Genomic DNA, 52,436 nt, shown 5'->3' on the forward strand with positions numbered 1-52,436 from the left:
CGGCCCGCTCCGCTCCGGCTCGCTGGCGCTCGCCTCCGCTGCGCAGGCCGTCCCACGGCGGTGACAATTTCATTCTCCGTCGTACCCACGGGTACGTCGATCACTCGCGCCGAAGAAACATACAAGGGTTCCGTCCGCCGCTGGTGGACTGCACCCTGGGCTTGGCTCCGCCGGCCTTTCAGGCCGATGCCTAGCGCTACGGTTCTTAATCTGGCGCACTACTCGGGGGTTACCTGCCATGACGACGCTCACACGTGAACGGTTCTTAAGCGTTCGGCGCAAGTTGCTCGCGTTGACTCCGCACCATCCGCTGAGCGGCGGCGAGGGCCTCGCTGTCTTCCAAGTCCCAAACGCCGCCGGCGTCGATCCGCCCGGCGAACATGGCCAGATTCCAAAGCAGTTGGCCCAGTCGGCAATCGGAGTGAAGATCTCCTAAATCGGCGATGGCCTTCAGCAGTTCTGAACGTGTCGGATCACCGTTCATCGCAGGTCTCGTCTGTGCAATCTATCACCCACGGAACCCTTACGCAAACATCGGCGCACGGTGCTCAGGTTAACCCCAGCGGCCCCTCGCCGCAGAAATCGGTGTTGCCGAATTTCTTGATCCGATGGTCGAATCCGTGTGCCAGCGCCATCAGCAGCCGATTGTGCGGCACCTTGGAGAATTTCAGCGAGCGGCCCATCTTGAAGTCCAGGCCGTTGCCGACCAGCACAAAGGGGATGTTGTCGAGCGTGTGAGAATTGCCTTTGCCGAGTTCGTTGGTCCAGAGCAGCAGCGTGTTGTCGAGCAGGCTGCCTTGGCCCCCCGGCTCCGGAGTTTCGGCCAGCCGCTTGGCCAAATAGGCAAGCTGCTCGCACCACCATTTGTTGATTCTGGTGAGCTTATCGACGGCCTTTTCGTTCGAATCCGGCTCGTGCGACAATTCGTGGTGCCCCTCGTCCACTCCGATCCAGCGCATCTTTGCCCCGCCCACGGAGTTGGTGAATTGCAGCGTGGCAACGCGGGCGAAATCGTTCGTGAAGCTGTTCACCAAGAGATCGATCTGCATCTTGCTGATGTGCGGAATCTGGTCGTTCTCGCGCTTCACGCCCGGATCGACCTCGGGCACGGCATGACCCACGTCGGACGTCGCCCGCAGCTCTTGCTCCATCTCGCGGACAAACGTGGCATGTTCGTCGAGGAGCCGGCGGTCGTCGGGGCTGACCGCGCCGCTGACCTTTTTCAAATCGTCCTTCACGTCGTCGAGCACGCTCACCAGCATCTCACGGTCTTTCACTTTGCCGTAGAGCTTGGCGAACATCTGATAGGGATCGTCGATCGGCGTGACCGGCTTGTTCGGCCCGGCGTAGACCATGCGGGTCCAGGTGTCGGCGTGGTCGGGGACCATGACGCCGAATTCGAGGGTGCCGAACCGAGTGCGCGTGGCGTCGTTCTGTTGCAGGTGCAGCTTGATCTCTTGGTCGATCGAGACGCCGCTGGCCCAGCCCGCGGGCGTGTCGGAACCCCCTTGGATATTGCCGGGATAAAGTTCCGCTCCGGTCAGCAGGCAGCCGATGCCGCGCATGTGGTTGTCGCCGTCGCCGCGGACCCGATCACACACGCCTTTGAGCACGAGCATCCGATCCTGAAACGGCTCGAGCGGCTTGAGGCTCTCCTTGAGCGTGAACTTCGCCCCCTCTTCGTCGGGCCAGAAGGCATCGGGGATGACGCCGTTCGGGCTGAACATGATCACCATCCGCTGCTTCCGCCCAGCCTGATTGGCGAAGGCAAGGCTCGGCAGATTGAGGATGAACGGCAGCGAAGCCGAACCGAGACCGAGCGTGCGAAGAAACTCGCGGCGTGTTCGTGACATGGTGGACCTCATTCTTTTGTCATTCGTGCTTCGCCAGTCGTAACTTTCCCACCAGCCAGTTTTGCGTCGTGCGGAGTGATCGCCGAAGCGGCCATCGTCGCGACAGCGAGCTTGCGGATATTGTAGTCGTTTTTTGCGAACGAGCGGCGCAGGTCGTCGAGCGCGGTGGGGCCATAGGCTCGAATCGGTTGTTGCACGAGGTTGTGAAACATCTGCTCGACGAAAGCCGATTGGGCCTCGTCGCTATCGACTAGGAAGGCCCCTAGCTCGCGAGCATTGTTCACTGTCACCGCCTTGCCCGAACGCGAGTGATAGACGCCGGTCGAATCAACCGGCTTGCCGTTATCCTGCTCGCGATAGCGGCCGACCGCGTCGAAATGCTCCAGGGTGAAGCCGAGCGGATTGATGATGCCGTGGCAAGCCATGCAGGTCGAGGCTTGCGTTTGCAATGACACCCGTTCGCGCGTGGTCAGCGTCGGCTGCAATTCGGGCGAAAGCGGGGCGAACGCCTCCGGCGGCGGACGCAGCGATAGGGCGAGCACGCCGCGGGCCAGAAACACCCCGCGGAGGATTGGCGACGTTTCGCTGTTATGCGCGAAGCTGGTCATCAGGAACGGATGCGTGAGCACGCCGGCCCGCTGATCCGCGTCGAGCTTGACTTTGGTGAACCCAGCTTCGGCCGGCAGATCGGCGCCGTAGAACTTTGCCAGCCGGCCATTCAAGAAAAGATAGTCGGCGGAAAGCAGCTCGCGAAAATCGGATTTCTCCGACCAAACCACGTCGTCGAGAAACAACTCGAGCGACGTTCGCAGATCGGCGATCATGGCCGCATCGAAGCCGGGGAATTTCTTCGAATCCTTGGCTACGTCGCGGGCTTGGTCGGCCTTGACCCAAGTGAGCAGGAAATCGTGCAGCTTGGACTTCGCCCGCAGATCGCCCAGCATTCGCTCGGCCTGCCGGGCGACTTCTTCTTTCTTTGACAGCCGGCCGGCCTTGGCCTCGTTGAGCAATTCTTGATCGGGGATCGAGTCCCAGAGGCCGAAGGACAACCGCGCGGCGGCATCGTAGCCATCGGCGCGGCCTTCAATTTCGCGGTAAAGGAAGCGCGGCGATTTCAGCGACCGCAGCACGACGCGCTTGACGGCCAAGTCGGCGTCCTTGGCGGCATCAAACTGCTTATCGACTACGGCTTTCAGCTCATCCTCCGCGAGCGGGCGGCGGAAGGCTCGCTCCGCCAGCGCCCGGCAAAACGCCCTCAGCTTGTCCGCCCGGTCCTTGGCATCATCGCTGGTACCGGCCAGCTCGTTCGCGTGCGCCGCGACGTAGTCGGTCGTTTCGATGGCCGCCTCGGTAGTCGCTTCGTCCCATTCCTTCGACACGGTGGTGCCGCGTTCCCAGCCGTAGCTGCGATCGTCGGGCGGGAAGCGGGTCGCGCAGACGAAGAGTTCTGGCGCAGAGGCCGTCGAAAGCTGCCGCGACGGGATCGGCTCCTCGGCCCCTAGCGGCCGCTTCCACTTGAGCGCGATTGAGGCGGGGGCGGGTGGGGCCGCCGGCTTATCCTTGTGCTTCTTCGAATCGTCAACCCCTTGCTTCGATTTCGAGAATTCGAGCCGCACGGGATATGCCCGGCCGCCGACGAGGAACAGCGACCCCTTGTATTCCGTGTCGTTGCCCGACTTCACCCAAGCGTCGATCAGCGGATGGCGATCGTCGTTGACCCACAGCTTCGCCGCATGATCGGTGTGAACGACGAAGTCGTACTCGCCCGTCTCCTCGGCCAGCAGCGAGCCGTTCCAGCGGATCGAGAATTCATGCGCGTCGACCTTCTCGGCCACGGGTGAATCGGCGCCGAAGTCGAAATTCACCTGCGGATCAATTCGCTCCAGCACCCGCGACTTGTCATTGATGTGGCGGCCTTGAAAGTATTCGGCCTTCAGCCCGCGCTCGTTTCCCCAGTTGGGCATCCAGCGGAAGCTGCCGACCAGGTCGGCGACGGCCTGTCGATATTGGCGGACGGTGAGCCGCGCGAGATCGATCCGCGCGGGCCGATTTCGATCGCGCGCCGCCGGCGAATACATGGCATTGTAAACGAAGCCGGCAACTTCCTCGGCTTCCTTCTTGGGCAGCGAGCCGGGATCGTCGTCGGGCATGGTCTCGCCGATCAAATCGACGAGCTGTGCCAAACTCTTGTCCCCCGCGAGCTGCTCGCGGTGCTTTTTCGTTCCCTCGCCCTGTGCGCCATGGCAAACGGCGCACTTCGTTTTGAAGATCGCCTCGCCGGTCGGTTCGGCAGCCGCGGCGGCCAAAGGGGCAACGAGTAGCAGAGGCGCCAAGCGCCCCAAGAGCGAGCGAAAACAGCCGCGCAAGATCGGCGAGTGAAGCTGCATGGATTGTCGATCGCCCCAGACCCAGTCGGGTCGGCATGAGGGGCATTGGCGGGAGTGAATGTTTGGTCGCAGCGTCCCTTAGTTTCCCTTCTTGCGCGGCAATTGTCAACATTTCCATGTGCTGGGAACCTGCGATTAAGGCGCCGGCGCGCTCCGAATCGTTTAACCCGGAGCCAACTGCGACGGCGACCCGGGTCATGGCGCCGTCGCCGATGGCTCCGGGTTAAACGATCTGCTGGACAAGCCGGCAGCAGCGCCCGCATAATTGGTACTGAATTCTGATCGGTCGGGCGTTTCCGACTAAATCCAAACCAACGACACGCAAGGTCAATCCAATGCGTACCCATACCAAGGTGATTTTTTGGTTGGTGTTTTCACTGTTCGCCATTGCAGCAAACAACTTGACCTTTCTTTTTGCCGACAAGCCGGCAAGCGATGCCGCTCAAGAAAAGCCGGCCGCGCATGCCGAAGCGAAGAAAGCCGACGCGAACAAGGAAGAGTGGCATTCGATGTTCGACGGCAAATCGCTCGGGGATTGGAAGCCGAGCAAGTTCGCCACTCAGGGCACGGTCGAGGTGAAAGATGGCCGGATCGTCCTCGGCTTCGGCGACGGCTGCAGCGGCATCACTTGGAGCGGAAAGTTTCCCAAGACCAATTACGAGATTCGCTTGCAGGCCATGCGCGTCGATGGGAGCGACTTCTTTTGCGGGCTGACGTTCCCCGTCGGCGATGATCCGTGCAGCTTCATTTGCGGCGGCTGGGGCGGCGCGGTCGTCGGGTTATCTTCGATCGACGGTGAGGACGCCTCCGAAAACGGTACGACAAAAGTTAAGGCCTTTGATGACAACAAATGGTACACGATCCGCGTGCGCGTCACGAAGCATCGCATCTCGGCCTGGATCGACGGCGACCAGATGGTCGATCAGGGACTCGTCGATCACAAAATCTCAATCCGCTCCGAAGTCGAAGACTCGAAGCCGCTCGGGATCGCGTCCTGGAAAACCACCGCCGCCGCGCGCCAAATCGAATGGCGGAAGCTGACGGAGGATGAGGCGAAGGAGGAGAAGTTGAAGTGAAGGCCGAACTGCGCTCATGGAGCAGGAGCGCCCCCGGCCAATCGCGCTTTCACGGTCGCTTCATCATCATCGGTCAGGTTGGCTTCGATTTCGTCAAGATGCTCGTGAGCGTAGGCCAGCGCGTCATGCACATCGGCCGGCTTGAGCGGCGGGTATTGCTGAACGATTTCTTCAACGTTCATCCCATAGCGGTAGCAGGTTAAAACGGTCGCGACCCGAATCCGCGTACCTGCGACAACAGGTTGCCCACCACACCGCGCCGGGTCTTTTTCGATGTTGCGGTAATCCAGCTTCGGCATGGTCGGGTGCTCCTGCACTTTGGTCGAATCTTTACCTATCCCCATTGTAGCGACGGTCGCTCACGGGAACCAATCCTGCGGCCGTTACCGGCGCGCCATAGTTTTACCGACTACGGCAGCGGCCCGTATCGACATGGCGGCCTACTCCGCAAGACGTTTCATCGCGCGACCGAAGCGCTTGTGAACCATCTCTAGCGCGTTCTGAAATTTCTTCTCCTCGCCCTTCTCGCGGACCGGCGAGAGAACGAGGCACTGACCGTCCGTAATGACCTCAAACGGTGTCTCCGGCGACACCCGCAGAATCTCCAAGATCGGCTTGTCGATGACGAGCGCGTAACTATTGCCATGCTTCGTCAAGGTCTTGATCATCCGAAGCCTCCGAGTTGTTATCACGACATACTAACATTGTAGCACCCTTTCGGAGTGCAATCAACATTAGATCGAGCGAACTCATTCTTCTTCACTCCGCAACTTCGCCAGCACGCTGTAATCCTCTAGCGTGCTGGTGTCGCCGATGGTTTCCTTGCCGCTGGCGATGTCGCGCAGCAGGCGGCGCATGATTTTCCCGCTGCGGGTTTTGGGCAGGGCGTTGGTGAAGCGGATGTCGTCGGGCTGGGCGAGCGCACCAATTTCCTTGCGGACGTGGCGCTTGAGTTCTTCGCGCAGAGCGTCAGTCGGCTCGCCGGATTTGAGCGTGACGAAGGCGGCGACGGCTTCTCCTTTCAGCTCGTGCGGCCGGCCGACTGCCGCCGCTTCCGCGACCGCCGGATGGCTCACCAGCGCGCTCTCGATCTCGATCGTGCTCAGGCGATGGCCGGCCACGTTGAGCACGTCGTCGATCCGGCCCATGATCCAATAGTAGCCGTCGGCATCTTGCCGGCAGTTGTCGCCGGCCAGATAGCGATGCGGCACCTTGCTCCAATACTGCTCCTTGTAGCGCTCGTCGTCTCCCCAGATGCCGCGCAGCATGCCGGGCCAGGGCTTGGTCATAACAAGCCAGCCCCCTTGCCCGGCCGGAACTGGTTTGCCGGATGAATCGACGATCGCCGGCACGATCCCCGGCAGCGGCTTGGTGCAGCTTCCCGGTTTGGTCGGGATCGCGCCGGGCAACGGGCTCATCATGATTCCGCCGGTCTCGGTCTGCCACCAGGTATCGACGATCGGGCAGCGCTCGCCGCCGATCTTGCGGTGATACCACATCCAGGCCTCGGGATTGATCCCTTCGCCCACCGTGCCGAGGAGCCGCAAGCTCGACAGATCGTGCTGATCGACCCAGGCGTCGCCCCATTTGATGAAGGAGCGGATGGCCGTCGGGGCAGTGTAAAAAATGCTCACGCGGTATTTCTCGATCAGCTCCCAGAACCGCCCCTCGCTCGGCCAGTTCGGCGCGCCCTCGAACATCAGCACCGTCGCCCCGGCCGAAAGCGGGCCATAAACGACGTAGCTATGCCCCGTGACCCAGCCGCAGTCGGCAGTACACCAGAACAAATCCTCGTCGCGATGGTCGAAGACCCATTCGAATGTCTTCTTCACGAAAAGATTGTAACCCGCCGTGGTGTGCTTGATTCCTTTTGGCTTGCCGGTCGAACCGCTGGTATAGAGGATGAACAGCGGCGCTTCGCTATCGAGCGGCATGGCCGGGCAATCGGCGCTGGCGTCGGCCATCAGGTCGTGCCACCAGAAATCGCGCCCCTGCTCCATGTGGACCTGCATTCCGCCGCGGCGGACGACAATGCACTTCCGCACGGTCGGCGATTTCTTCAGAGCTTCGTCTACGTTCGCCTTGAGTGGCAACTGCTGGCCGCGGCGCCAGCCCGAATCGGCCGTAATGAGCAGCTTCGCCTGAGCGTCGTTGTTCCGATCGGCGATCGCTTCGCTCGAAAAGCCGCCGAAGATGACGGAATGGATCGCCCCGATCCGGGCGCAGGCGAGCATCGCGATGGCCAGCTCGGGGATCATCGGCATGTAGATCGAGACGACATCGCCGCGATGGATGCCCTGGTGCACGAGCACATTGGCAAACTTGCAAACCTCGCGGTGCAATTGCTGATAGGTGAGCGTTCGCTCGTCTCCCGGTTCGCCTTCCCAAATGATGGCCGCCTTGTTGCGCCGGGGGCCATCGAGATGGGCGTCGAGGCAGTTGTAGGCGGCATTCGTTCGACCGCCGACGAACCACTTGGCGAACGGCTCATTCCATTCGAGCACTTTACTATAGGGCTTGAACCAGCGCAGCTCACTCGCCAATTCGCCCCAGAAGGTTTCGATATCGGCGTTGGCCTCGTTCCACAGCGCTTCGTACTCGGCCAGCGACTTGATGCGGGCCTTGGCCGAGAATTCGGGACTCGGCGCGAAGAGCCGGGCCTCTTGCATGACGCTGTCCACCTGCCCGCCGCTGTGCGCTGCCATGAGAATCGCTCCTTGGAGCGCCTAACAAATCCGGCGGGGACTGTCCCCCTTTTGCGCAGTCGGCGGAGCAAAACGGGGACTGTCCTCTTCTCCCAGCCGGATTTGCTAGGCGCTCTAAACAGAAATCCGCGAATTGAATTGAACGCGAGTTCGTTCCGCGATTCTAGGGCCGCCGGTCGAGAGGGTCAACGAATGCCGGTCTGCCGGCTGGATGGCGCCGTTCTGTTATATTGACCTGGGTCGACGACGATTTGATCTACACTGCATATGGCGACGGGGCGGGCCTCGATCCGAAGGTGCCGGAGAAACTGAGCCTTGGCTTCGCTCGCATCGAGGGCGGGCCAGACGATCCCAAAGGCGCCAATATTCGCTCGACGACAGGCGAGCAAAAAGGGAATGGACCTCGCGGACGCAAGGCCAGCGGCTTGCTCATGGTCGACGGTGTGCTGTACATGTGGGTTCGGAACGCCGGCAATTCCCAGCTCGCCTGGTCCGAAGACCACGGCAAAACGTGGTCTTGGAGCGATTGGAAGTTCACCACCGGTTTTGGCTTTCCGACTTTTCTCAATTCTGGAAAGAACTACGCACATGCTCGCGACGAGTATGTCTACATTTATTCCACGGATGCAGACAGCGCCTATACTCCCGCCGATCGGCTCGTCTTGGCGCGGGTTCGCAAGGATCGAATCAGGGACCGCGCAGCCTACGAATTCTTCGCCGGCATGGACTCGACATCGCAGCCGATGTGGACCAAAGACATCCGCCATTGCGGGGCGGTCTTTGAACACATGGGGAAATGTTTCCGCTGCATGGTCAGCCTCGACATCGGTTTGAAACGATATCTGATGTGCCAGGCAGGTTCAGCCCGCCCGGTTGAAGCGGGCTTCGGAGTCTTCGACGCGCCGGAGCCGTGGGGACCTTGGACGACGGTCACCTACACGGCGCACTGGGACGTGAGCCCGGGAGAAACAGCCAGCTTTCCGACGAAGTGGATGAGCGCCGACGGCAAGACGCTCTATCTGGTGTATTCGGGCGACGACAGTTTCAATGCGCCGAGCGGTGCTCACGACGTTCGCTACGCCCGACGGCATGAAATAGTAAAAAAGCACTGGAAGAATTCGCGGATGCTGGACGCGGCGGATAATGCGGATTTATAATCGGCGCTATTGAGGGCTTGGATCGACTCCAGGCTCATTCCAAATGCGAAACGTCGATTACAGCGTTTGGATGTGGCAGTAGCGCTCGATTCGCCGACGACAGCGCCCGTGCGCCTTAGCCAGCCACTTTGGCCGGCAGGTTCAACACTTCGCTAGGAGCAGTTTCAAAACCGCCGGGGAGAAGGGGACAGTCCCCATTTTTCTTCGCGGACTGCGCAAAATGGGGACCGTCCCCGGCGGTTTTGAATCTGCTTCTAGTGAGACTTCGGGCGGCAGACCGGAGAATGAAAGGAGGATTTAATAAATCAGCGTTGGATGGGCTGTGTCGGAAAGTGCAAATCGAGCACTGGCTAACGTCGTTTTGAGGTCTCATTCATTCATTTCAGGAGAAAAGCTCATGAAACGCATGTATTCCATGATCGTCGCCATACTGCTGATCGCGGCGGCGCATCCCGCGATGGCGCAGATTCAGGTAAACACCGACGAGAACGGCGGGGGAACTTATACTTATTTCGGGACTCACAACTGGGGCGGATTCGTGACCAAGTCGTCACCGCCGGTGTATCATCTAGAAGCCGCTTTAGCAGCAGTCACGCCGCCGGGACCGAATCCGATTGTGACTCCCGGTGATGTGATCGTCAACGAAGTCGCGACGGCGCAAATCTCCAGCGATCTGCTCCGTTTCGACAACAATGGCAATCTGACGGTGTTTTCCGATATCGAGGCCAACGAACCTCCACCGCTCGATCTTGCTGACGTTGGCGTCCCCGCGCCGGGAACCAATGTGGTAATTCTTCCCGAGACAAGCCCGTCGGGCGGACCGCCGGTTGAAGGCGGCGTCAACGGCCTGTTTGGATACCAACCCGGGCCGGGCATGCCCGGTGGGTTTCCGAATGGGGTGGCCGGCACGATCAGCTACAACTTCTACAGCGACGGCTCGGTCCCGGAGCCGAGCACGGGAATGATGGCCGTATTGGCATGCGGCTTGGTGTGGTGGAAGCGAAAGTCGTTCAGGCGAATCGTCTAATCAACCGCGGCCTCGTCCGCCTCCAGCGCTGCAATGCGCAGACGCCCGTGCCCGTTCGACTCATCTCGCTCGGGCACGGGCTGTTCGTCGGAGACTAATGGAGCTTCAATGCAGAATTGACGGGTGCCATGGCCACTGCCCTGAGTGGCCATGCCTGGTTCGGCTCATACCCACGTCGACCCGCTGGCGCGGGTGCCCCGCGTGGGCATGGCACCCAACGTGTCAAAACAGCTTTGACGGTCCACTGGTGCGACCCGTGCCAACGGTCTGGCGCGGCGCACGGCCCAGAGATCAACGACGAATTGCCGAGAAACGGCAAAAGCTACACGACGTTGTTGGCTGGGTTCCAGACCGGCTGATCAATTAGACGACCCAACGCGCGGCGCCTCTGGAAGCGGGAGCAGCTTCGGTATGCGCTGCGAGTGTGGCGGCAACGGCGCCCCTTCGCCTTCCGCGCGATCAAGATAGTAATACGCGACGCTTGCGTAGTGGTTCCGCAACGGCTGGCGATCGTCGTTCGGACCGCTGCGGCCATGCTCGATCGTTACGCGTAGCGATTTCGTGAACGGCACGGGATCGAGGATGTGCCAGCGGTAACAGGTATTGAGGATGCCCCGCTTTTCGCCTCCCTTCTCCGGGTTGTCGTACAGCGGCACGCCCGAATAAGGATTCGAGAATGCGTGTTGGAAATCCCAGGCCCCGCAGAAATAGTCCTCGCTGCCGGTTCCTTCGATCGTGGGCTTGCTCGCGCCATCGACGTAGAACTTGTCGTTTCCCTCGCCCCACCAGCCGTCACTGTTGGCCATCACGCTCAAGAACGTGCCGACAAAATGCCCGCGGCCAGCGGCGTCGAGGATGAGGTAGTCCTCTCCCTTGGGCGCGGGAAAGGCCTGGCGATATTGGGTGTGAAAGTAGCGAATATCCGCCGCCGGTTGGTCGTCAAGCCGGTAGTCGATGTTGAAGTAGCAGTTCGCCACCGGCTCACTTCCCTCGTTGATCATCGTCAGGCGGGCCCCCTTGGCAAACGGCATCGGCCAATAGCAGTTCAGAGCCTTCACGCCTCCGATCGCGACTGGCGCACTCTTGTATTCCACGTAGCGGCCGAAGCCCAAGCCAAAGAAGTCGCCCAGAGGGCACTCGATTGCCGGCTTGTCGGCGCCGTCCCAAAAAATCCGCAGCACCAGCTCGCGAAGATGATCGGCGGACTTGCCATTGATCGTAAACCACATGTGCGTGATCCGGCCGTGACCCTCGATCTGACCCAATTCCAATGTTGCGCCCGGCGCGATCGGCCGGTAGTCGCCATTTTTCAAATGGGGATCGGTGCTCGATATTCGAAGCGCTCGGAACGCCTTCGGCTGGGCCAAGTCTTCGGGCACCTGAGCGTTCACCGCGGCCGCGGGCATCAGCAACGACAGAAAACCAACTGCGAAGGATAACCTCAGCCGTGTCATACCGCCTATCCGAAAACCGCCGGGGACTGTCCCCTTTTGTGGAGCGGGCACCAATGCTAGATGGTCGGGAACAAAAGGGGACTGTCCCCCTCTTCTCAGGCGGTTCTCGGATAGGCTCATAATGTCTCCTTCTTCATTGAGCGTTGTACAGACATGTCGCGTCGTAGTTCCTCGCAGTTCCGTACTACAAACGTAGAGTTTCCGCGCGAGCCGCGCGGGTGCCATAGCAGTGAATGGTTTCACCACGAAGACGCGAAGGCACGAAGAATTTGATTTCGTCGTTGTTCTTCGTGTCTTCGTGCCTTCGTGGTTCAACAACGCCGGATTGGTTCCGGCTACGCCGGACTGTGCAGTTCCGTGCAATACTATCCGATCAACGGCCGTCCAAGCAACGGCTGGCGACGATCCGAGAATCGTCGGGTGGAACATCCGCCGCGGCGTCGGCCTACCGCCGGCCCGTGAGCCCCGTCGAAAGGCGACCGCCGGCGAAGGGGACGCATCCCTGCAGGATGCTGTCGCGACCGTCGATCATCCGTCGCTGTCGCGTCGCGAAACGTCGGCGGACAGTGAGCCGTAGACGATCTTCGCGCGTTGGTTTTGACTTGACGCTGCTGGAACGTGCGACTCGACGCGCCTATATTGGGGGGAATCCCAATTCGGCGTATTGTCGGCGATCGGCAATTCAAAAAGCGGGTGGTTTCATGCCCATGACAAAGGCAGAGATGGAGGCGCATCGAGTTCAATACCATCTCGAAATCGCAAAGGCACGCGCGGCGGAACAGGCCGGGTTGTACCGAGAAGCAATTGCGGCAGCTTTGGCCTCGTGGGATCACATCGACGGAATGATGCAGTTTGAGCGGAAGTATGAAGAAGGAACATTCTCAAACATCGATGGCCTCGAATTGGTCCTGAGATACGCTCCCCTTCTGTTCGACTTTGAAAGCCTCGACAAACTGGAGACGTTGCTGAAGATCCAACGGCGAATCGTCAAGAACTCGGCCGGAGATTTACCGGAAAGGCTTGGATCCGCGCGCGAGTTGATGTGGGTCGCCCATCGCATCTGGAACGAGATCGAACGTCGCCCACAGCCATTGCAGCCTCCGACGATTCGAGGTTCGGCGAAAGAGAATGACCGATCGACGGCTGTAACCGACGCATGGGAAAAGATGCGGCTGCTGCATTGGTGTTCCGACGGGACTTCTTACCATTTGGCGTTCTCGACGCAGATGGATCGGGCGGCTTTCGCAAAGTGCCCGGTTTGTGGCGCCGTTGCAAAAGGGCCGAAGAGAGTGTTCTTGGACGAAGTGAAATGCCCGAAGTGCTCCGGAAGCGTCACGTTCGTAATCCTGGCGCGAGAAAACTAGCGACTCATGGGGAGAAGCGATTAATGGATTACATCATTGTTGCCATTCTCGGCATTGCGGGTGGGTGGGGGTGCGCTTTGATCGCTCTTGCGGTTCAACGTGCCAAGCTGCGCGCGCAGAAGCGCGAGCAAGACCTGATGGCCGAAAGGATCAGTCAATCCTCTCACGCAATCGGCACTGCACGGCAACAGATCGAGACGGAGTCGTCGCGGCTGGAGGCGGCAAGGGCGCAGTTCGATATGAGGGCGGTCGCGTACACGGAGCTGCACGACGAGAATGCGATTCTGAAGCGCGACCTGCGGAACCTCGACGTGGGCGTCCGCAAACTGCAACTTGATCGCGACCAGCAACGCCAGTCACAAGAGGCTCTCAACCAAAGGGCAAACGAACTTGGAAGTCGCTATCTAAAGGAAAGCGTGAAATGGATAAGCTCATCGCTCAACCCGAACAATTTTTCTGGCTGCAAACAACGCTTGATCGACGTTATTGTACGGTGCCGCGGGATTGGCTTTGAAGTGCCGGCGAGACAGGAAGCAGAGCTGCTCGCGAACTTGAAGTCCGAATATGAAATGGCTGTGCGTGCCGCGTTCGCACGTGAGGAGCAGACTCGAATCAAGGCGCAAATACGCGAAGAACAGATTCGGGCCAAGGAAATTGACCGGGAATTAAAACGAATCGACCGAGAGCGCGAGGCTATTAAAGCCGCGCTGGACAAGGCGCTCGCCGAGGCCAACGATCAGTACAGCGCCGTTGTCGAAAACTTGAAAGCCAGGCTCGCGGAAGCGGAGGAGAAGGCACAGCGAACCATCTCGCAAGCGCAACTCACAAAATCCGGTCACGTATATGTGATATCGAACATCGGGTCGTTCGGTGAAGGCGTGTTCAAAGTTGGAATGACTCGGCGGCTTGAGCCTCAAGAGCGAATCCACGAACTCAGCAGTGCCTCGGTCCCATTTCCTTTTGATGTGCACATGATGATCTCCTCAGACGATGCCCCTACCTTGGAACACGTGCTCCATCAGCACCTGCGGAGAAATCGAATAAACAGAACCAATCCCCGAAAGGAATTCTTCAAGACTGATATTGAAACGATTTGCAGAATCGTGAAGGACAACCACGGCGAGGTAAGTTTTGTCGCGGATGCTGAAGCCCTCCAATACCGACAGAGCCTCACCATGCCCGAGGAAGATCAAGAATTCGTCGAAAGCGTATATGACGATCTAGATGAAGAGACTGAAGAATCCGTGGTGAGCGATTTGTGACCGGATCAACGGCTCGTGAACCGGGCCAGAGGTCTTGCGGAGACGGAGGGATCTGTGAAGCCAACTATTAACCCCGCCTACAACTGCCATGACTGCGCCCATGCCCAAAGAACTCATTTCTTCGGCTTTGCTCGCTTTGTTTTGGCTGGCCGGCTCGATTGGCGCTGCCGTTGGCGCCGACTGGCCCGCCAGGGTTTTTGCGCCTTACATGTATCTTGGCGCCGGCGACAATTTCAAACTCACGGACTGTAACGACGCCTGCGGCCTCAAACACTACACGCTGGCCTTCATCATCGCCCGGCAGGAGGGCCGGGGCCAAGATACGAAGGTTTACCCAGAGCCATCCTGGTACGGTCGCATTCCCATCGAGCAGAATCTTTACAAGGATCAAATCGATGCCATCCGCAAACGCGGCGGCGATGTAATCATCTCCTTCGGCGGCGAGGCCGGCAAGGAGCTTGCCAACGTCATTGATGATCCCATTCAGCTTGAGGCCGCCTACCAGAAAGTCATCGGCCAATACCAATTCTCGTGGCTTGATTTCGACATCGAAGGCGACGGTTTGGCCAAGGGCAAACTTGACAGCCAGCGCCGCAACACGGCCCTCGCCAGCCTGCAAAAGAAGAATCCCGGCCTCATCATCTCCTACACGCTGCCCGTTGATCCCGATGGCTTGTCGGACGCCTCACGCGACCTTCTCGCCGACGCGGTCAAGAAGGAAGTCAAAGTCCACTCCGTGGACCTCATGGTCATGTATTTCGGAAAGAGATTCATCAACAAGGGAAAATCCGAAGGCCAGCTCGGCGTCGATTCCGCCAACAGAGCCAACGAACAGCTCCAGAAAATTGACCCCGCCATTCAGATTGGCCTTTGCCCCTGTCTCGGCAGAAACGGCTCCAAAGACGAAGTGTTCACGCTTGACGACGCCAAAACCATCAAGGCCTTTGCCGAAAAAACACCATGGGTCTGCTCCCTGCACTTCTGGTCGATCAACGACGACGCTGGCCGTCGCCGGCGCCGCGGTTCCACCACCAACGGCGCACAAACCGTCGAAGCCACCCAGCCCCGTCCTTGGGACTTTGCCAACCTCTTCAAGAGTTTTACGACGCCCTGATTTTCCAGCGCGGCGTTGGGGAAATCTTAAGAGCCTTTCCGAGAACCGCCTTGGAGAAGGGGACAGTCCCCAGTTTTTGCTCCGCCGACCATCGCGGCGATTGTGCCCGCGCAAAAATGGGGACAGTCCCCGGCGGTTTTGGGCGACCAGTTGCCGAGAAGCTGCGGAAGCCGTATTTTAGAACCTGCAGGCTCCCGTAGCTCAATTGGATAGAGTATCGGTCTTCGGAACCGAGGGTTGCAGGTTCGAGCCCTGCCGGGAGTAGTTTTTCCGCGCGCTTATCGCGATCGCCGGACTCGGCAGTCTCTAAACAACCGGCAAAGTCGTTACTCTCGGAGCGGATCCGAGAGCCGCCTGCGGAGAGGGGGACAGTCCCCTTTTGTTCCCGACCATCGCGGCGATGGTGCCCGCTCCACAAAAGGGGACAGTCCCCGGCGATTCTCGCATTGCGCCGCTCGCCCGCGAAACGAACCACGCGCGTTCGGCGAGCGTACTAGACATTCAAGCGGCGGCGCCGTGGATATCTGCTAGGCGCCGGAATCGGGCAATCGTGCGAAAGTCTTTCCGCGGCTTGCGCTTACGTTCGGTAGTATCGTGTCTTTTTTTGGCTCCGCAGATCGTCTCTTGGCCCCGGTCCCACGAATTAACCTCGACCGAAAAACAACTTCGTTGTTATTCCTGCCCTCTCCCGGACGGCGAGGGGTTTAGGGACAAAGTTATCCTTCAGTCAATCCTTTGCAGCCAGTTTCAGACCACCGCATGAATCCGCTTGCTTCCAAATCCAGCAAGGCGAAATGGCCGCTGATTATCGCGGGGGTCGTGATTGTCGTGGCGGCGGTCGTCGTGCCGCGAATGCTGCACGGGCTAAGGGAGAAGGAGGCCGACGCTAGCAGCTTGTCGTCGGATGCGGCCAGCAAGGTCGAGTTGGTCAAAGGAGAAACGGACACGTTGGACGTGCCCGCCGACGTGGTGAAGACCCTCGGCCTGAAAATGGCAGACGTTCAACCCGATACAACGCCGCGACAGCTCAAGCTCGATGGCACCCTGTTCGTCGATCCAAGCCATTTGGCCCGCGTGCATACGCGCTTTGCCGGCGAGGTGGTGGAACTGGGACCGGCCGAGCCGAACACGGCCGAAGGCTCGCCGGCCCGCTTGCGGTTTGGCGATCGCGTGGAGAAGGACCAATTGCTGGCCGTCGTTTGGAGCAAGGATCTCGGCGAGAAGAAGAGTGAATTGGTCGATGCGATTCTCCATCGCCGCCTCGATGACGAAACGCTCAAGCGGCTGCAAGCGGCGGCCGAGCGGGGCGCAACATCCGAGCAGAAGCTCCGCGACGCCCAACACAACGTCGAGGCCGACACGATTGCCGAGACCCGCGCCGAACGAACGCTCCGTTCCTGGCGCATGAGCGACGAGGAAATCGAGCGGATTCGCAAAGAGGCCGACGATCTTCACGAGCACAAGAAATCGCTCGACCCGAAGGCCGAGAGCAATTGGTCGCGCGTCGAGGTGCTGGCGCCCGTCGCCGGCGTGCTGGTTGAGGTGAATGTCGGGCCGGGCGACATCGTCGATACCACGCTCGATCTGTTCAAAATTGCCGATCTGAGCCGGCTGCGCGTGCAATGCCAGGTGTACGAAGAAGACCTGCCGCTGCTCCAGGAGTTGACCGATCAAGAGCGCAAATGGACGGTGCAGCTCGGCAACGACCGCGACGCCAGGACGCTTGAAGGACGCTTCGATCACTTCGATCAGATCGGGCACATCATCGACCCCAACACGCACACGGCCCAGGTGATGGGCTGGGTCGAAAACCCGGGAGAACGGCTGTTGATCGGTCAATTCGTCACGGCCATCGTCTCGTTGCCGCCGCCGAAGAACTTGGTGGCGGTGCCGGTGGGCGCGGTGATCGAGAATGGATCGGGCGCTTCGGTGTTCGTGAAAACGCCCGAAAGCCCCACGGCATCGGGCAGCTATCGAGTCCAGCGTCGGCGCGTGGCGCTCGTGCGTCAAGGGGACGAGACGGTCGGAGTGCTCGCGTCGCCCTCACACCAGCAACGGCAGCAGGGAATCCGATCTCTCGAACCGCACGAATTTGTCGTCACCAGCGGAGCGCTCCAACTCGCCGCCGAGATGGAAGAGCAGCAAACGTCGAAATGAGAAACGCGGAACGCAAGTCCGTAGGGTGAGTCAAGGCTTTGCGCCGACGCACCGCCGCGCGATGTTCCGGTGCGTCCGCGCGGACTTGACGCACCCTACGGATCTTCGTGCTTTCCCAGTCTCCAGTCCCGAGCCCCCAGTCCCCGCTGTGGTTCACAATCTCATTTCCTGGGCCACGAACAGCCGCGTTGTCGTGCTCCTGCTTGCGGCCGCGCTCATCGGGTTCGGCCTCTATTCGTTTCTCAATGTGAACGTCGAGGCCTATCCCGATCCGGCGCCGGCGATCGTGGAAGTTGTCGCTCAGTATCCGGGGGCTTCCGCGGAAGAGGTCGAGCGGCTGGTGACGATCCCGCTCGAGGATGCGTTGGCCGGGATGCCGGGCTTGACCTACACGCACAGCAGATCGATCTTCCAACTCGGGCATCTCCACAGCCAGTTTGATTACGGCATGGATTTCGAGAAGGCGAAGCAAGAGGTGATGAATCGGCTGCGGACGGCGAACCTTCCCGCGGGCGTCATGCCGGTGATTTCTCCCGAAACGCCGACCGGCGAAATCTTTCGCTATACGATCGCCAATCCGAAAGACGACGCGAACCGCGGCATTTACAACACCAACGATTTGAAGGCGATGGAGGATTGGGTGCTCGAGCGGCAATTCCGCCGTGTGCCGCGCATCGGTGACGTCAGCAGCTTCGGCGGCACGGTGAAGCGCTATGAAGTCCGCCCGGACCCCGATCTGATGAAGCGCTACGGGATCACTCTGCCGCTACTTCAAAACGCCATCGCCGGCAGCAACAACAACGTTGGCGGCGATTATGTTATTCGCGGGCCGAGCGCGCAGGTCGTCCGCAGCCTGGGGCTACTCGGAGGCGGGCAAGATCCGGTCGAAAAAGTGCTCGGGATGAAAGACCCAATTCATGCGCGCAACTATTTGCGCACCGAGGAAGAGCGGCGCACTCGGGAGATTCGCGAGATCGGTCTGGCCTCGACCAACAATGTGGCCGTTCACGTCGGCGACGTGGTCGAAGGAGGGCGCGTGTCGCCGGGATACGACATGGGCAACAAGGGGGTCGTCGTCGGAAATCAAACGCGGCTCGGCAAGGTAACGCTCGATCGCCCGCAAAAGGACGAGAAGGGGCGCGAACTGCGCGAAAATGGTGAGCGCGTCTGGGAATCGGACGACGACGTCGTGCAGGGGATTGTGTTATTGCGGAAGGACGAGCATTCGCTCCCTGCCCTGCGCGCCGTTGAGGCCAAAGTCGAGGAACTGAATAAGCCCGGCGCCGGCCGCCTCTTGCCCGGCACCAAGATCGCGCCGTACTACGACCGCATGGACTTGATGAATGTCACGCGGGAGACCGTCAACGAAAACCTGATGCTCGGAATGTTGCTGGTGACCACGATTCTGCTGATGTTCTTGAGCAACGTGCGGCCGGCGTTGATCGTCGCAATCAATGTCCCCTTGGCGCTTTTGTTCGCGTTTTGCGTGTTGTTTCTCCGGGGCAAGTCGGCGAATCTACTCTCCATCGGCGCGGTGGACTTCGGGATCATCGTCGATTCGTCGGTCATCATGGTGGAAAACATATTCCGGCATCTAACCTCCGGCGACGACGCCGATTTGCCGATCCGACAGCGAGTGGTTCGGGCCGCAAGCGAAGTCGAGCGACCGTTGTTCTTCTCGACCTTGATTCTCGTGTGCGCTCTATTGCCGCTGTTTACGATGAAAGGCCCAGAGGGCCAAATCTTCGGTCCGATGGCCGACACCTATGCTTTCGCGTTGGGGGGCGCGCTGCTCCTGGCGGTGACACTCTCCCCGGTGCTTTGCACCATGTTGCTTCGGCACGTGAAACCGTCGCGTGAAAACATCCTCGTTCGCCGGCTCAAGGCGGGGGCCGTGTGGCTGGTCGAGCGGTGTTTGCAGCATCGCGCTGCGTTTCTCGGAATCGTCGTCGCGATGATCATTGCCACCTGCGCGGCGATCCCATTTCTCGGGCAGGAATTCATGCCCGAATTGGAAGAAGGGAACCTCTGGATTCGCGGCGAATTCCCCTTGAGCATCTCGCTCGACGAAGTGACGGAAAAGGTGAAGATCGCTCGGGCCATTATTCGCAAATTCGACGAGACGGAACTGATCGTCTGCCAGATCGGTCGGCCGGACGATGGTACAGACCCCGGCGGTTTCTACAACGTCGAGTTCTTCGTCCCGCTCAAACCGTTTGGGGATTGGCCCGCCGCGAAGGAGCAGGAGGGGTTGCGCTCGTGGTTCCAAGCCAAACGCGTGCGCAGCAAAGATGAACTCATCGCCGAGATGAACGATCAATTGAACCGCAATCTGATCGGCGTCGATTGGAACTTCTCTCAAAACATCCGCGACAACGTGATGGAGGCGCTCTCCGGCGTCAAAGGGGAAAACTCCGTAAAGATTTTTGGCCCCGATCTGGATGAACTCGAGCGGCTGGCGGATAAAGTCAAGGAGCGGATGCAGAAGATCAATGGGATCGCGGATGTCGGCGTGTTCCGGATCAAGGGTCAGACGAACCTCGAATTCCCGATCGACCGCGAAAAATGTGCCCGCTGGAATGTGAACGTCTCCGACGTGCAGAATGTGCTGCAAACCGCCGTCGGGGGCAAGGCCTTTACGCAAATGATCGAAGGGGAAAAAACATTCGACATCGCCCTGCGACTGCCGGAAAAATACCGCTCGAATAAGAGCGCGATCCTCGATATTCCCGTCGAAGTGACGAACAACGTCACTGGCGGCGGACCGTCCAGCGTCGGTTCGACGCCGATGACTGGCAGCAGCACGGGACTTTCGCCGCTGGGCACGAGTCAGTCGATGCCCTCGCTCACCGGAAACATGTTCAATGGCACGCTCAACAATCTCAGCAACTCGCCGCGGCGGCGGGTGGGCGATCTGGTGACGCCGCTCGGTCCCGATGGCCGCCCCGATCCCAATGGCGATTTCGTCCGCTCGGGAGCATCGACCATTCATCGCGAACAAGGAAACCGGCTGATCGCCGTAAAGTTTGGCGTGCGCGGCCGCGATTTGGCCAGCGCGGTCAAGGAGGCCCAAGAAGCGACCGCGGATTTGTTCAAAGCTCCCTATCGGGCCGAATGGAGCGGCGAATTTCAGGAAATGCAAGAGGCGCAGATTCGCCTCATCGCCGCGATCGCCCTTTCCATGGCATTGATTACGATGCTGCTCTACATGGCCTTCCGATCGCTGATGGATGCGATTGTCGTGCTCTCCAACGTCGTCGCGGTGTTGATGGGGGGTGTTTGGGCGCTCTTGATCACGGGAAACAATTTCAACATCTCTGCCGGAGTCGGTTTTATCTCGGTCGTCGGCGTGGCGATGATGAACGGATTGCTGCTTGTCTCGTCGTTCAACCACAATCGGGCCGACGGAATGCCGTTGCACGAGGCGATTCTGAAAGGCGTTGAAAAACGAATCCGTCCGTTGACTATGACGGTGCTGACTGCCGTATTCGGCCTCTTGCCCGCCGCCCTCTCGACGCGGATCGGCTCACAGACCCAGCGCCCGCTGGCCATTGTCGTGATCGGCGGCATGCTCGTCACGCTCTTGCTCACGAACGTGATCCCCGTGCTCTACAGCTTCTACGGCCACCGCGACCCACCTGCTGGCGCCACGGGCCTCGGGCACTGATTGGCAAGCAGCGCTGACTTTGCCGCCTATTCTCAATCTGCTCGGCGAAGCGAACGTATCAATTGGTCCGCGGCTTCGCACGGCATGGATTGCGCCGGACCGATAGCATTCATTGTGTTTCGCTGCGCGCTGAATGCGGTAGGCACACTCCATGTGCCGTAAAAAACGGGACCAAGCGGATGATCGCGGCCTGGAAACGTGCGAGTTCGCTGATGCTCTTGGCGAGCATCATTGGCTGCTCGTCGACGGGTGCGCCACCGCGCGACGCTGCAGCCCTCGAGACGCCAATCGCATCTCCGCCAACGAACTCGTCCGCAAACGCGCCGGGAGGTACATCCGCGCCATTGCCGGTCGCTGCCGGTGCTCCACCCGTCTCCGAATTCTCTTCGGGCTTGAGTCTCCGAACTGAAGGCCGACCTTTGGCCCGCGGAGCGCAGGAAACCGGGATTCGCGTCGTCGCCGATGAGGAGCCGATCGCCCCTGGCACGAAGCAGGGCCCCGCTGTGCACCCGCGGCGGGTTGAGGTGCCAAACGATTTGCCCGGGGCCGAAGCGCCGCGCATCCGCCTGCCGCGATTCGAACAGAACAATCCCGAGCCGCGCGAGCGCGCGGTTGCCAAGCTGTTTCCCGATTTGCCCGCCCTCGGTGCCGATTTTGTCGCCAAGGCGACGCCGAACGTTCGGCCGTTGTCGCTGGGCGACCTCGAACAGATTTCCCGCGAACATAGCCCCGCGCTTAGCCAGGCAGTGGCCAGCGTTCGCGCCGCGATGGGGGCCGCGGTCCAAGCCGGACTTTATCCCAATCCAAATTTCGGTTACGAGGCCGACAACATCAACTCCGGCCGCACAGCCGGCTTCCAAGGCGCATTCTTCGAGCAACCGATCAAGACGGCCGGCAAGCTGTCGTTGGCCCAGGCCGCGGCGCAAGTCGGCGTGGAAAATGCCCAGGTCGCCGTGCGCAAGGCGCAGGTCGATTTGGCCCATCAGGTCCGCGCGGCGTATTTCTCGGTGCTCGTGGCGCAAGAGAACGTTCGCATCAGCCGGTCGCTGGCGAAGTTCTCCGACGACGCCTATCAAGTACAAGTCGAGATGACCAAGGGAGGCCAGGCGGCCGTCTACGAGCCGATGCAGCTCCGCGTGCTCGCGTTCCAGGCCCGCTCGAATCTCATTCAAGCCCGCAATCGCTACATTTCCGCTTGGAAGCAACTGGCCGCGGCTGTCGGAGTTCCAGGGCTGCCGCCGGCGCCACTTTCCGGCGGCGTCGACGCCGCGGTGCCGCTCGTGCGGTTCGACGCGGCGCTAGCTCAAGTGCTGTCGAGCCACACCGACGTCATCACGGCCGAGAACACGATCCGCCAGGCGCGAATCAACGTTCAGTTAGCCTACGCCAATCGAATTCCCGATGTGGCCACGCACGTGGCCGTGCAAAAAGACAATACTGCGGCCCCGTTCGGCGCGGCGGTCAATATCGCGATCAGCGCGCCCATTCCGCTTTGGGACCACAATCAAGGCAATATCGCTCAGGCGGAAGCCCAGCTTGCCAGCGCCATCGAAGGCCCGCATGCCACCCGCGACGATCTGACCAATCGGCTGGCAGACGCCTTCGAGCGCTACGAAGACAATCGCGTGCTGATCGAGTATTACCGCAAGCAGATTTTGCCCGATCAGGTGCAGGCTTTCCGCGGGGTTCGGGAGCGATACGACGTCGAACCGGACGCCGTGGCGTTTTCCGACATCGTCAACGCCCAGCAAACCTTGGCCACGACTGTAACATCCTACGCTGCGGTGCTAGGCTCGCTCTGGACGGCAGTGGTCGATCTCGGCGCGCTCTTGGAAGCCGACGACCTGTTCCGTATGGGCCAGTTGGAGAACGTGCCGGCCGTGCCCGACCTCGAGCTAATCGCACCGCTCCCCTGTTGCCACCCGTCGGCACTTTGGCAAGATCCTCAAATGCAGCGCGGCGACGGCCGTTGGCCGTCGGCGACTCCCGCATCGGCACGCTAAGCGATCTTGGCGATTCAACAAGTCCGGTGGCAACGAATTGAAATTGCCGGAGCGCTACGATTTCAGCGTCGCGCGCCATTCGTCGTCCAACTCTTGGAGCGTCTTGCCGGTCGAGGCCTTGAAGTGGTCTTCGCTGTACTTGCCTTGGCGCATGGCAGCGTTGAGCTTGCGGACCAGTTCTTTGTCGTATTTCTCGCTGACGTAATTCAGGAACGTCGCGGTCACTCGGTAGCTGCCGTCGTAATGCTTGTCGGCTTTTACGGGTCCGGCTTTGCCCGGCTCGTATTTGAAGAACCGGATGTAGTCGGCGATTCCCTCGACGAGCCAGCCCGGATTTCGATTGCCGCCGCGACCGTAGCGATAGGCCTGCACGACGTGAACCGTTTCATGGACCATCGCGCCGACGTCATCAGGATGCCGCTTGAACCACGCCACGGCGCCCGTGATGCGCGTCCCGCCGGTGGCCGCGACGCCCCGGTAGTCCTTCTTCAGCGTCATTTTCACCAAGTGGGCCGGCCTGAAGCCTTCGCTGGGGAGTTCCTCGTTAATCATCGGGTACGTCCGCTCGCAAATTCGGGCACACTTATCGGCCCATTCCTGCATCTCGGGAGCGTCGGAGACATCGACGACGAATTCCACGGGGTACTTGAAGATAGCCACCCGCGGCGTCGATTCGACTCTGATTTCCTGGATCGCCAGCGGATGTTTCATGTCTTCGGTCGGGCGGATGCGAATCGCGACAACTTTCTGGCCGTCGGCTTCGGCCTTTGCGGCGCCGTCGGCAAACTTGGCGAGCAGTTTGAACTCTTTGCCGTCGTGGGAGACTTCGAGTTCGCCCGCGTCGAGCTTGTTTTCGCCGCTCGGCGCGCCGGTCGCGACGGAGATCGATTTCAGCGCGACCGGCTTGTCGAACGTGAGCGAGAAGCTATCCGTCGTGGTGGGGTTCTGCTCCGAGGCGAAGAAGGTGCTCGGATCGCCATCGAACGCGAACTGCCGAATGTGGTCGGAGTCGGTCTTGAGCGTGCTCTCAACGATCGCCGCCACCCACCCACCGGTCTCCTTGCTGTCCGAGGCGGCGAGCGCCACGCTAGGGATCCACAACAGCGAAATCATCCCGGCGACACAACTCGAACGGTGCATCAAATTGCTCCTCGGATTGGCGGGCTGCGGTGCAGAACTATTGTGCCAATCCAACCCACTCGAACGCAAATGGTTCCGGGATTATTTCCGATCATCCCGTCACCCCATCAACTTGTCACCCAGTCATCTCTCATCCCATGCTCGCCAGGCCAAGCACCTTGCGCAGGGCCGTCATCGCCACCTCGCCCACTTGCCGCGGCGGAATTTGCCAGATTTGCGGGTTCATCAGTTCCACGCTGATGGCCCCGGCGTAACCGATCTCCCGGAGCCGGGCGACGAGCGGGGCGATCTGAAAGTCGCCGTCGCCGGGAAGCACGCGATCGGCGTCGGTGGCCAACTCGCGCAAATTGCCCGCCAGGTCGCAAAGCTGGATGTGGAAAAGATTCTCGGCCGAAAGGCAACCAAGATCCTCCGGCTTGCTCGGGCCGGTGTAATAATGGAACAGATCGAGACAGATCCCCAATTGCGGGCTATTGCAATCCTCCACGAGCACGGCGGCCGACTGAAGATTGTTGGGGAAGAACGCCCGCGATTGAAACTCGAGCGCCAGCCGCACACCGGCCCGCCCGGCCTGTTCCGCGGCCTGACGCAGCGAGACGCGGACACGCTCGAAATCGTGCTGGCCGAGCGGCCCCTCGACATCACCAGCCACGACCATCGTGCCAATCCCGAGCGCCCGGCACAGTTCGAGCCGATGGGCGAAGAGCGCCCAATGCTCGCGCCGCGCCTCGGCCTGGCTGGTGAGCAAGCCCCCTTGAAAACTGGCGACTGGCGCGGCCATGCCGGCTTCGGCCAACAGCCGCCGGGCGTCTTCGATCGAGTGGTCCTTGAGATACACATCGAGCTTGCCCCACCAAATCTCAATGGCCGGGCAATGCGACGCCGCGAACTCCTCGACGTCCCGCTCAAATGGAGCGTGCAACGTGCAAACTTGGCTGAGGGCGGGAAGCATGCTGCTAGTTGTCACTCTCGCCGAAGCCGCTCTTTGATCTCCGGCAGGCAATCATTCTTATGCACGCGCCATTGTTTGAGCGTGTCGCGGTCGCGGATCGTGACAGTACCGTCGCTGAGCGTTTGTCCGTCGACGGTGATGCAGAAAGGCGTGCCGGCCTCGTCTTGACGCCGATAGCGGCGGCCGACGGCCCCCTTCTCGTCGTAGAACACGTTGAATTCGCCCTTCAACTGCCGGTAGATCTCTTGCGCCACCTCCGGCATCCCGTCTTTGCGCACCAGCGGGAACAATGCCGCCTTCACCGGGGCGAGCCGCGGATGGAACCGCATCACCACCCGAGTTTGCATCTTGCCGTTTTCGTCTGGCGCCTCGTCCTCGGCATACGCCTCGCAAAGGAAGGCCAGCGTCGCCCGATCGGCTCCTGCCGAGGGCTCGATGACGTGCGGGATGAAGCGCTCGTTGGTGATGTCGTCGCGGTAGCTCAGGTCCTTGCCGCTGCCGCGGTGGCGCGGCTTCCCTTCGGCATCTAGCTCGACGACGAGCGCATCCCCCTGCCGCACGAGCTTGCCCTCCATGTGGCTGCGAAGATCGAAATCGCCGCGATGCGCGACTCCCTCCAACTCACCGAATTCGCCCGGCGGCAGGAACGGGAAAGCATATTCGATATCGGCCGTGCCGCACGAATAGTGCGACAGCTCATCCTTCGAATGCTCTCGCAACTGAAGCCGATTGCTCGCCAGCCCGAGCTGCGTGTACCAGCGGAACCGCTTGTCGCGCCAATATTGATACCAGGCCGGCGATTGGCTCGGGTGGCAGAAAAACTCGATCTCCATCTGCTCGAACTCGCGCGAGCGGAAGGTGAAATTTCGCGGCGTGATCTCGTTGCGAAAGCTCTTGCCCATCTGCGCGATGCCAAAGGGCACGCGCACGCGCGTGCTGTCCGTCACGTTCTTGAAATTGACGAAAATGCCTTGGGCCGTCTCCGGGCGCAGGAACGCGGCGTCTTCTTCGGTCCCCATCGCGCCGATAATCGTCTTGAACATCAAATTGAACTCGCGCGGCGGCGTGAGCGTGCCCAGCTCCTTCGCGTCTGGCCCGAGCACCACCGAAAAATCGGCGACGGTGGTGAGCGATACCAGCGGGCCTTCCCACGCGAGCGTCCCCGCATCTCTTCCCCGGAGATTGAGAAACTTGAGCGCCCGCTGCTCGGTCTCGGCGAGTCCCTCGTCGCCCCCCAATTCGCTGGCGACGAAGATACGCCGGCCCTTCGCCGTGAGCCAGCGTCCACGGACCTGGTCGTGCCGATAACGCTTCTGCGACTGCCGGCAATCGACCATGAAATCGTGAAACAGATCGTAGTGCCCCGAGCATTTCCAAACCTGCGGGTGCATGATGATCGAGCAATCCAGCCCGACCATTCCGTAGGCTTCGGGCGCGCCGGGCGGAACGGCCAGATCGTCGTGGCCCGAGACCATGTCGCGCCACCACGCCTCCTTGACGTTCCGCTTCAGCTCGACACCCAGCGGGCCGTAGTCCCAGAAGCCGTTCAGGCCGCCGTAGATTTCGCTCGATTGAAAGATGAAGCCTCGCCGTTTGCAGAGCGAGACGAGTTTTTCCATTTCCATATGGGCAGGGGTTGGAGGCCGGAGGTCGGGGGTGAGGGGTCGTTCGTTAGCCGGTTCGCTTGCGAACCGAAGTCGGAAATTCGGCAGTCGGAGGTCCGAGGTCAGAAGTCGCGGGTCAGTTACGGTCCGGAAATGTTAGTGAGGACTGGCGAGACGATGACAATTCGTTAGCCGCTCCCCTTGGGGAGTGCCGTCGTGACTCGCCAATTACTAATGTCCAATTCAGGAACGATGCGAAAACGATCCATCTGAGCGGCGGCGCCGATGTCGCGGTCCAGCTTGAGGGCAATCAAGTTGCGGCCTCCTTGCGAATCGCGCAAGGTGCGGGCCAAGGTTTCGATCGAGCCGGAGTCCGGCTCGTCGCGTCCATACATTGTCTGCCGCCAGGCGTCGCGGGCAATGCGAGCTTGATCGTTCAGTCCGTTTTCGTCAACAGCGCCCATCACGAGCAGGCGGTCGGCGATGGCGCCGGCGCAAAGCACGTCCTCGCGCGTGATCCGGTCCTGCGTACCCGCGCAAACCAGATGACGCGCTTCGCTTCCGACGAGTTCCTTGCAAACCGCCGACAGGTTTACGAACGAGCCGACTAGCACGCGCCGTGCGGTATGGCACTGATTCATCGCGCGGGTGCCGTTGGTCGTTGTGAACACAATGGTTCGGCCGGCGACGGTCTCTGGACTGTATTCATCCGGCGAATTGCCGAGATCGAATCCTCCAATCCGCACGCCGTCGCGCTCGCCGCCCAGCAGCGGCTGCTCGCCGCGGGCCGTCAAATCATCCGCGATTTCTCGGGCGTTGACGACCTCCAAACACGGGATCACCTGCCGCGCGCCGGCCGCAAGGGCATGGCAAATCGTCGTCGATGCCCGAAGCACATCGATAATGACGGCCGTGGCCCCGGAAAGTTCGTCCGGAGCGAATAAAGTCGGTAAAAAATGTACGGCCAAGCCTCCTCGCATCGCGGCTGTCGGTCCTATGAGTCCGAGATTTCGTTTCCTGATAATAGGCTTTGAGGTTCAACAACGGTAGGCCGCTGCCGTACAATTTGGCCCATGCCTTATCGCACCCTTGGGGATTTTTTGGACGAATTGGAAACGGCCGGGGAGTTGGCGCGTATCGGCATCGAGGTGGACACGGATTTGGAGATCGCCGAGATCACGCGGCGCGTCGCGGAGACCGGCGGGCCTGGTTTGCTATTCCAAAACGTCAAAGGGGTTCGGGCAGCGGTAGCGACGAACTTGCTCGGCACCGAGCGGCGAATCTGTCGTGCGCTCGGAGTCCAATCACTTGCGGAGACGACAGAACGAGTCCGCGACAGCCTCGGCGGCGAAGCCACCGGCGGTTGGTTTGATCGACTGAAGCTGGCCCGCGAATCGGCGAGCGATCGCTGGCAGCCGCGGCCGGTGAAGACTGGAGCTTGTCAGCAAGTGGTGCGACTGGCCAGCGACGTCGATTTGACGGCGCTGCCGGCGCTGCGCAACTGGCCGGATGAACCGGGCCGATTCATCCACGCCGGGCTGCTATTGTCCTGCGATCCCGATCGCGGAGAGCGGCATGTCGATCGATGCGATTTGCAAGTGCTCGATAAGACGCGACTGGCGGTGCTGCTTTCGCCGCGGCAGCCGATCGCGCGGCTCTTGGCGCGTGTCCGAAAACCGCCCAGGGAAAAGGGGCCCGGGGAAAAGGGGCCCGGGGAAAAGGGGACAGTCCCCTTTTGTTCCGAAGACTCCACAAAAGGGGACAGTCCTCGGCGGCTTTCTGCGCCGATGCCGGTGGCCGTCGTGCTCGGCGGCGATCCAGCATATCGGCTGATGGCCGGCTCGCCGCTCGCCGCGGCGCTCAGCCCGCTGCCGCTGGGCGGCTTGCTGCGCGGGCAACCGATCGAGCTGGTCAAATGCCGCGGCATCGATCTGGGAGTTCCGGCCGATGCCGATATGGTTTTGGAGGGCTACATCGATCCATCGGCCGCTTGGGTTGATGCCGGGCCGGTCGGCGCGGCCGGGGGCTTTTACAGCGTGCTGCAATCGGCGCCGGTCATGAATGTCGCGGCCGTCACCGAGCGCACCAGCCCGATTTGCCCGGCGATTATCCCCGGTCATTCGTTCGGCGAGCCGCAGGCGCTAGCTCATGCCGCCGAGCGGATATTCTTGCCGCTCGTGCAAGCCGTCGTGCCGGAGCTGGTGGATTATTCGCTCTCGGATTGGGGCGGCTCGCAGCGATTCCTCGTCCTCGCGATTCGCAAGACATATCCGCACCAGGCCCGCCGCGTGGCGGCGGCGATTTGGGGCTGGGAACCGCTGATGACCGCGAAGGTGATCGTGATAGTGGACGGGGACATCGAGGTCCACGATGCGCGGCAAGTCTGGTCGTGCGTCGGAGCGCACGTGCATCCGGGCCGCGACGTGTTCTTTCACTCCGGCCCCGGCCACTTCGCCGACCACGCCGCGCCGATTGCCGGCCTGGGGCAAGCGATGGCCATCGACGCGACCGCGAAACTGCCCGACGAACATCCGCGCCCTTGGCCCGCCGCACTGGCGACTCCCGATGCCATCCACGATCTGATCCGCACCCGCTGGCGCCAATACGGCCTCCCACCGCTGCCGTCGCCGCGATCGGAGAACGCTGGATGAATCCCTTGCTCCTGCAGGCCGCGGTCGGGGATAATGCTGGAATGTAACGTCGGAAACGTCGCCCGGCGGCAGTGCTTCCTATAACTTATGGAGCTTCAAAGCCGTCTTGATACTTTGGGTGCCATGCCCACGGCTCTGCGTGGGCATGGACTGTATTGGCGCATGGCCACTCAGAGCAGTGGCCATGGCACCCGTCAAATCAGGTTGGAAGCTCGACTCGGTCATAGCCCGTATCACAATCCAAAGGAGTCTGTCATGTCTCACTATCGCGGTCTGCCGCTTTCGCTGCTCTCGACTGCGATTCTGGTTAGCGTGATCATTGTTGGCGGATCATTGGTCCGCGGCGGAGGGGATGAACCGAAGCCAAATCCTTCAATCACGAAAACCGCCGAGTTTCCTTGGATCGAATCGCCGCGCGTTGGCGAGGAATCAAGGACCGCCGATCCGGTCGCGCTGTTGGTGCGCCGCGTTGAGGCCTTAGAAAATCGTGTTGCGACACTGGAACGAGCGCGGCAATCGCCGATCGCGCCTTCGTCGATCGGACAACCTGCGACTCCAGAAAACTGGCGATCGTTCGAATTCAACGGCCGGACGATCTACGTCGTGCCAACGTCAGTCCAGCTTCCAGACGCGCTGCTGGAGCCAATCGTGCTGCCGAGCAATAGTCAATTCCGCATTCCCGACCAGACGCTTCCCGCGACAGATTCCTGGCCGAGCGGCAGTCGGCTCGATCAGACTCTCCTCAAATACGAGCCGCTTCCGCCAAGCCGCAAGTGATTCGAGTTCGCATCAAGCGTCGCGTACGCAGGATCGGTCGCGATATACACGATCGAAACCGCGAGGAAGCCGGCGCATTGCTCGTGCGGCGACGGTTATAATGCGGGCATGGACGAGCAGAGAGAATTAGCCCCGCCTTGGGTCGAGTTTCCGTATATCCCATGGTTGTCTAACGGCTGGGCGATGGGACCAGCGGGATTTTATTGGTGGCGATGGGAAGCGTGGTTTCGCGCTCTCAGCGAATCAGCGCGAAACGACTACAAGTCAAAATACCCGGAGCCGAAAGGCTGGCCCGGTTTCTACGGATTGAAGGAACCCGGCGAACGGCCCGACATCGTGGAGATTGTAAAGGAGTACGGCGAGATCGAAGTGATAAACGCGGAGGAGTATTTCGAGACCGCGAGCAACGCGGATTACGTGCTATTCTGTGATGACGAAGCCGCCTTGCGTGGCCCATTAGGACGATTGGTGATTTTGTTGCTACGCGAGGCAGTGGCGCGACAATTCAAGGAGATTGAAATCGACATCTGCGGCAATGTCTGCCCAATTCACCTTGTGCGCGGGGATGAAAGATTCAAGATGGACCCTCTTCCGAAGAGGCTTTATCGCCGGTTCTCACGTCAAGTCGCTCGGATGTGTGGAAACGAGGACTGCCAAGGCCAGGGCACCTTCTCGGCGTCACTCGATACGGACGCACCAAACGCGGAGCCCTACGGCGAAGTTAAGGTCTCGGTCGTGTTCGGGGAATCAAGTCTGCGATTGACGATCATCGAGCGTCAAGGTGCCGCGCCTTAGAATCGCGTGATGTGTGAGCATCATGTTTATTTGTAGCCGCGGAGTCCTGCGCCATATCACAAACCGCAGCGCAAGGCATCGGCCTGAAAGGCCGGCGGAGCCAAGCCCAGGGTGGAGTCCGCCGACGGCGGACGGAACCCTGGGTTTCAACGCAATTTGAAGCACAACCCCTGAAGGGGCGATGGAGAATTGGGCGCCGCGACAACGTCGGAATACGCGCGCTTAGGGGGAAAGACATTTCTACAATCAAGGCTATGTCGCCCTGTCAGGGCTTCGCTGCTCTCATTACATCGTAGCCCAGGGTTCCGTCCGCGGCGGACTTCACCCTGGGCTGGGCTCCCCTCGGCCCTTTAGGCCGGCGCGGGTGGCACTTCAACCGGGGCAGTGCTTCGCTATGCCGCGGCCATCCCTCGTCCACTTTGAATAGCGGAAAGACCCTGACTTGCCGTCGAAATGGCGTGGAGGAATGTCGAGCGGCAGGTTATGTTATAAGGCAATCTGCCGTCGCGAAACGTGAGGACGAGTACGAGCGGCAACGGAGTTAATGGGTTGGAGTTCTCAAGATAGAGGAGTATCGGCGATGCGGCGAGATGACGGAATCGGGATTTGGTCGAGCGCGGCGCGACGGTGGTCGAATGTTTGCGGCGCGGCGATGCTGGTTTGGGTCGCGGTCGTTTGCGGGATCCGCGCGGAGGAAGCGGCGAAGGGACCAGCGGCGGGTCGCGATATTGCGCCTGCAATCGGGCAAACGGCCGCAAGTGACCGCGCAGCCGCGCGGAATCTTGATCGCCATGTGCCGAACTTTGTCGTGAAGGACTCCGCGGGCGAGACGCGGGCGCTGGCGGAATATGGCGACAAGCGGGCAGTCGTGCTTGTGTTTGTCTCGACCGAGTGCCCGATCGCCAATGAGTATCTGCCGATCGTCGATCAACTTGCCAAGAAGTATGCCGATCAGTCGGTGCAGTTCTTGGCCATCTATTCCAGCCCGAGCGACGATGCGGCGAAGATCGCGGCGCACGTGAAGCAGTTCGAGATCAAGATTCCCGCGCTTTACGATCAGGACCAGCAGATTCTGCGAGCGGCCGGTGCGGAGCGCACGGCCGAGGCTCTGGTGCTCGACGCGCGGCGCGTCGTGCGGTATCGCGGCCGAATCGACGATCGCTTTGGCTATAACTACCATCGCGACTCGGCCACGCAGAACGATCTGGAAGCCGCGCTCGACGAGTTGCTCGCTCACAGAGAGATTTCCACCGCGACGACGCCCGTGCAAGGCTGCTTGATCAGCCTCCGCAAGCCGGACCATCCGCCGACCGATGTAACTTATTCCAATCAGGTCGTGCGCATCTTGCAAGATAAGTGCCAGAGTTGCCACCGGCCGGGGACCGTAGCGCCGTTCTCATTGCTCGAGCCGGACGACGCGGTGCATTGGGCCGACATGATCAAGCAGGTGGTGCAGGAGCGCAGGATGCCGCCGTGGCACGCCGATTCGCGCTACGGCAAGTTCGAGAACGACCGCCGCCTTTCGCAAGATCAGATCGACACGCTCGTGTCTTGGATCGACGCCGGAACTCCGCTGGGGGACAAGAGCCGGATGCCGCCACCGCGCACGTTTGCCGAAGGCTGGACGATCGGCGAGCCGGATGTGGTGTTCGAGCTGCCGGAGGAGGTGACGGTGGCGTCGACGGGGACCGTGCCGTATCAGTTCTTCGAGACGCCGACGAATTTCAAGGAAGATGTCTGGATTCAAGCGGCCGAGGCCCGCCCCGGCAATCGCAAGGCCGTGCATCACATCATCGCCTTCTATCGCGATCCGAAGTTGCCGGAGAAGCAACGGGTTCAGGACCAATGGATCGCCGGCACCGCGCCGGGCGACATGGCGCTGGTGCTGCCGCCGGGAGTCGGGCGGAGAATTCCCGCCGGTGCGACGATCGTCTGGCAGATGCACTATACGCCGACCGGCAAGGAGGAAAAAGACCGCTCGCAATTGGGGCTGATCTTCTACAAGGGAAAGGATCCGCCGGAGCATAACGTCGAATCGCACGGGATCGGCAACCATCGCTTTCTGATCCGGGCCGGCGAGCCGAATTACAAAGTGGAAAGCGATTTCACGCTGCCGCGCGACGCCACCGTCCTCTCCTTCATGCCGCACATGCACCTCCGCGGCAAGGATTTTCTTTATCGGGCGACCTATCCCGACGGCCGCAGCGAGACGCTGCTCTCCGTGCCGCGGTACGACTTCGCCTGGCAGAGCACGTATCGCTGCGCCGAGCCGCTGCAGCTTCCGAAGGGGACGCGGCTGCATTGCACGGCCCATTACGACAACTCGGCCGACAACCCGGCCAATCCCGATCCGACTAAGTCGATCCGCTGGGGCGACCAGACCTGGGATGAAATGATGATCGGCTACGTCGACTTTTATTGGAACGACGCCGCGGCAAAGAAGTAACGCGGGCTGCTCTCGAACCGGAGGCGTTTCATGTTTCATTTCGCCGTTGTCTTGCGAATCGTCGCGGTCGCATTCTGCTTGACGTTGCTCGTCGCGTGGTCGCTTAGGGCCGCCGACCCCGCGGCCGCGGGAAGCAAATCCACGCCGGCCACTCGTGCCGCCAAAACGGCCCCGTCCGATTGGCACACCATCGCGACCTTTTCGATCCTTGGCTATGATCCGGAGACGGGAGAGATCGGCGCCGCGGTCCAATCGCGCGTATTCAACGTTGGCAACGGCGTGCTCTGGGCGGAAGCCGACGTCGGCGCCGTGTCGACTCAAGCCGCGGGAAATGTCGCCTACGGTCCTCAAGCCTTGGAATTGTTGAAAAAGCGGGTCGAACCGGCCGACGTGATCAAGCAGGTTCGCGACGCCGATCCCGATCCGCTGCCAAAGGATTGGAGCAAGGAAGCCCGGCAGCTTGCCGTGATGAACGCTAAGGGGGAAACGGCCGTCTACACCGGCCCCAAATGCAACGCCTGGGCCGGTAGCAAACAGGGCAAGAACTGCACTGCGCAAGGCAACATCCTCGCCGGCGAAGAAGTTGTCGGCAAGATGGTCGAGGCGTTCGAGAGCACCGAGGGTCACCTCTCGATGCGCCTGGTGGCCGCACTCGAAGCCGGCCAAGCCGCCGGGGGCGACACGCGCGGCATGCAATCGGCCGCGCTTCTGGTCGTCAAGAAAAACGGCGGCCCCTGGCTAAATAACGATTCGGTCCTCCGTCTGCAAGTCGACGACAATTCCGAGCCAATCAAAGAACTGCGGCGGCTCGTCGAAAAGGCCCACCCCCGCCGGCGAACGAAGGGGTAGCCGTTCACTTCGCGGCTTTTTTGTCGGCGCTGCCGGCTGGTCGGGAACTTTTCGGAAGTTACCCGCGTCGAATCAATGTCTCTCGCGTCGCGATGCGCGCCGCGCATGGTAGCCTTTCTTGGGCCAATCGGGCGTTTTGGCAGTTCACCGGGCAAGGTCTTTCTTTCCAACGAATGGTTGTGCTATGAATCGATCTCATCTTCGTCTTGCCGCGGCAGTTTTCGTCATAACAGCGTTTGCTTACCGGACAAACTCGGCTAGAGCCGGCGAGATCGGTTGGATCGAAGATTATTCGCTCGCCGCGGACCGCTCGGCGCCGCTCAAGCAGCTCATCCCCGGCACGGAAGATTATTACTACTATTACTGCCTTTACTACCAATCGACCGAGCAATGGCAGAAGGTCGATGCGACGCTCAAGACCTGGGTCGCCCGCTACAACTACACGCCGCGCGCGATCGAGATCGAGAATCGCCAGGCGCTGCTGACTTACGACACGAACCCGCAGCGCGCGTTGGACCTGATCCGCAACCGGCTCAATTTGCAGTTCAACCATCAGCGCGAAGAGTTGAACCAAAAGCCGAACCTGCCGACGAAGCTCGACCCGGCGATCATCTCGCGCCAGCGGCTGAACCCGCAGGCGTTCAACCAGTTTCCCAACACGCTTCAGGGATTCGAAGACTCGGCCCTCGATTGGCTCGCGGCCGCCGAGTTGAATCCCGATCAGCGGCGGCAATTGCTGTCGCGGTTGCAGAGGCCCGATGTTCCGAACCTGGTCAAGCGGGTCATCGACGATTTGAATTTCGTGAACAGTGGCGGGTTCGGCCAGTTCGAGATTCATCGCCGACTGTTGTTGGATCAGCTCGGCGAATGTCTGAAGCTCAAGCCCGAGCTGCGGAATCAGCAGAATTTCGTCGACGTTTATCTGGCTCGATTGCATCCCTCGAACGATCTCAATTGGCGGCAGGACCCGGCGGCGCTCGCGGCCTACCTCGATCGGCTTTGGGATTTCGCCAAGACGCTCGAATCGGCGCATAACTCGCTCAAGGCCCACATTCTCTATCACCGCCTGGTGCTTGACCGCTCGCAGGGAAAGTACGATCCCGAGCGGTTCATGGAGTACATCAAATTGCCGAAACACGTGAGCTACATCGCGCCGAGATTTATGGAGCCATTCGAGCGGCAGCAGCACGCCGCCAATCTGCAACAAGACTTCTCTCCGACGACAATGCTCCCGATCATCGGCGACGACGAGCCGCTCGTGCGGAGCTATCTGCAGCAATTCTTTCTCGAGGCCGACGACTACGCCGCCTATTCGCCCTACATCAACGATCAATACCTCAAGCAGGTCTTCGCCGAGACGAAGATCGTCAACGGCCTCGGCGATTCAGAGAAGCTCTACTCGATGTTGCCGCCGGAGGCCTACAAGCAGCTCAAGGAGCGGATCGACCTCGATTTTGCCTACACGAACAGGACCGAACTGGCCCCCGACGATCCGGTGGGGCTTGATCTTTTCGTGAAGAATGTCGACACGCTGATCGTCAAGGTCTTCGAGGTGAACACGCAGAACTTCTATCGCGAGAATCTCAAAGAGATCGGCCCGGACATCAATCTCGACGGCTTGGTGGCGAACGAGGAGAAGACCTACGCGTACAAAGAGCCGGCGCTGCGGCGAGTGCGGCGGCATTTCGAGTTTCCTTCGCTCAATCATCGCGGAGTGTACGTCGTCGATTTCATCGGCAACGGCAAGGCCAGCCGGGCGCTGATTCATAAGGGCAAGCTGCAATTTCTCGTCCGCACGAGCGTGGCGGGACAAATCTTCACCGTGCTCGACGAGCGGAACAAGCCGGCCCCCGAGGCCACGCTGTGGCTGGCCGGCACGCTTTACATGCCGGACAAGGACGGCACGATCGCCGTGCCCTTCTCGAATCAGCCGGCTCGCCAGCCGATCGTGCTCTCGCTCGGCGGCTTTTCGTCGCTCGAATACTTCCAGCAGGAGCCGGAGAACTATCAACTCGCGGCAGGCATTTACGTCGATCGCGAGGAACTGATCGCCCGCCGCAAGGCCCAGTTGATCGTGCGCCCGCAGCTTTCGCTTAACGGCACACCGGTCTCGCGCAAAGCGCTGGAGGAAGTGCGGCTCGTAATCACTTCGACCGACCTCGATGGCGTGGCCAGCACGAAGGAGGCGGCCGATTTCAAGCTCTTCGAGGACCGCGAGACGGTCTACGAATTTCAGGTTCCGCAGCGGCTGGCGAAAATCCAGTTCCTCCTCAAGGCCAAGGTTCAGAATCAGAGCCGCAATCAGAAAATCGACCTGGCGGCCGAACAGTCGTTTTCGGTCGACGAAATCGACCGGACGGACAAGACCGAGGACCTGCATTTCTGCCGCATCGAAAACGACTATGTGATCGACCTTTTAGGGAAGACGGGCGAAGCGAAGGCCGATCGACCCCTGCAAATCACCCTCAAGATGCGCGACTATACGCAGCCGGTCTATACGTCGCTGCAAACGGACACGCGCGGGCGAGCGGTACTCGGGCCGCTGCCGGGCGTCGTCAGCGTGACGGCGACCGATCCGCAGGGCGTTTCTCACACGTGGAATCTGCGCCGCGATGAACACACTTATGCCCAAACGATCCAAGGCGAAGCGGGCAAACCGATCGAAGTCCCTTACATGGGCGCGAAGGACAAGCCGGATCGCGCCGAGTTGTCGCTGTTGGAGCTGCGCAGCGACCGATTCGCCATCGATCGCTTCGAGAACCTGTCGATCGAAGATGGCATGCTTGTGATCGATAAATTGCCGCCGGGCGATTATTCGCTGTTGTTCAAGGAAACGGGACGGCAGATCAATCTGCGGCTCACCAAAGGGACGCGGCGCGACGGTTATGTGCTGGGCGATTATCGCAAGCTCGAAGCGAAAAACGGCCATCCGTTGCAAATCAAGTCGGTCCAGGTGACGGACGCCGCGGTGCGATTGCGGATCGACAATGCCACGAAGTTCACGCGCGTGCACATCTTCGCGACGCGCTTCCAACCGGCGTTCTCGGCATACGACGAGCTGTCATACATCGCCGCGCCCGAGCCGTATTCCATAACCACGCCGCGCGCCGAATCCCGATACGTCGCCGGCCGGAACATCGGCGATGAATATCGGTATATCATCGATCGCAAGTTCGCCAAGAAGTATCCCGGCAATATGCTGGAGCGGCCGAGCCTGCTGTTGAACCCGTGGGCGATCCGCAGCACGGAGACCGGCCAGCAAGAGGCGCAGGCCGGAGAAGACTTCAAGGGCGCGGGTGGGACGGGCAGCATCGCGCCGTTTCCAACGAACTTAACCCTCCAAGTTCCGAAAGAAGGCGACTTCGCCGATCTCGATTTCCTGGCTTCCAGTTCGCTCGTCGTCGCCAATGTCGTGCCGGACAAGAACGGCGTGATCGAATTGAAGCGAGCCGATTTGGGCCCGCATCAAGAATTGCTGTTCGTGGCCGTCGATCCGGAAAACACCGTGAGCCGGATCGTCAGCCTCCCCGATCCCAAGGCTGACTTTCTCGATCTGCGGCTGGCGAAGGGGCTCGACCCGAAGCAGCATTTCACCCAGCAAAAGCGGATCAGCATCCTGCCAGCGAAGGGAACGCTGGTGATCCCCGACATCACGAGCACGCACTTCGAGTCTTACGACAATCTGGCCCGCGTGTACGCGCTTTATGCCGCGCTGAACAACGATCCGAAGCTCGTGGAATTCGGCTTTGTCCGCGATTGGCCGTCGCTGAAGCTCGAAGAAAAGCGGGCGCTCTATCTCAAGTATGCAAGCCACGAACTGCACCTATTTCTCTATAGGAAGGACCCCGAGTTTTTCAAGTCGGCGATCCGGCCCTATCTGGCGAACAAAAAGGAGAAGCAATTCCTCGATCATTGGTTGTTGGAAGACGATTTGGGCGAGTACCTCAAGCCGTGGAACTTCGAGCAGCTCAACGCGCTCGAGCGGATTCTGCTGGCACAACGCGTCGAGGGGCAGCGACGCGTTGTGGTCCGGCTGGTGACGGACCAATTCAATCTGTTGCCACCCGACCCGGAGCGGTTCAATCACCTGTTCGAGACGGCGCTCAAGGGAAGCGAGCTCGAAACCAGCGATGCCCTCGGACTTCGCGAGGCCCTTGAGAAAGAGGACAAGGCGCCGGTTCTCGGCGATAAGGTCGCACTCGGTGGAGTGCAGGCCCGGATCCTGGCTGATAGCCCAGAAACACCCCCGATTGCCGCCGCCATGCCTCCCGCCGCGCCCGAGGCGGGCGCGAGTAAACCTGCAAACATGGCCTACGGTTTTGCCAAAAAATCGTTGGCCGAGAATCTCCGCCGCAGCGGCGCGCTGAAAGACGGATTCCGCGGCGTGGATGCATTCAACGACCGCGACGACGTCGCCTCCCTCGCCGACGATCGCGCCAAACTCGGCCGTATGTTGCAATACTATCGCAAGCTCGACAAAACCATGGAATGGGTGGAAAGTAGCTACTACAAGCTGCCCCTCGATCAGCAAACGGCCGCGCTCATTGCGACCAATGCCTTCTGGCGCGACTACGCCGCCCACGATCCCGATCAGCCGTTCTTCTCGACCAACATGGCTGAGGCGACGCACAATTTCCCAGAGATGCTGGCGGCGTTGTCGCTCGTGGACCTGCCGTTCAAGGCTGCGGAGCACAAGACCGAGTTCAAGGGAACTCGGATGACGCTCACGGCCGGCAGCCCGATGATCGTCTATCACGAAGAGATTCAACCGGCCGAGAAAGTGGCCGAGCACACGCCGATCCTCGTCAGCCAGAATTTCTTTCGCAACGGCGACCGCTTCCGTCAGGAGGGGGCCGAGCAAGTGGACAAGTTCGTCACCGACGAATTCCTCATCGACGTGGTCTATGGCTGCCAAATCGTCGTGACCAATCCCACGTCGTCGAAGAAAAAGGTGGATGTGCTGCTGCAGATTCCCGCCGGGGCGCTGCCCGTCGCAAACGGCCAATACACCCGGAGCGTACATCTCGATCTCGATCCCTATCACACGCAAACGCTCGAATACTATTTCTACTTTCCGGCGCCCGGCAAATTCCCGCACTATCCGGTGCAAGTGGCCGGCAACGGCGAGGTGTTGGCCTTCGCATCCCCGTTCACATTCAACGTCGTCCGCGAACTTACCAACATCGACAAACAGTCTTGGGACTACATCTCGCAACACGGCAGCGAACAAGACGTGCTCGGTTTCCTCAATTCGGAAAACGTGCTCCGAGTGAACCTTGACCGCATCGCCTGGCGGATGAAGGACAAGGCGTTCTTCGAGAATGTGATCGGCTTGCTCGCCGCGCGGCATATCTACAACCACACGCTCTGGTCCTACGGAGTGAAGCACAACGACGTGCCGGCGATCCGCCAATTCCTGCAATTCGCGGGAGATTTCGTTCCTCAATGCGGTGACTGGATCGACAGTCCGCTGGTGACGATCGATCCGGTCGTCCACCACGCTTACGAGCACATGGACTACAAGCCGCTGGTGAACGCGCGGGTTGGCCAACTCGGGCGAAAGCGCGAGATTCTCAATGATCGCTTCCTCGCCCAATACGAGCGGTTGCTCAAGATCCTCAGCTATCGCCGGCAGCTCGATAGCGCCGAGATGATGTCGATCGTGTATTACCTGCTGCTTCAGGATCGCGTGGACGAGGCGCTGGAATTCTTCGGCCGAGTGAACGTCGAGCAACTTGCCACGCGGCTTCAGTACGATTACTTCGCCGCCTACCTGGATTTCTGCAAGTCGGAGCCAAAGCTGGCCCGGCAGATTGCCGCCAAATACGCCGATTATCCCCTCGATCGCTGGCGATTGGCGTTTGCGAACATCGTCAATCAGGCCGATGAGATCGGCAAAGCCGAGATCAAAGTGGCCGACAAGGAAGATCGGACTCAGACGCAAACCAAGGAAGCCGCCGCGACGCCGTCGTTCGATTTCACCGTCGAGGCCAAGAAAGTGAAGCTCAATTTCCAGAGCCTCAAGCAAGTGCGGGTGAACTACTACCAGATGGACATTGAGCTGCTCTTCAGTCGCAATCCATTCGTGCAGGGAGAGGCGAAGCAGTTCTCGAACATCCTGCCGAACCAATCGGAAACGATCGACTTGCCGGCCGACGCCGCGAGCTTCGAGTTCCGGCTGCCCGACAAGCTCGTCAACAGCAACCTGCTGGTCGAGATCGCGGGCGCGGGCCAAACGCAGTCCCAGGCCTACTACTCGAACGCCCTGCACGTGAAAACGATTGAGAATTACGGCGAAGTCCGCGTAACGCTCGACAAGGATTCAACCCCGCTCTCGAAGGTCTATGTCAAGGTCTACGCCCGCATGAAGGACGGCGCCGTGCGGTTCTACAAAGACGGCTACACCGACCTTCGCGGCCTGTTCGACTACACGTCGCTCAGCACGAACGAGCTGGACTTCGTGGATAAGTTCTCGATTCTGATCTTGAGCGAAGACCACGGCGCCGTGGTCCGCGAAGCCAGTCCGCCGAAGCGGTAGGGCGACGCGGAATCAGAACAGGACGGAAATGCCCGTATAGAGAAGATCAGCCGATGTCGAATCCGTGACGGAGCTGCCGGGTATCGCGCCGAGCTGCGTTTCGATCGGGCCGGTGACGCGGTTCTGAAAGGCGTGGCTATAGCTGATCGAGAGCATGCAGCAGGGAGTGAACTTGTACGACGTGCCAACCGACAGCACGTGTTGGGTTATCAGCGGAGAGGACATGTTGAAAAAGGCGACGTCGTTGCCGATCGGATTCTGGTTATAGGCGTAGCCCATCCGCAGGAACCAGCAGTCGGTGACCTGGTATTGCACTCCGGTGGCCATGCCGAAGATGCTCTTCCAGCCCAGGCCGGTCACCGATCCATCGGCGTTGAAGCCGGCCGTGCGGAAGCCGTTTGTATTGCGATTGTCGAAGTAGCGGAAATCAGAGGCGACGATCCAACGCTCGAACCCCGTGTAGGCGACGCCCACGGAGGCGATCATCGGAAAATCAAACTCCGACTTCACGGTTCGGGGCTGACCGATTTCATTGCTCGAATTGGCGCGGAAATCGTCGAACCACTGCGGGCTCTTGAGCGAGAACCCGAGGTTCCAATTCTGCGCCTTGTAAAAGAGGCCCAGTTGCGCGCCGATCCCCCAGGTGTAGCTTGTGGCCGTGCCCGATGGATAGGTGGCGAATCCATCGCCGTTCGCGTCGTCGGGCGCGGAGAAAAAGGCCGGATCGACCGCCAACCGCGCCAAGTCGAATGTCGGCGAAACGCCGATCGAAAGCCGATCCGTCAATTGGTAGGAAACGGTCGGCACGACTTGCAGGATTTCGACGTCGGCATAAACGTGGCCGACTCCGAGTCCGGCGGGGGGCGGCGGCATCAGAACCGGATTCGTCGCGCTGGCCGGGTAATTGGTCGAAAAACCGCCGATCCCGAAAACGCCGATGCCATACGTCCAATCCGACTCGTCCAGCTTCTTTACGAAAGCCATCGTCGGCAGGGGCGTCACGCCCGCATTGCTGTGATTGCTTCCTTGCAACGCCACGGGGGGAACGCCTGGGAAAATCGAGTTCGCCGGCAACGAAGAGGAGAGGCTCGTCGTCGGCAGCATCAGTCCCAGCCCAAAGCTGATCTCGGAAGAGTTTAGCCCGCTAATGGTGGCGGGGTTCCAGAACAGGGCTCCCGTGGCGTCGAGCGGAGCGGCCACGGCAGCGCCCCCCATCGACTGATTGATGGGTCCCGCTCCGGGCAGCGCGATTCCCTGGCCGGCAGCCTCGCGCGAGGCCAGCACGCCCACGAGCGCGCTCAACAAGACGAGCCGTAGGGCGAATCCGCGCATCATGAGCCGCCCCCCTCAAAAAACGTCGGAGATGGCCGCAAATCCGGCCCGATCGAGACGATCGCTATCAAAATCAATATCGGACCCGGACAAACGCCAAAAACAGTTTCTTTCGAGGTTTTTGCCTCTCGACCGGCACGTGCAAAAAGGACTCGCCGCCACGATAACCGACCTGAAAGCGCTACGCATCCATCACGACCGCTCTCCCCCACGGCCGCGTGCCCCACTCTTTGCCCGGCCAGTTACGGTGGCGTAAAGTTTAGCGGGTCTCGTTTGCCCCATGGATGCAGTCAGGCGCGGGCGCCTGTGAAGCGTCATGACGCCGCCCGTTAGGTGCGTGCGGCGGTGCCCTTTTGGCTTGGTCCCAGAGGCACTTCTCAATCGTCTGGGGAGCAACTATCTCATGAACAGGGCGCGCGACCGAAGCAATTATCCCACCTCTCTTGCGCCGGCTCTCGATCAAAGAGAGTTTGAGGCCGGCCGGAGTTTGGATCGGTCGGGTCTAGAAACGATTCGCACCGCGGAAGGCCCGATCGTCGATTCAACTGACCCGGTTCCACTGGACCTTGCTGAATTGCGGCGGCGTTGCATGGGGCGATTGGATTTCGCCGATCGGCTGCTGGCTAGCTTCGACAAGCGATTTCCGGTCGAGGTGCTGGAGATCGTGCAGAGCCTCGATGCGAACGACATGTCGCGACTGGCACGCCTCGTGCATCAATTGAAGGGAACGACGGCAAACATCTGCGCTCCGATCTTGCACCAGATCGTTCAGCGGATCGAAGAAACGGTGAAAGCCGGCGAATTGGCGGAAACGCGCCGCGCGCTGGAACAGCTCGAGCATGAATGGGAGAGATTTACAGAATTCAAAGAGTCGATGGGCGGGGCGGGCACGAGCTGAGTTGAAGTGTCGGCCATTCTACGCTCTCCACTTTGGGCAGGTTTGGGGAGAATCCTGAGATGCGAGTTCTTGTCGTGGAAGATGATCCAGATGCGCTGGCGATGCTCGAAAATGCGCTGGTCTATTTCGAGTATGAAGTCTCAACGGCCCGCGACGGCCTCGAAGCGCAGGAAATGGTCCGCAACGGCAATTTTCGCGTGATCATTTCCGATTGGGTCATGCCCGGAATGAGCGGCGTGGAACTCTGTCGCTACATTCGCGAGCGGACGTCGAGCGAGTACACTTATTTCATCCTGCTGACCGCGCGCGGCGGACGTCACAACATCATCGACGGCCTGCGCGCCGGCGCCGACGAGTTCCTCACCAAGCCGTTCGATCCCGCCGAGCTGGAAATGCGGCTTCACGTGGCCGAGCGCATTCTGTCGCTCGAAAGCCGCGACGTGGTGATCTTCAGTTTGGCCAAGTTGGCCGAAGCCCGCGATACCGACACCGGGGCCCACTTGGAGCGGATGCGCGAGTATTGCCTGGTCCTCGCTCAGCATCTCGCGCGGATGAGCAAATTCAAAGACGTCCTCGACGGCGACTACATTCAATTGCTCTATCTGACGAGCCCGCTGCACGATATCGGCAAGGTCGGCATTCCGGACAACGTGCTGTTGAAGCCGGGCCGGCTCACTCCCGAAGAGTTCGAGGTCATGAAGCAGCACGTCGCGATTGGAGGGCAGACGCTGAACGCGGCCGTGCAGGCGCACCCGCGCGCGAAATACCTGCAAGTCGCGCGCGACATTGCGTTCACTCATCACGAGAAGTTCGACGGAAGCGGCTATCCGTATCAGCTCCGCGGCGAGGAAATCCCGCTTTGCGGTCGAATCGTGGCATTGAGCGACGTCTACGACGCGCTGACAACCCGGCGCGTTTACAAGCCGGCGTTTTCCCACCATATGGCCAAACAAATCATTCTCGACGGCCGTGGCAAGCACTTCGACCCCGACGTCGTCGATGCCTTTGAGGCCAACGAGGAGCGCTTCATCGCGATCAAAGAGCAACTCGACGACGGCGAAGCGGGGGCCAATTACCAGCCCCCTTTCGCAAGCCTCATGCGAACCGGCGCCGCTGCCAATTGAGCCAACCCATTCAGTCCGTGATCTGCCATGGCAGCAGCAGGAAACGACCCCACGACCAGCGCCGCTGTTCGCCTGTCGCTCGGGGCGGCGGGCGCATCGCCCATCGGTGGCCGCTATTACCTGGAACGGCTCCTGAGCGCAGCGGGCGGCTACGAGACGTTTCTGGCCGTGGATTCGACAACGGGCGGAAAAGTCGTCGTCCGCACCGCTTCCGCCGCGATCGCGGAGACCGTCCAAGCTCGGCTCGAATATGAAGCGGCAGTGATCCGCGGCATCGAGAGCCCTTGGCTTGCCCCGCTGCTCGACTTCGGCCGTCAGGACGATCTGTTCTTTTGGGTTCGGCCATTTCTCGCCGGAACTCCGCTGCCGACGTGGTTGGCGAGCAAGCCCGCCCTCGAGCAGGTGCTTCGGATCAGCCGGGCGTTGTTTGCCGCACTACAAGAACTGCACGGCCGCGGCGTGCTCTGTCGCAACATCCGGCCTAACAATCTCATTATCCCCGACGATGCATCCCTAGCGGCGGCCGTGATGACCGATTTCGGTTTGGGGGGCCGCAGCGTGCTGAGCGCAGACGCCCGCCGCCAATCGGTGGACGACGCGCTCTACTTGTCGCCGGAACAGGCCGGCTCGCTCGACTACGACGTCGGCGAACCGGCCGACCTGTATTCGGCCGGCGCGCTGTTGTTCGAGATGCTCGCCGGGAGTTCGCCGTTCCACGGCGCGACCGTCGGCGCCGTGCTGCTGCAGCACATGACCGCGCGGGTCCCCGAGTTGCGGAGCCTGGGACTAGAGGTGCCGCGCGTGCTGGACGAGATCGTTCAGCGATTGCTCCGCAAGGACCCGCGAGACCGTTACCAGTCGGCCGCGGCGGTTCTGGCCGATTTGGCGATGATCGAAAGCGCGTTCGCGCAGGGTCAGCGTGAGCCGGATTTCGTGGTCGGCCTCCGCGACCAGCGCGGCACCATCACGGAAGCCGCCTTCGTCGGCAGGTCGCGCGAGTTGGAGCAGCTCGGCGAACAGATCACCCGCGTCTGCCAGCGAGAGTCGTCCCTGGTCGTCATCGAAACGGAGTCGGGCGGCGGAAAGTCGCGCTTGCTGGACGAATTGGCGCACCGCGGTCGTCGCCAAGGGCTATGGGTCCTGGGGGGGCAAGCGCGGAATCAAGTGGGACAGCACCCCTTCCAACTCCTCGACGGCATCGTCCACGAGATCGTTTCGACGGCGCGGTCGGAGCCTGGGCTCGTCGACGCGATTCGCGGGGGCCTTGGCGACCAATGCGACGCCGTCGGTGCCGCGCTGCCGCACCTCGCCGAGGCCTTGAATTGGAAAGCGTCGTCAAGTCTCGGGCCGGAAGCTTTCGGCGAATTGCGGAGTATTCAGGCGCTGGCAGCCTTCGTGGATGCGCTGGGCGCCGCCGGACGCCCCGCGATGATCATTCTCGACGATTGTCAATGGTCCGACGAATTGGCCGTCAAGCTCATCTCCGCTTGGGCACAGTCCTATAACGAGCGGCGGCGTCCAGATTCGCAAGTGCTCCTCGTCATCGCGTTCCGCAGCGAGGAAGTTCCCGCGGAGCATCCTTTGCGACGGCTCGCGCCCGCCGTCCATTTGCGGCTGGCGAAATTCAGTCCAGAGGATATCCGACAACTGATCGAGTCGATGGCCGGCCCCGTGCCCGCCGAAGTCATCGAGATCGTCACCAAGTCGTCGGACGGGAGCCCCTTCATGGCGTCCGCGGTTCTGCGCGGGCTGGTTGAATCGGGGGGATTGGTGGCTGAACCGGATGGTTGGCGGGTCGAGCCGCTGGCGATTGCCGGGTTGCAGTCGTCGGACCAAGCAGCGTCGTTTCTGTCGCGGCGCATCAATCTGTTGCCGCCGCCGGTCGTGGAGTTTCTCTCCGTCGGAGCCGTGCTGGGCAAAGAGTTCGGGCTGCAAACCGCCATCGCGCTTTGCGGGCAAGGACCGAGGGAGGCGCTTGCGGCGATGGACCTCGCGCGGCAACGTCACCTGGTTTGGGTCGGTCCAAATGCCGCAAGCTGCGAGTTCGTCCACGACAAAATTCGCGGAGCGTTGCTCGAGCGGCTGACTGCCGACGAACTGCGGAAGCTGCACCGTCGCGCCGCCTTGCACCTTGAATCGCAGCCGGACCGCAACGCATTCGAACTGGCCTACCACTTCGACGCGGCCGACGAAAGCGGTCTGGCGCTCGACTTCGCGTTGGAAGCGGCGGAACAGGCGCGTTCGCAACACGCGCTCGAAATCGCCGAGCAGCAATACCGAATCGCCGAGCGCGGCTGCGCCGCCGCCGACACGAAGACCCGCTATCAGATTTGCGAAGGGCTCGGCGACGTGCTCATGTTGCGCGGCCGCTATGCGGCTGCCGCGGAACTCTTCGAACGAGCCGCGGCACTGGCGGAAGGTCGGTTTGCCCTCGCCCAAATCAAGGGCAAGCTGGGCGAACTCGCCTTCAAGCGCGGCGACATGGAAATTGCCACGCAATCGTTCGAGCAGGCCCTGCGCCATTTGGGCCGTTATGTGCCGCGCAGCTCGTTTGTCGTCGCGATCCTCTTTCTTTGGGAAGCGCTCGTGCAGACGCTGCACAGCCTTTGGCCCTCGCGACTCGTCGCTCGGCGGACGAAATCTCCGTCGCCGGCCGAGTTGCTCAGTTGGCGGCTCTTCAGCCGGCTGGCCCACGGATATTGGTTTGTCCGCAGCAAGGTCCACGTGCTATGGACGCATTTGCGCGGCATGAATCTCGCGGAACGCTATCCGCCGACGCTCGAGTTGGCGCAGGCTTACTCCGAACATGCGCCGGCTATGTCGCTGCTTCCCTGGTATCAACGCGGCGTGATCTATGCACAGAAGTCGTTCGATATTCGCAGCTCGTTTCGCGACTTGTGGGGACAAGGTCAGTCGTTGGGCTACTACGCTATCGTGCTCTATGCCGGCTCTCGATTTTCGGAATGCGTGGAGAAGGGGCGCGAAGCGATTCGCCTGCTCGAACGGACTGGCGATTTCTGGGAGATGCACATCGCGCGTTATCAGGTTGCGGCGGCCCTCTATCGCCTGGGCGATCTGCCGGGGGCGATCGAGCTAGCGCGGCGGAATTACGAGTCGGGAATCCAACTCGGCGACGAACAGGCCTCGGGAATCAGCCTCGATGTTTGGTCGCGGGCGGCGCTCGGCAAGATCCCGGAAGAAATCCTTGCCGTGGAAATGAAACGGACTCGCCCCGATGCGCAGGGCACCGCCCAGACGATGCTCGGCGAGGGAGTGCGCTTGCTGGCGAGCGGTCGGTCCGAAGACGCGGCGAACGCCTTTGAATCCGCCTTGAGAGTCGCCAGGCAGGCCGGAGTGATGAACGCCTACGTCGCTCCCAACTTGGCCTGGCTGGCAACCGCGCGGCGCGTGCAAATCGAGCGGTATAATGGTCATCTCGCGAGCCGGCGTCGCGAGTTGCTCCGCAGCGCCGAGAAGGCGGCGCGGCGGGCTTTGCTCATCGCGCGCCGCTTCCAGAACGATCTCCCTCATGCGCTCCGGGAACGAGGCATTTTGTTGTGCTTGCGGGGCAATAGCCGCAAAGGACTCCGGCTTCTGTCCAAGAGCCTGGCAGTGGCCGAACGTCAGGGAGCCGCATACGAATCCGCTTTGTCGTCGCTTTTGGCCGGCCAGGTGCGTGCGGAACTCGGATGGACGGATGCCCAACGGATGGTCGCCGCGGCCGAAGCCGCCCTTCGATCTTTGGCCATGTCGCATCTACCCGGCAAGACCGGGCCCGAGGCGACGACGGGAGCGGCGACGTTGTCATTGGCGGATCGGTTCGACACGGTACTCGACTCGGGACGGCGAATCGCCTCAGCGCTATCGCCCGAAACGATCTTCGCCGAAGCCCATCGGGCCGCACTTCAACTCTTGCGAGCGGAGAAATGCCTGGTTTGGCAGGTCGAGCAAGCAGCCGAAGAACAACATCTTATCCCGATCGTCGGCCAGTCGGAGAGCGAAGCCGGTCAGTCGTTGGTGGAACGCTCGCTCCGGGCCGGATGTGCCCTCTCCGATCAGGATGAGTTGGCCGCGGAGGCCGGCATCGGCTCGTTGGACGCCACTCAAGGTTCCGCACTGAGCGTGCCCGTCTTGGCGCGCGGACAGGCGGTCGCGTGCCTTTCGGTCGTCCACGAGCAAGTGCGAAATCTATTCGGCGAAGACGAGAAACGGCTCGCCGATTTCGTGGCGACGATCGCCGGCGCCGCGTTCGAAAATGCCCAGGGCTTCCAGCAGCTTCAGCAACTCAATGCAACGCTGGAACAGCGGGTTGCCGAACGCACCGCAGCCGCGGAGGCTGCCACCAAAGCCAAGAGCCAATTCCTGGCGATGGTCAGCCACGAGATTCGCACCCCAATGAACGGCATCATTGGAATGACCGAACTGACGCTCACCACTGCACTCAACTCGCAACAAAAGAGCTATCTCAACATCGTCCGGCAGTCCGCCGATTCACTTCTCCGCCTGTTGAACGACATTCTCGATTTTTCAAAGGTCGAAGCAGGCCGCCTCGAACTGGAACGAACCGACTTTGACGTCCGCGAAGTGGTGGGAAACGCGCTGCAGGTCCGCGCGCGCGACGCCTCGCAGAAAGGTCTGGAACTCATTCAGACGATCTGTCGCGAGGTCCCTTGCCAGCTCGTCGGGGATCCCAATCGATTGCGGCAAGTCATCGTCAATCTGGTCGGAAACGCGGTGAAGTTCACCGACTGCGGCGAAGTTCTCGTCGATGTCGCAATCGAACACCAGACCGCGGACGGAATTCGACTCCATTTTTTCGTGCGCGACACCGGAATCGGCATCCCCGCGGACAAGCACCAATGCATCTTCGAGTCGTTCCGTCAGGCCGATAACTCGACCACTCGGCGATATGGAGGCACCGGCCTCGGCTTGGCAATCTCCGCTCAATTGGTCCAGCTCATGGGAGGACGGATCTGGGTTGAGAGCGAGCCGGGCAGCGGAAGCACGTTTCACTTTACCGCGGAGTTCGAGCGAAGCGCGAGCAGCGAAGCTCCGCAGATCGCGACTGCCGCGACCTTGCGGAGTCTCCGTGCGTTGGTCGTCGATGACAATGCCACGCAGCGGTCGGCTCTCGGTCGATTCCTGGCCGACCTGGGAATGCTGCCAACGCTCGCCGATGGCGCCAGTTCGGCAATGACCGAATGTCGCGCCGCCGTTGCCGAAAATCACGGATTTGACGTCCTAATAATCGACGGCGACCCGGCGACGCACGACGGCTCGGCGCTCGTCGAACACATTCGCGAACTGCCGCGGCTCAAAGCCTGCCCGGCGATTGTTCTGATGCCCGCGATCGAGCATTCGGATTCGGCCGGTTGCGAGCGCCTGAGCAATGTCCAATGCCTGACCAAGCCGGCGAAACATTCCGAATTGCTCGAGGCCTTGGTTGCCGCCGGCGCGTCGCGCGACGGAACGCGAAACCACGTCCGCGGCGATCAAGCCGACGCGGATCGGTCATTGCGCATTCTCCTGGTGGAAGACGGTGCGATCAATCGCGAAGTAGCGCTCGGACTGCTTGAACTGAAAGGCCACGAGGTGCAAGTTGCCGAGAACGGCTTGGAAGCGCTCGCGGTGCTTGAAAGCCACTTGTTTGACCTCGTGCTAATGGACCTGGAAATGCCGGAAATGGACGGCATGGAAGCCACCAAAGCCATCCGCGGCAACGAGGCGGTCACCGGAGGGAGAGTGCCGATCATCGCCATGACTGCGCACGCTGTCCATGGCTATCGCGAGCAATGTCTTGCCGCGGGAATGGATGGCTATGTCACCAAACCGATCTGGCCGGACGAGCTATTTGCCGCGCTGGCTGCCGCCGTCGGAGCGGCAAGCAACACGCCAGCCGGTTCGACGGAACTCTTGCTCCGCTGAACGAACCGGCGTCAGTTTCGCGTCAGTTGCAGAAAGACGATGTTCTTGCATTCCTCGGACACCAGGTTGATTGCCTGGACCTCGGCCTCGGGAATATCCATCGTCAAATCGATCATATCGTGCCGCGATCGATAGACCAGGTTCCAATCCATGAAGGCTTCCATGTAACCGATGTCGCGGATGCCGGGCAAAAAATTGGCGACGACGAGGCTTCCGCCGGGGCGCAGCATCTGGAACATCGAGGTAACGAGGCGGCGGCCCGTGCGCTGGTTCAAATAGTCGAATAGGCCCGTCGAATATACGAGATCGAATTCGGCCTGGTGACTTTGCCGCCCGAGCAATCTTGTAAATGACCCGGTGACCGTTTCGACGCCATAGCAAGCGTAGCAGCGCTGCACCTCGGCGGCGCTTTCCGGATCGGCGTCCAGGGCCAGAAACCGGCCGGTCCGGCGGCGCCGCACGGCGATCGAAACGCTGGCCTCGCGCAAGTGCCCGGCCGCAATCGAGAGGATGTGTGGTCGTCGGCGCTCTTCCGCCAACCGATCGATCTGGGCAGACATGAACGCGCGGCGCGCGCGAACTCCTTCCGACGCGGGCGCTAGGGTCGTATAGTCGAAAACTTGGCGCCCGATGGGCTCGGCCGGCGGCGGCACACGCTGGTCCTCGCGGCCGTAAATGAAATCCATCATTTCGGCGTCGCCGGCATAGCCGCGCGGTTTCGAAAACGCGCGGTAGGTAAACGGATCTTGATGGAGGGCCTGAAGGAGAGGATGTTGTCGGCATTTCGCGACGAACGCCTTCCAATCAGGAGCGGACGAACTCATCACGCGTTCGTGTAGCGCGAGAAAGAGTTCGTCGAGCGCCTGATGAACGCATTGTGGGTCGCATGATTCGGCGAGCCTTCGTTGCACGTCATCAAACAACCGCCAGTAGATTTGGTCCTCTTGTCGCTGGATTTCTTGCTGACGCAAGGCGTGACCATTCAACTCCGGCACGTGGGCCGCGTCAAAAGCGTGGTTCAACATGGTCGTTTAGGGTGTGCGGTTCCCTACCCCCTACACGTGGGCATCGAACGCCTCCGTCTCGCCAAGCATCGCGGCTCTTGGAGTAACGCGAGTGGAGAAACGTTCGAACCAAGGTGAGAATCCACCCTAGTCGCTCGCGCACGCGATTCCAATTGCGGTTTGCCGCAATTGAAGGAAAAAAATGAGAAGGCCGCCGCTAAGCGCGGAGCCATCAGAGATGCTTCGCCAACCGGAAAGGTTCGCCAAGCGCGCCACTATGCAGTCACGGGCCGCTTCGCCTCTTCGTTGCGATACGAAGCAGGCCTCGCGTTTCCGCGCGAACCTTCTCAGCCCATCGCACCGCCGAAGCCGCCTGGCGCTTAGTGGCGTTTTCACCGGGATACCGCGTTGCCACCGCAAACCGCGTCAGGAATTTGGCTCCGAGTCGAAGCGAATGTAAGCTGGGATGCGAGGGAATGAGCAAGACGACAAGCTCTTCGAGAATGTGGGTGCGTGGTACCGGCTGACCGAGTTCCTCCAAGAGAGCTTTTAGGTATTTTTCTGCAGACTGTTCTGCGTGAAAGCAAACTTCATCGTGGTGAGGATCGCTTCCCCGCGCGATTTTCTTGGCCACTACGAAATCGGACTCCGCTTTTCGCACCCATTGGGCCGTGAGCCTTTTCATAGAGCACTTTGCCCCTGTTCATCACTTCATGCAAGAAAGTGTCGCCTTCCTTAAGTCTCCACGCAATGTTCTTCGGGCTACAGACGATGAGGTCGAGCGGAAACATCGGATCGGTTACTCGATCGATCCGAACCGCCTGGTCGATCTCGTTCCGCGTCGGAACTACGACAAGAATATCCACATCGCTGTCGGCATGTGGCTTACCGTAGGCGTGCGATCCGAACAGGATGATTTTCTCCGGCTTGAAGCGCTCCGCGACGTCGCGGGCGAATCGTCGAATCACCGCCATCGGGACATCCCGTCCGCGATACCAGCGAGGCAGCTTCATGCTCGCGGACATAGAGGCTCTCTTAGAACGTGTTTGAAAAGGTCTTGATCGTCGCGGAAATAAGCAGTATTTACACGCAGCGTTTGAAACTGGAGGAACTTTTCTCGCTTCGGAGCACCTGGCATGGAAGCCGTCTATCCCACGGATTTGAGCGATGAGCAG

32 protein-coding genes and 1 tRNA gene are annotated in these 52,436 nt (G+C 60.8%); 19 read left to right on the top strand and 14 right to left on the bottom strand.

The window, feature by feature from the left end:
* Positions 1-265: 265 nt before the first annotated feature.
* The 3 genes from VGY55_11295 to VGY55_11305 all read right to left on the bottom strand — a co-directional run bounded on the left by VGY55_11295 (position 266) and on the right by VGY55_11305 (position 4,240).
* Positions 266-484: a hypothetical protein gene (locus tag VGY55_11295; GenBank protein HEV2970545.1), complete on the bottom strand. Its 219-nt coding sequence runs from the start codon at positions 482-484 to the stop codon at positions 266-268.
* 64 nt (positions 485-548) lie between these two features.
* A complete protein-coding gene (locus VGY55_11300; GenBank protein ID HEV2970546.1) occupies positions 549-1,853 on the bottom strand; it encodes a DUF1552 domain-containing protein in 1,305 nt (434 codons plus the stop codon).
* Positions 1,854-1,861: 8 nt separating this feature from the next.
* Positions 1,862-4,240 carry a DUF1592 domain-containing protein gene (locus VGY55_11305; protein ID HEV2970547.1) on the bottom strand — a complete coding sequence of 793 codons (2,379 nt, stop codon included), beginning with the start codon at positions 4,238-4,240 and terminating at the stop codon, positions 1,862-1,864.
* A 335-nt stretch (positions 4,241-4,575) separates the two neighbouring features.
* Here VGY55_11305 and VGY55_11310 point away from each other — a divergent pair, with 335 nt between their 5' ends.
* A complete protein-coding gene (locus tag VGY55_11310; protein ID HEV2970548.1) occupies positions 4,576-5,316 on the top strand; it encodes a DUF1080 domain-containing protein in 741 nt (246 codons plus the stop codon).
* 14 nt (positions 5,317-5,330) lie between these two features.
* On the opposite strand, the gene VGY55_11315 is transcribed toward VGY55_11310, so the two are convergent.
* The 3 genes from VGY55_11315 to acs form a co-directional block, all read right to left on the bottom strand.
* Positions 5,331-5,615 carry a DUF433 domain-containing protein gene (locus VGY55_11315; GenBank protein ID HEV2970549.1) on the bottom strand — a complete coding sequence of 95 codons (285 nt, stop codon included), beginning with the start codon at positions 5,613-5,615 and terminating at the stop codon, positions 5,331-5,333.
* A 141-nt stretch (positions 5,616-5,756) separates the two neighbouring features.
* Positions 5,757-5,984: an AbrB/MazE/SpoVT family DNA-binding domain-containing protein gene (locus VGY55_11320; protein HEV2970550.1), complete on the bottom strand. Its 228-nt coding sequence runs from the start codon at positions 5,982-5,984 to the stop codon at positions 5,757-5,759.
* Between the two features lie 81 nt (positions 5,985-6,065).
* Positions 6,066-8,021, bottom strand: a complete 1,956-nt coding sequence (acs, locus tag VGY55_11325; GenBank protein HEV2970551.1) for an acetate--CoA ligase — start codon at positions 8,019-8,021, stop codon at positions 6,066-6,068.
* Positions 8,022-8,272: 251 nt separating this feature from the next.
* Between acs and VGY55_11330 the strand changes: the two genes are divergently transcribed.
* Positions 8,273-9,178 (top strand): DUF4185 domain-containing protein, encoded by a 906-nt coding sequence (locus VGY55_11330; GenBank protein HEV2970552.1) that lies wholly within the window; start codon positions 8,273-8,275, stop codon positions 9,176-9,178.
* Positions 9,179-9,575: 397 nt separating this feature from the next.
* Entirely contained in the window at positions 9,576-10,205 is a 630-nt protein-coding gene (locus VGY55_11335) for a hypothetical protein (protein HEV2970553.1), read from the top strand.
* Positions 10,206-10,564: 359 nt separating this feature from the next.
* Here the strand turns inward: VGY55_11335 and VGY55_11340 are convergent, their stop codons facing one another.
* Positions 10,565-11,779 carry a glycoside hydrolase family 172 protein gene (locus tag VGY55_11340; GenBank protein ID HEV2970554.1) on the bottom strand — a complete coding sequence of 405 codons (1,215 nt, stop codon included), beginning with the start codon at positions 11,777-11,779 and terminating at the stop codon, positions 10,565-10,567.
* A 581-nt stretch (positions 11,780-12,360) separates the two neighbouring features.
* On the opposite strand from VGY55_11340, the gene VGY55_11345 reads away from it, so the two are divergent.
* The 7 genes from VGY55_11345 (at position 12,361) to VGY55_11375 (ending at position 23,226) form a co-directional block, all read left to right on the top strand.
* Positions 12,361-13,023: a hypothetical protein gene (locus VGY55_11345; GenBank protein ID HEV2970555.1), complete on the top strand. Its 663-nt coding sequence runs from the start codon at positions 12,361-12,363 to the stop codon at positions 13,021-13,023.
* Positions 13,024-13,046: 23 nt separating this feature from the next.
* Entirely contained in the window at positions 13,047-14,285 is a 1,239-nt protein-coding gene (locus VGY55_11350; GenBank protein ID HEV2970556.1) for a GIY-YIG nuclease family protein, read from the top strand.
* Between the two features lie 100 nt (positions 14,286-14,385).
* Positions 14,386-15,399, top strand: coding sequence for a hypothetical protein (locus tag VGY55_11355; GenBank protein ID HEV2970557.1), 1,014 nt, complete (start codon positions 14,386-14,388; stop codon positions 15,397-15,399).
* Between the two features lie 190 nt (positions 15,400-15,589).
* Positions 15,590-15,663, top strand: a tRNA-Arg gene (locus tag VGY55_11360).
* Between the two features lie 495 nt (positions 15,664-16,158).
* Positions 16,159-17,556 carry an efflux RND transporter periplasmic adaptor subunit gene (locus VGY55_11365; protein ID HEV2970558.1) on the top strand — a complete coding sequence of 466 codons (1,398 nt, stop codon included), beginning with the start codon at positions 16,159-16,161 and terminating at the stop codon, positions 17,554-17,556.
* Positions 17,557-17,704: 148 nt separating this feature from the next.
* Positions 17,705-21,223, top strand: coding sequence for an efflux RND transporter permease subunit (locus VGY55_11370; protein HEV2970559.1), 3,519 nt, complete (start codon positions 17,705-17,707; stop codon positions 21,221-21,223).
* A gap of 392 nt (positions 21,224-21,615) precedes the next feature.
* Positions 21,616-23,226, top strand: coding sequence for a TolC family protein (locus tag VGY55_11375; GenBank protein ID HEV2970560.1), 1,611 nt, complete (start codon positions 21,616-21,618; stop codon positions 23,224-23,226).
* Between the two features lie 54 nt (positions 23,227-23,280).
* On the opposite strand, the gene VGY55_11380 is transcribed toward VGY55_11375, so the two are convergent.
* The 4 genes from VGY55_11380 to VGY55_11395 form a co-directional block, all read right to left on the bottom strand.
* Positions 23,281-24,366 carry a basic secretory protein-like protein gene (locus tag VGY55_11380; protein HEV2970561.1) on the bottom strand — a complete coding sequence of 362 codons (1,086 nt, stop codon included), beginning with the start codon at positions 24,364-24,366 and terminating at the stop codon, positions 23,281-23,283.
* 130 nt (positions 24,367-24,496) lie between these two features.
* The gene (locus VGY55_11385) at positions 24,497-25,288 is read right to left on the bottom strand and encodes a sugar phosphate isomerase/epimerase family protein (protein ID HEV2970562.1); all 792 of its coding nucleotides are present in this window, start codon (positions 25,286-25,288) and stop codon (positions 24,497-24,499) included.
* A 41-nt stretch (positions 25,289-25,329) separates the two neighbouring features.
* Positions 25,330-26,937 carry a glycine--tRNA ligase gene (locus VGY55_11390; GenBank protein ID HEV2970563.1) on the bottom strand — a complete coding sequence of 536 codons (1,608 nt, stop codon included), beginning with the start codon at positions 26,935-26,937 and terminating at the stop codon, positions 25,330-25,332.
* A gap of 173 nt (positions 26,938-27,110) precedes the next feature.
* Positions 27,111-27,890: a 2-phosphosulfolactate phosphatase gene (locus tag VGY55_11395; GenBank protein ID HEV2970564.1), complete on the bottom strand. Its 780-nt coding sequence runs from the start codon at positions 27,888-27,890 to the stop codon at positions 27,111-27,113.
* Between the two features lie 105 nt (positions 27,891-27,995).
* Here VGY55_11395 and VGY55_11400 point away from each other — a divergent pair, with 105 nt between their 5' ends.
* The 6 genes from VGY55_11400 to VGY55_11425 all read left to right on the top strand — a co-directional run bounded on the left by VGY55_11400 (position 27,996) and on the right by VGY55_11425 (position 40,978).
* Positions 27,996-29,573, top strand: coding sequence for a UbiD family decarboxylase (locus VGY55_11400; GenBank protein ID HEV2970565.1), 1,578 nt, complete (start codon positions 27,996-27,998; stop codon positions 29,571-29,573).
* Positions 29,574-29,828: 255 nt separating this feature from the next.
* Entirely contained in the window at positions 29,829-30,350 is a 522-nt protein-coding gene (locus VGY55_11405) for a hypothetical protein (GenBank protein HEV2970566.1), read from the top strand.
* Positions 30,351-30,458: 108 nt separating this feature from the next.
* Positions 30,459-31,145, top strand: coding sequence for a hypothetical protein (locus tag VGY55_11410; protein HEV2970567.1), 687 nt, complete (start codon positions 30,459-30,461; stop codon positions 31,143-31,145).
* A gap of 580 nt (positions 31,146-31,725) precedes the next feature.
* Entirely contained in the window at positions 31,726-33,591 is a 1,866-nt protein-coding gene (locus VGY55_11415; GenBank protein HEV2970568.1) for a redoxin domain-containing protein, read from the top strand.
* A 30-nt stretch (positions 33,592-33,621) separates the two neighbouring features.
* Positions 33,622-34,440 (top strand): DUF1028 domain-containing protein, encoded by an 819-nt coding sequence (locus VGY55_11420; protein ID HEV2970569.1) that lies wholly within the window; start codon positions 33,622-33,624, stop codon positions 34,438-34,440.
* Between the two features lie 184 nt (positions 34,441-34,624).
* Entirely contained in the window at positions 34,625-40,978 is a 6,354-nt protein-coding gene (locus tag VGY55_11425; protein ID HEV2970570.1) for a hypothetical protein, read from the top strand.
* A gap of 12 nt (positions 40,979-40,990) precedes the next feature.
* On the opposite strand, the gene VGY55_11430 is transcribed toward VGY55_11425, so the two are convergent.
* Positions 40,991-42,313 (bottom strand): outer membrane protein transport protein, encoded by a 1,323-nt coding sequence (locus tag VGY55_11430; GenBank protein ID HEV2970571.1) that lies wholly within the window; start codon positions 42,311-42,313, stop codon positions 40,991-40,993.
* Positions 42,314-42,899: 586 nt separating this feature from the next.
* Here VGY55_11430 and VGY55_11435 point away from each other — a divergent pair.
* The 3 genes from VGY55_11435 to VGY55_11445 are packed head-to-tail and all read left to right on the top strand — an operon-like array spanning position 42,900 to position 50,257.
* Positions 42,900-43,208, top strand: a complete 309-nt coding sequence (locus VGY55_11435) for an Hpt domain-containing protein (GenBank protein HEV2970572.1) — start codon at positions 42,900-42,902, stop codon at positions 43,206-43,208.
* Between the two features lie 59 nt (positions 43,209-43,267).
* Complete coding sequence (locus VGY55_11440; protein HEV2970573.1) at positions 43,268-44,332, top strand: HD domain-containing phosphohydrolase; 1,065 nt, start codon at positions 43,268-43,270, stop codon at positions 44,330-44,332.
* Between the two features lie 27 nt (positions 44,333-44,359).
* Entirely contained in the window at positions 44,360-50,257 is a 5,898-nt protein-coding gene (locus VGY55_11445) for a response regulator (GenBank protein HEV2970574.1), read from the top strand.
* A gap of 11 nt (positions 50,258-50,268) precedes the next feature.
* Here the strand turns inward: VGY55_11445 and VGY55_11450 are convergent, their stop codons facing one another.
* A complete protein-coding gene (locus tag VGY55_11450) occupies positions 50,269-51,282 on the bottom strand; it encodes a class I SAM-dependent methyltransferase (protein ID HEV2970575.1) in 1,014 nt (337 codons plus the stop codon).
* A gap of 569 nt (positions 51,283-51,851) precedes the next feature.
* The gene (locus tag VGY55_11455; GenBank protein ID HEV2970576.1) at positions 51,852-52,286 is read right to left on the bottom strand and encodes a nucleotidyltransferase domain-containing protein; all 435 of its coding nucleotides are present in this window, start codon (positions 52,284-52,286) and stop codon (positions 51,852-51,854) included.
* Positions 52,287-52,436: the final 150 nt, after the last annotated feature.

The sequence above is a fragment of the Pirellulales bacterium genome (genome assembly GCA_035939775.1).
Lineage (GTDB): Bacteria > Planctomycetota > Planctomycetia > Pirellulales > DATAWG01 > DASZFO01.

What these genes read in the sequence shown, in the direction of transcription:
- VGY55_11430 (HEV2970571.1), bottom strand. Translation starts at nt 42,313, where the DNA reads ATGATGCGCGGATTCGCCCTACGGCTCGTCTTGTTGAGCGCGCTCGTG.
- VGY55_11380 (HEV2970561.1), bottom strand. Translation starts at nt 24,366, where the DNA reads ATGCACCGTTCGAGTTGTGTCGCCGGGATGATTTCGCTGTTGTGGATC.
- VGY55_11345 (HEV2970555.1), top strand. Translation starts at nt 12,361, where the DNA reads ATGCCCATGACAAAGGCAGAGATGGAGGCGCATCGAGTTCAATACCAT.
- VGY55_11335 (HEV2970553.1), top strand. Translation starts at nt 9,576, where the DNA reads ATGAAACGCATGTATTCCATGATCGTCGCCATACTGCTGATCGCGGCG.
- VGY55_11355 (HEV2970557.1), top strand. Translation starts at nt 14,386, where the DNA reads ATGCCCAAAGAACTCATTTCTTCGGCTTTGCTCGCTTTGTTTTGGCTG.
- VGY55_11420 (HEV2970569.1), top strand. Translation starts at nt 33,622, where the DNA reads ATGTTTCATTTCGCCGTTGTCTTGCGAATCGTCGCGGTCGCATTCTGC.
- VGY55_11405 (HEV2970566.1), top strand. Translation starts at nt 29,829, where the DNA reads ATGTCTCACTATCGCGGTCTGCCGCTTTCGCTGCTCTCGACTGCGATT.
- VGY55_11435 (HEV2970572.1), top strand. Translation starts at nt 42,900, where the DNA reads ATGGGGCGATTGGATTTCGCCGATCGGCTGCTGGCTAGCTTCGACAAG.
- VGY55_11315 (HEV2970549.1), bottom strand. Translation starts at nt 5,615, where the DNA reads ATGCCGAAGCTGGATTACCGCAACATCGAAAAAGACCCGGCGCGGTGT.
- VGY55_11300 (HEV2970546.1), bottom strand. Translation starts at nt 1,853, where the DNA reads ATGTCACGAACACGCCGCGAGTTTCTTCGCACGCTCGGTCTCGGTTCG.
- VGY55_11450 (HEV2970575.1), bottom strand. Translation starts at nt 51,282, where the DNA reads ATGTTGAACCACGCTTTTGACGCGGCCCACGTGCCGGAGTTGAATGGT.
- VGY55_11340 (HEV2970554.1), bottom strand. Translation starts at nt 11,779, where the DNA reads ATGAGCCTATCCGAGAACCGCCTGAGAAGAGGGGGACAGTCCCCTTTT.
- VGY55_11365 (HEV2970558.1), top strand. Translation starts at nt 16,159, where the DNA reads ATGAATCCGCTTGCTTCCAAATCCAGCAAGGCGAAATGGCCGCTGATT.
- VGY55_11410 (HEV2970567.1), top strand. Translation starts at nt 30,459, where the DNA reads ATGGACGAGCAGAGAGAATTAGCCCCGCCTTGGGTCGAGTTTCCGTAT.
- VGY55_11310 (HEV2970548.1), top strand. Translation starts at nt 4,576, where the DNA reads ATGCGTACCCATACCAAGGTGATTTTTTGGTTGGTGTTTTCACTGTTC.
- VGY55_11415 (HEV2970568.1), top strand. Translation starts at nt 31,726, where the DNA reads ATGCGGCGAGATGACGGAATCGGGATTTGGTCGAGCGCGGCGCGACGG.
- VGY55_11455 (HEV2970576.1), bottom strand. Translation starts at nt 52,286, where the DNA reads ATGTCCGCGAGCATGAAGCTGCCTCGCTGGTATCGCGGACGGGATGTC.
- acs (HEV2970551.1), bottom strand. Translation starts at nt 8,021, where the DNA reads ATGGCAGCGCACAGCGGCGGGCAGGTGGACAGCGTCATGCAAGAGGCC.
- VGY55_11305 (HEV2970547.1), bottom strand. Translation starts at nt 4,240, where the DNA reads ATGCAGCTTCACTCGCCGATCTTGCGCGGCTGTTTTCGCTCGCTCTTG.
- VGY55_11350 (HEV2970556.1), top strand. Translation starts at nt 13,047, where the DNA reads ATGGATTACATCATTGTTGCCATTCTCGGCATTGCGGGTGGGTGGGGG.
- VGY55_11295 (HEV2970545.1), bottom strand. Translation starts at nt 484, where the DNA reads ATGAACGGTGATCCGACACGTTCAGAACTGCTGAAGGCCATCGCCGAT.
- VGY55_11390 (HEV2970563.1), bottom strand. Translation starts at nt 26,937, where the DNA reads ATGGAAAAACTCGTCTCGCTCTGCAAACGGCGAGGCTTCATCTTTCAA.
- VGY55_11425 (HEV2970570.1), top strand. Translation starts at nt 34,625, where the DNA reads ATGAATCGATCTCATCTTCGTCTTGCCGCGGCAGTTTTCGTCATAACA.
- VGY55_11440 (HEV2970573.1), top strand. Translation starts at nt 43,268, where the DNA reads ATGCGAGTTCTTGTCGTGGAAGATGATCCAGATGCGCTGGCGATGCTC.
- VGY55_11445 (HEV2970574.1), top strand. Translation starts at nt 44,360, where the DNA reads ATGGCAGCAGCAGGAAACGACCCCACGACCAGCGCCGCTGTTCGCCTG.
- VGY55_11400 (HEV2970565.1), top strand. Translation starts at nt 27,996, where the DNA reads ATGCCTTATCGCACCCTTGGGGATTTTTTGGACGAATTGGAAACGGCC.
- VGY55_11320 (HEV2970550.1), bottom strand. Translation starts at nt 5,984, where the DNA reads ATGATCAAGACCTTGACGAAGCATGGCAATAGTTACGCGCTCGTCATC.